Here is a 55831-nt window from a genome sequence, read left to right as displayed (position 1 = left end):
CCGAGGCGCTGGCGGCGAAGGGTGTTTTCGAAAACTTCCGACGAGCGGTGACCCCCACGCCCGAGCAGGCCGCAGGCGACTGATTTTCTCCTCGGTCGACCCTCGACAACTCCGACTGCGTGGCCGAGTGTTTTTGGTGGTGCACTCCAAGGGGTTGGTATGTTGGATTACGTGAACTTGGAGGCGGACCTCACCGAAGAAGAGCGGATGGTCAGAGACACCGCTCGCGACTTCGTCGAGGACCGCGTCAAGCCCGACGTCGGCGAACACTGGATTGAGGGCACCTTCCCGAAGGAACTCATCACCGAGATGGGCGAGTTGGGCTTTTACGCGCCGAACCTCGAGGGCTACGGCCTGCCGAACCTCTCGGAGCGAGCCTACGGCATCCTGATGCAGGAACTGGAAGCCGGCGATTCGGGGCTTCGCTCGATGGCCTCCGTGCAGGGTGCGCTGGTCATGTACCCCATTCACTCCTTCGGCAGCGAGGAACAGAAAGAGGAGTACCTCTGGGACCTCGGGTCGGGCGAGAAAGTCGGCTGTTTCGGGCTGACGGAACCCGAACACGGCTCGAACCCCTCGGCGATGGAGACCCACGCCGAAGCTGACGGCGACGGCTACGTCCTCAACGGCGCGAAAACCTGGATTACGAACTCCCCCATCTCCGACGTGGCTCTCGTCTGGGCGAAGGACCGCTCGGACGACGACACCGTCCGTGGGTTCCTCGTCGACACCGACAAGGCGGGCGTGACGACGAACAAAATCGAGGAAAAACTCTCGCTCCGCGCGTCGATTACGGGCGAAATCCACCTCGACGACGTGCGCGTCGAGGAAAGCGACGTGCTTCCGGGCGTCGAAGGCATGAAGGGACCGCTCTCGTGTCTCACGCAAGCACGGTTCGGCATCGCCTGGGGCGCCGTCGGCGCCGCCCGTGACTGCTTCGAGACGGCTCGGCAGTACGCCACCGACCGCGAACAGTTCGGCGGCCCCATCGCGCGGTTCCAACTCCAACAGGACAAACTCGCCGAGATGGCGACCCAGATTACCCTCGCCCAACTGCTCATCTACCGGCTGACCGACCTCAAGGAGCGCGGCGAACTGCGCCCGGAGCACGTCTCGATGGCGAAACGCAACAACGTCCGGATGGCACGCAATCAGTCACGCATCGCCCGTGAGATGATTGGCGGCAACGGCATCACCGCCGACTACTCGCCGATGCGGCACATGACGAACCTCGAAACCGTCTACACCTACGAGGGCACCCACGACATCCACACCCTCATTCTCGGCTCGGACCTCACCGGCTTCCAGGCGTTCCAGTAAAGCCGACGAGACTCAGTCTTTTTCCAGCGCCTCGAACGTCTTTTCGGCCCACCGAACGGCGAAATCGGCGCCGTGGTCGCGGTAGGCATCCGTGTTCAGCGCCGCGAACGGCGTCGGAATCTCGACGTCGTGTTTCACTGCGGCACAGGCCAGTTCGGCTCCGTCGGCGAAGTCGGTCCGCCCGCTCGCGACATCGCTGGAGAGTCCCGACAGCCGAGGTTCGAGGCGCTCGCCGGCGTCGACCCACTCCTCGTACAATCCCGGGTACTCCTCGGCCCAGTTCTCGAAGACATGGCGAGTATGCAGGCCGACGTAGGCGTCGAACAGCGCCGCGGCGAGTTGATAGGTGTCGGCCGACGACAGCGGCACCGCCTCGTCCAGCGCGACGTATCGGTCCTCGAAGAACCCGAGGAACTGTTCCGGGAGGCCGGTTCCGATTTCGACTACGGCGTTGGCGATGAGGAAGTCGATGAACCCCTGTGGTGACCCCTCCAGTCGCGGTTTGACGAAGACGACCGGCGGGTCGGTCTGTCGGGTCCACGCGACGCCGCCGTCGCCCGGCGCGCCGATGGTGAACTCCCCACCTGCGATTCGGTGGAGCGTTTCGGGTGCGTCGTCGGGAACCCACGCCTCTGGGTACGACAACGGGTCGAGCGAATCGACTACCGGGAGGAGGTTCTCCGCGACTTCGGGTGGAAGCGTCTCGAAGTCGCCCTCCGTGTCGAGGACGATTGCTCCGGGAGCCTCTGCTTCCCGGAGCGCTTCGAGTTCTCCGTCGAGTTCACGTGGTTCGAACATCTCGCTTCACGCCATCGAGATGACGACGAGCAACGCGAGAGCGACGATGACCGAGATGCCGACCGTTCCGAGGACGACTTTGGTGGCCTGACTCATATGCGAGCGTTCCGCGGGAACCCGTTTAAAGCCTTCAGTTCCGTCGCGTCGGAGTTATGCGGTCGGCGCTCCGGGGTGGCGTATGGAACGGAGCCGCATCTCCACGGGTACCGAGTGGGAACCGAAAGTCGGGTACTCGCGAGCGGTGGCGGTCGGAAATCGAATCCTCGTCTCGGGGACGACCGCGACCGACGAAGACGGCGAGCCCGTCGCGCCCGGCGACCCGGAGCGACAGACCCGCAGAGCGCTGGAAATCGTCGTCGACGCCATCGAGGATGCCGGCGGTCGTCGCGAGGACGTGGTACGAACTCGGATATACGTCGTCGACGCCGACGACTGGGAAACGGTGGGTGAGGTCCACGGCGAGTTCTTCGGGGACGTACGCCCTGCCTCGACGATGGTCGAGGTGTCGAGTCTCATCGGCCCCGAGTACGTCGTCGAGGTGGAAGCCGAGGCCGTCGTCGGCGAGTAAGGATACGATTCTCCATACGAAACGAAGGGGTTCGATGGAGGACGAGCATCCGCGAGCGAACGGAGTGAGCCGCTCGTGCCTGCGGTGCTTGTGGATGCTATTGTACGCCGAGCGATAGCGAGGCGTTTCACCACGCGAGCGCCGCAGGCGCGAGCGTGGGATCAAGGGCCGACCGTAGGGAGGCCCGCAGTGTCTTTTTCATCGACGTTTTTGCCGCGAGGCGCGCAGCGCCGAGCGTGCAAAAAGGTCGTTAGTTATCGAACCGCGCCTGCACGAACGGTTGGGCCTCCTCGACCTCGCCGACCCGGGAGTCAGACAGCAGGACGGCTTCGGTTTCGTCGAGCGGAACCGAGAGGCTGATTTCCTTCGTCCGGCCGTAGCGACCCTTCGAGACGACGACGGCGTTGACGATGCCCAGCATGTCGAGTTCGCTGATTAGGTCGGTCACCCGGCGTTGGGTGAGCACGTCGGCGTCGATTTCCTGACAGAGTCGCTTGTAGATGTTGAACACCTCGCCGGTGTTGATGTTGTGGACGCCGTTTTCCTCCAAGAGGATGGTGGCGTAGAGGACGAGTTTCGATTGGGTCGGGAGAGTTCGGACCACTTCGACGACGCGGTCGAGTTCGATTTTCTCCTGGGCGTGGCGGACGTGTTTCTCCTCGACGGTCTCGGTGCGGTCCCGTTCGGCCAGTTCTCCGGCGGTTCGAAGCAGGTCGAGCGCACGGCGGGCGTCGCCGTGTTCCTGTGCCGCGAAGGCCGCACACAGCGGAATCACGTCGTCCGAGAGCGTGTCGGGTTTAAACGAGATTTCCGAACGGTGTTGGAGGATGTCCCGAAGTTGGGTAGCGTCGTACGGCGGGAAGACGATTTCCTCCTCGCCGAGGCTGGATTTGACCCGCGGGTCGAGAAAGTCGGTGAACTTCAGGTCGTTGGAGATGCCCATAATCGATACCCGGGAGTTCTCCAGCTCGGAGTTCATCCGCGAGAGGTTGTAGAGCGTGTCGTCGCCCGACTTCTCGACGAGTTTGTCGATTTCGTCGAGCATGATGACGACGACGCGTTCGTGGTAGTCGACCGCGTCGAAGAACGTCGAGTACACCCGGTCGGTCGGCCACCCCGTCATCGGGACGGGTTCGAACTCTTCGAGGTCGTCTTCGAGGTCCCGAATCTTGGTTTCGACCGCCGCGACGCTGTCGAACTCGGTGCCCTCGAGAACGGAGGGGTCCGCCGCGGCGTCGTCACGAAGTTCGTCGAGTTCGTCGAGTCGACGCTCGATGTAGGCCTCGTTCTTCTCGATGAACTTGTTCGCGAGTTGTGCGAGCACGCGGTACTGGGTGTCGGTTACCTCGCAGTTGATGTACTCGACTTCACAGGGGACCTCGTACTTTTCGGAGGTTGTCTCCAACTCCTCGGAGACGAACTTCGCGCTGGCGGTCTTTCCGGTGCCCGTCTTGCCGTAGATGAGAATGTTCGACGGCGTCTCCCCGCGCAGGGCCGTGACGAGGATGGTCGCCATGTTGTTGATCTGCTCCTCGCGGTGGGGGAGTTTCCGCGGGGTGTAGGAGGGTCGGAGGACTTCCTTGTTCTCGAAGATGGGTTCGCCTTCGAGCAAGTCGTCGAACAGCCCACGAGAGGCCTCGTCGGTCTCCTCGTCGGCGGCGGCGTCGAGGTCGAGGTCCTCCAAATCGACATCCCCGGAGAACCCGTCGACGCTGCGACCCTGTGTGTCGACGTCCGTGGCGTCGACGCTGGCGTCGACGGCCGACCCCTCCGCTTCCGGTGGAGAATCACCGTCGTTTGGGGCTATTTCTTCGGATTCCGGTGCCGGTACCTCATCCGCATCAGTCGCCGGGTCGGTCCTCTCGGAGCCATCCGTCGCTGTCGAGGCCGAGTCGTCGGTGGAGCCACGGCTCTTCTCGGTGGTCGAGGTACCTACGTTCGAGTCGTCGGGTACCGCCGAACTATCACCTCCGTCAGTTGATGTGTTCGAATCGTCGTCTGTCATCGTTCTGAACCCCCCTGTTTCAGGTGGAACGTCACTGCGCGACGGCCGAGCAGGCCAGAGAGAGGCGATAGACGCCTGCTGTGTGGAATCAGGTCGAATTCGGCCGTCCAATTGATGCAGGGGAACCGATGGTGGAATGCGGTATTAAACGTTGCGGTGCGATTACCTGAAACCACGATTGATTCAGTCTCGACGGGATTGTATTCGGCCCCTCACGCTCGAGGGGTCGTGACGGACACGGGCTCAGTAGCTGGGTTTAGGACGGGCCTACGAGTGAATTCCGAGGAGGTAAGACGAGTGTAACGGTCGAATTCGGGACTCGCGGTCGCTGGTCGGGACCCATTTGAGAAGGTCTCGGAGCCGGTGAGATGATGGCGAGATAGCGGTGAATGAGATTTCCAGTTGATGCACGGGAAACGGAGGGGAGTACCCCCACACCCCTTCGTTTCGAGTGGAACGTGGAGAGGTGGGGAGGGGGTAGTCGTGGGTGGGACGTCTCCTAACTAGGTAAGATTTATATATAGTAGACTTAAACCAAAGCCGTACTAGAGAAGAAAGGAATTAGTCTAGTTGTTTTCCTTGTTGTGTTGCTAGGAATCTGGAGCTAGCAACCGAAATTCTAGTCTAGTTCGTCCACCATATCTAGATACACTAACAACTCCTCACCTCTTCTCGACACACCCCTGCCCCTTCTCACCGTTCCAGTTGAAACAAAGGGGTGGGGGTGTCTCGCCCATCGACTCTGCTTGAAGTCGACCGAGAATCCACAGGTAAACCGTCAGTGACCCAACCCACTGACCCAACCCACTGACCAGCAGTCACTGGTTGAGCAGCCACTGACCGAGAGGTCGCCGACCGAGTGCTGTCGGAGTTTCCCGCGTCGACCGTCTCGGAGTACGTGTGGTGCATAGTCTCGGAACTCGTGCGGTACATATCCGGCGATGAATACGGCGATGAATACGGCGACGCCCTTCGAGTGAGTCCCCCGATACGTCGGGATTCGGGGCTTACGTCGCTCGAAACGCCGAAGGTTCTGTCCGTTCCGTTACGTGTGTCTGACACACAGTTAAGTGAATGCGGTATGGTAGTACGTGCAGAGCGACTCCGATTTCGAGTCGAAATCGGGGCCGCGGGAGGATGAGATGGGACTGCTAACCGAACTCAAATCGAGTATTTCCCGGGCGACGTCGAGCCTGTTTGCGGGCAGCGAGCCGAAGCGAATCGGCATTTACGGCCCTCCGAACGCGGGCAAGACGACGCTCGCCAATCGTATCGCTCGCGACTGGACCGGCGACGCCATCGGTCCCGAGAGCCACGTTCCCCACGAAACGCGACGCGCACGTCGCAAGGAGAACGTGGAAATCAAGCGAAACGGCAAGTCCGTCACCATCGACGTGGTGGACACCCCCGGCGTCACGACGAAAGTCGACTACAAGGAGTTCCTCGAACACGACATCGAGAAGGACGACGCCGTCCGCCGCTCCCGCGAGGCGACCGAAGGGGTCGCCGAGGCCATGCACTGGCTTCGGGAGGACGTCGACGGCGTCATCTACGTCCTCGACGCGACCGAGGACCCGTTCACGCAGGTGAACACGATGCTCATCGGCATCATCGAGAGCCAGGACCTGCCGGTGTTGATTTTCGCGAACAAAATCGACCTCGAAGAGGCAAGCGTTCAGCGAATCAGCAACGCGTTCCCCCAACACGAGACGGTTCCGCTGTCGGCGCTGGAGGGAGACAACATGGACGAAGTGTACGACAAAATAGCGGAGTACTTCGGGTGACACCATGCCCGAAATAACCACCGACGACGACGGCGAGGGACTGGGCGACGGCATCCAAATCGACATGATAAGCGCCGAGCGGATGCAGGACATGCGGACCATGGAGAAAATTCGCCTCATCCTCGACGGCGTCCACGATGGCAACATCGTCATCCTCGAGGAAGGACTGGAACCCGAAGAGGAGTCGAAACTCATCGAGGTGACGATGTCGGAAATCAACCCCGACGGCTTCACCGGCATCGAAATCGAAACGTATCCGGGTGGCGACAGCGGCGACAGCGGGTTCCTCGGCCGACTCATGGGGAAAGACGAGCCGAACAAACTGACCGTCATCGGTCCGGCGAACCGCATCGAGACACTGCACAAAGACGAGACCCTCATCAGTACCCTCATCACGCGCACGTAACGCGCGAACCATCACCCTATGCCACACCAGTGTACCGGATGCGGCCACACGTTCGCCGACGGCTCCAAGGAGATGCTGTCCGGCTGTCCGGAGTGTGGTGGCAACAAGTTCCAGTTCCATCCGGAAGGTGAGCCGGTTCCGGAGAATCCCGAAGAGACTCCCTCGACCGAAGAGCCGCCGGAGTCACCGGAGACGCCGGACTCTTCGGTTGCGGAAACGGTCGGTCGTGCGACGACGAAAGTCCGTGATTTCGTCTCCACGAGGCCCGACGCTCCGAAGGACTCGCCCGACCCGAACGCGGAGTGGCCGAGCGAAACCGGGGCTTCGAGTTCGGAGACGGAGAATCCGTCGACGGCGGAGTCCGACGGCGAAATCATCGACGCCGACGCCCGCCGGAAACAGCGGGAGGCCGACGACGAGGACCACGCACAGGCGAGCGCCCGGAGCGACGTGGTGTCCTCGAACGAACTCCCCGAATCCGAGCGAGCGGGCGACTCCGACGACGGTGATGTCGGCGGATTGGCGGACGTCGAACCCGAATCCGGGGGTCGAGTCGTCAGCGAACCGTCCGACGAGGACCCCGACCTCACCGAACTCCGCGAGCAACTGAACGACCAGTTCGAGTCCATCAAAATCGTCGAACCCGGCCAGTACGAACTCAACCTCATGGAGCTGTACGACCGCGAGGAGTACATCATCGCCCTCCAGGAGAACGGCCGCTACGTCATTCAGGTGCCGGAGCAGTGGATGGGCGACGAACCGGGCGACCGCTGACCCGGAACGCCTTCCCGAACGCAGTCCCGCTTCTCACTCTTCCAGTCGGTCGAGAATCGCGTCGGAATCGTACGACAGCGACAGCGCCCGCGAACGTCCCCGTCCCTCGACGTCGGTGTACTCCGCGTCGATGAGGCCGAGCTGGTCGAGTTTGTTGATGATTTCGGAGTAGCGAGTGTAGCCGAGGTCGGTCGTCTCGCTGAAGGCCTCGTAGACGTCCCCGGCGCGTTCGCCGTCGTGTTCCGCGAGCACCCTGACGAGGGCGGCTTCGGATTCCGAGAGCCCGCGAAGATGCCGGGAAAGATGGACGTACTTGGCCTTCTCGTAGGCGTCGTCGACGTCCTCGACGCTCACCTCGGTCGACCCGCGCATCTCCGCGTTCAGTCCCGCCCGTCGGAGCAGGTCGATACCGACCCGGAGGTCGCCGCCGCTGTCGGCGGTGTGTTCAGCGACTCGGTCCAAGACTCGCGTCCCCACGACGCCCTCCCGGAAGCCGCGTTCGACGCGCTCCCGGAGGATGTCGACGATTTCGCGCTCGCCGTACGCCGAGAAGTACACCTCCTCCGGCCGGAACACGGATTGAACCCGGCCGTCGAGTTCCTCGATGACGTCCAAATCGAGGTCCGATGAGACGACGATGACGCCGATTTTCGCCCCGGAGTGGGCTTCGTGGGCTCGCAGCAGCGAGTACAGGGTATCGGACGCTTCGTCCTCGTAGAAGAGGTAGTTCACGTCGTCTAACGCGACGACGAGGACCTCGTCTTCCTCGACGAGGTGGTCGGTAATCTGTCCGAACAGTTTCTTGAACGAGATGCCAGAGGTCGGCGGTTCGTAGTCGAACAGTCCCTCGAACAGCCGCGAGAACACGGCGTATCGCGTCGAGTCGACCTGACAGTTCACACGGACGACTTCGATGTCGCTGACGCTCGTGAGTTCGTCGAACAGTTTCTGGACGGCCGTCGTCTTGCCGGTCCCGGGGGGCCCCCGAGCCATCACGTTCAGCGGTCGGGAGCCGCGAACGGCCGGCCGGAGGGCGTACTTCAGCGTCTCCATCTGCTCGTCGCGGTGTAAGAACGCCTCCGGGAGGTAATCCAGTTCGAGGACGTGCTCGTCGCGGAACACCGACTCGTCCCACGACAGCATGTCGTCGTCCGCCATTTCACTTTCACCACGCTGGGGCGGATGTTAAGCCTTCGGGGGAGCGGGGAGGCCTCGGCCGGGACTTCGGGTCCGTCTCAGTCAAACTTCTCAAGCAAATCGCTGTAGAACACGTCGTCGGTGCCCTCTTCGGCCAACTTCTCGACGATGAGCTCCGGCGTCGACCGGGCGAGGTGGTCTTTGACCGGCGAACGGTTCACCTGCAGTTCGCCGTCTTCGAGGCCGAGGGCCTCGATTCCGTCGACGGTTACGTCGACAGCGGCGGCCTCCCGTATCTCGCCCGCGAGATGCGAGACGAACACCGCGGTGGAATCGCTCTCGGTTAACGCTTCCAGAATACCCGCGATGATGACGGCACTCGCGCCGGGTTCGGTTATCGACTCCAACTCGTCGACCAACACGAGACGGGTCCGCTCGCCAGCGACCAGTGAGCCGAACTCCCGGAGGGTCGACTCGAAGGCGCCCGCATCCAGCGTTCCCTGTGTCTTCGCCTGATAGTGCAGCGCCTCGAAGCGCTCCAGTCGGACGCTCTCGGCGGGCACTGGCAGCCCCATCTGTCCCAAGACGACGACCAGCCCGACCAAATCCAGCGTCGATGTCTTCCCGCCGCTGTTGACGCCCGAGAGCAACGCGACGCCCTCGACGCCGTAATCGACCGGTTCGACCGCCTCGAAGTCAACGTCGAGCAGCGGTGACCGACCGCCTTCGATTTCGAACCCCCGCCCTTCGAACGTCGGAAACACGCAGTCGAAGTCCTCGTCGAACCTGGCGATTGCGAGCTCGACATCGAGTTCCAGCGCCGCGTCGACGAGTTCCTCGGCGGGGTCGCGCATCTCGCCGAGGTCGTCGGCGAGGTCCCGCTTCAACCGCGCGGCCCGTCGGTCGCGCTCGGCGGTCAACTCCTCGCGCAACCGCTCGACGACGCGTTCGTCGTGTTCGACGGGAAACGTCGGCTCCTCGCCGAAGGCCTGCCGCGCCAGCGATTCGTAGTCCTCGACCCCCAGCGTGTCGACGAAGCGGTCCCGCGCCGCCTCGACCGCTGCTGCGAACTCGTCGGCTAACTCCCGTTCGAGAAGCGAGTCGACGCCCGCGCCGCGCTCGACCAACGACAGCAGGTCGGTCCCCTCGATTGTCACGTCGCGTTCTTCGATGGCCTCCCGGAGGTGGTCGTTGGCGACGCCCTCGGCCATCGAAACGGCGGCATCGAGGTCCGAAACCGCGTCTTCGAGGGCTTCGAGGTCGTCGTCGCCGGCGACGGTTCCGTCCTCGTTGAGCCGCGATAGCGCCTCGTCCAGCGTCTCGATGTCACAGGGTGCGTCGATGCCCGCAACTCGATGGACGGCCGCGGCGGCTCGGAGTCGGTCGCGATTGCGGGCGAAAAAGGCTAGCGTCCGCTCGGGGACGATGCTCACCGGGTCCTCCAGTGCGTTCGGTTCGACTCGAACGTCGCCGTCGACCTCGACGCCGGTGAACCCGGCATCGAGAACGACGACCGTCGAGTACCCCCGCGCCAGATCGGCGATGCCGCGGGCGTCTTCGACCAACTCGACGCTCATCTCGGGGACGGCCTCCCGCGCTTCCGAGTAGGTTTCGGCGTCGTTCGTCGCCAGACACCGGTCCCGTACTCGAACGTCTCGCGGTGCTTCGAGCGGTTCGACCCCCTCCAACGCCTCGCGGACCTCCGGCGTCGGTTCGCGTTCGACGGCCTCGCTGGCGAACGCCCGAACTTCCTCGATTCGCGACTCCGAGGCGCTCGGATACAGCGTCTCCAATCGCTTCTCGGCGTAGTGGGTGACCGCACGCTCCTGGAGCAATCCGAGCGCGTCTTCGTAGATTTCTCGTGCACGGGCGGTCGCGAGGAAGTCGCCGTCGTCGCCGTGTCGGTCCCGAATCGCGGCGCGAGCGATGCGGGCCGCCCGCCCGTCGCTGATGCCGGGTGCCCTCGCCAGCGTCGCCACGTCGCCCGCCGCGAGCGCGGCCTCGGGGTCCTCGAGCTCGGCCAGGCGCTCGGCGGTTTTCGCGCCGACGCCCGGAATCGTCTCCAACTCCTCGCGTTCCATCTACCCCCTACTGTGCCGGCATGGGGCAAAAAGGTCGCGTCACATGAAATCCGCGATGCCGCTCTGTTTGTTGGTGTCGTCTTCGAAGATTGACTCCAGCGAGCGGTCGAGAATCCGCAACCGCTGTTTCGTGTACTCCCGACAGCCGTACTCCTCGGCGACCTGAGTCGCGGTGTCGATGTACTTGTTCACCGACCCCTGGTGGACGGTGAGGTTCACCCGGCCGCCACACTCCCGGCAGTCGCCGGTCAGCGGCATCCGACGGAACTTCTCCCCACAGTCGAGACACCGCGTCTCCTGCCGAGAGAACGCCCGCAGGTTCCCGATGATATCCGGCAGGAAGTGGTACTCGATGACCCGCTCGGCCACGTCGGTCTCGTCGACTGACCGGAGCTTTCGCGACAGTTCCAGTTGGGCGTTCATCTTCTCCATCATGTCGCCCAGCGTCTTGTACGCCGAGAGGTCCGGGCCGAGTGCGATGTCGGTCGTGTCGTGGGTGTGTTCGAACCCGCGGTACTGCTCTTCGGTTCCGAGGGTATCCTCGCCGATTTGGACGAGGTCCTCGACCTCGCCGGGGTCGGCCATCTCGCGGGTCGCCTCGTAGAACTCTCGCGGGTACGAGGAAGCGATGTCCATGTTGTGGGCTTCGTCGTCGATTTCGGCGGGGTCGATGCGGGAAGACATAACCAGCGGCGCGTCCATCCGACCCCCGCGCTGATTCGGGAGAAAAGACTTCGAGAAGTTGAGAAGTCCGTCCATGAGGAGCATCACGCAATCTTCGTCCCCGTCACAGTTCCGACGCTTCGCGGCGTGAAAGTACGGATGCGCGTATCCGACCGCTGCCGAGGTGAAACCAATCACTCTTCCGACAACTGCGGCGGAGGTGTGGGGTGCCATCCCGAACACTAACTCGCCGACGAGGTCGTCGCGGTCCTCGAGTTCGTAGAAGCGGTCGAGGCCGTAGTACTGCTCCAGCAGGTCGTCGACGAAGTCGGCGGTCCGAATCATGTGTTCGGCGGCGCCGTCGGAGAGGACCACGTCCTGGACCCGCAACTCGACCAGTTGGTCCTCGTGGGTGAGCGGTTGGCCGTGGATGTCCTCCTCGTAGCCGAGCGCCTGCAGTTGGCCGACGGTCACGTCGAGTTCCGACGCCCGGACCGACGTGACGGGGAGGTCGGTCATGTCGTAGCGGACGGTGCCGTCCTTGAACGATGAGACGCCGTTTTTCGCCCTGAGGACGCCTTTCTCGATGGGTTCGGGAACCTTGTGCTCGGAGGTGAGTCCCTTGACGCCTTTCAGCACGTCGAAGGCGTTCTCCCGTTCTTTGACGTTCGACAGCGCCGTGCGGTACTCGTCGTTGACGTCGATGGTCTTCGTCTGGACGGCGTCGGCCTCTCGCTCACAGCGCGGACAGATGGCCCGGCCGGCCTCGTCGGGTTCGACGTCGATGTCGCAGTCGTAACAGACGTAGTGGGGCTCGGTAACCGCGTTGCAGTCGGGACAGCGTGCCCGGTGGGTCTCGGTGCCACAATCGGGGCAGTTCCGCCGTCCGACCTGCACCTCGACCATGCCCGGCGTGTCCTGCATGGTTTCGGCGTGTTTGCCGGCGGCGGCGATGTCTCGCTGGGAACCGCCGGCCTCGCCGATGGGAAACAGGGTGTGAACCGCCGGCGAGAGGTCACGCTTCTCGGATTTCTCGGGGCGACCCATTCGACAACCGATGCGGGTCGGCGCTCGCTCCTGTACCTCGAAGGGTGCGACCTCGTTGACCGCCTTCACCGCGTTTTCGCCCCCGTCGTAGTTCCGAGCGGCTGACGACAGCTCGCCGGACTCCCACGTCCGTTCGAGGTCGTCGGTGAGGCCGAGCGAACGCACCAGCGGCACGGCGTCGGGAACCGTCAGCGTCTCTTCTCCCTGGGTGTGTTCGACGATGAGCACCTCCAGTGCCTCCCGGACGGGTTCGGTTCGGGGGAGGACGAGTGTCCGTTCGGCGGCCTCGAATCCGTCGACGGTGTCGTCGGCGTCCATCGCCATCCCGTCGGCTTCGGCCCAGTGGCCGTCGCTGGCTGCCTCGGCCAGCGCCTCGAACCGCTCGATGTCGAGGTCGTGCCAGAGGGGTGTGTGTTCGGGGTGAAGGGGAGCGTCGTACTCGTCGACCCACTCGAGGACGCGTTCGGTGTCGGGGTGTTCGAGGTCCACGCGCGGGGAATCCTCCAGAGCCTGTACGTCGGCGCCGGCGGCCGCGAGGTCGTGTTTCCACCACTCCGGCGTGTAGGAGGCCGGCGACAGCGGGTGGTTGTTCTCGACGAACTCGCCGTAGTTGACGAGGTACTCGCCCAAATCGAGGATGGCCTCGACGCCGTTGCGTATCTCCAAGGCCTCTGCTGGGTCGTCGACGCGGCGAACGTCGCCGTTGGCGAGTTTGACCGTCGGCCCTTCGATGCTGTCGACGGGGATGACGCCGGCGGCTTTCCCCGGGCGTTCGGTCTTGATTTGGGTGCCAGTCGCGAGGAAGTCGTCGACGAGATGCATCGTCGCGGGGTGGACGCCCGCGGTCGCGAAACCGTGGTTCCGCGAGCGACCGTAGCGGAGTCGGAAGCCACCCTCTTCGGAGGGGTGACCGAAGACGGGCCGGCCGGCGATGAGGTCCCGGAGGAATTTCGTCGAGGGCTCGGGACGTGGTGGGCCGTCGTTGCCCTCGAATTCGGCGTCTTCCTCGGGTTTGGCGCCCTCAGCCTCACCCGTGGCCTCTTCCTCGGTGTCGTCCTCCGCCTCGGCGTCGCCGCTCTCTCCGTTGTCTTTCTTGTAGGTCCCGTCGATGAGGTCCTGGAGCCACGGCCAGTCGACCTCGTCGAGTTGGGAGGTGTAGCGTTGAATCTTCGGGGCCTTCTGGGCGATACCCTCACCCAAGACGAGACACATCCCACCGCGGGCGTTGTTGGTGTCGACCCGCTCTAAGTCCCGAAAGCCCGAGACCTCCTCGTCGCCCGTCGCCTCCCCGTCGAGCATGATGGGCATGTTCCGGGCGATGAACTTCGTCTCGGCGTCCTTCGGACTGTACTGGAGGCCGGTCTCGTTGTCGTACAGCGCCAACTCCTCGGCGTAGCGTTCGACCTCTTCGTCGCGGGGTTTGAATTCCTCGATGCCGATAAGCGTTCGGGTGTAGTCGGCCACCAGCACCGACAGCGCCTGTGCGGTCCCCCCTGCGGAGCGAATCGGGCCGGCGTAGTAGACGTTGATGAACTCCGTGCCGTCGTCGTTGTCGAGGATTTCGACGCGGTCGATGCCCTCGATGGGCGCGGCGACGACGCCCTCGGTCAACAGCGCGACCGCCGTACGAACTGCACCCTCGACCTTTCCTGCCTTCGAGTCGTAGTCGCCGACCCGTCCCTCGGCGAAGTCCTCGGCGAGTTCGAGGGCGGCCTCCTCCCGGGAGAGGTCGGGGTTTTCTTCCATCTCCCGGACGCGTTCGGCGACGCCGTCGATGCCGAGGATGTTCTCGACGCGGTCGGCCATGTCCTTGGCGATGGGAATCTCCACGTCCTCGGTGGGGTCGCCGCCGCGCTGTCGGGCCTCCCGGGCGAGTTCCATCGCCTCGTCGAGGCCGTCTTCCAACCGCTCGAAGTACGCTTCGTCGTCGTCTCGCATCTACAGCGGCCAGAGGTCGAGGTCGGTCACGTCGTCGTGTTCGCGTTCGAGATGGGCGTCGAACTCCCGGAGGTACAACTCGCCGGCGAACGTGGTCGCCGAATCGAGGTGGCCGCCGACCATCGAGCCGTCCTCACGGGAGAGGGTGACGTGGGTGTGGGCGAAGCGCTCCCCGTTGAGATGGGAGACGTTTCCGAGCGCCGTCGTCACCTCGAACGGTTCGTCGAACTCGACGGGGTAGTACTCCTGTTCGGTCTGGTCGTAGAAGTAGACGGTCGCGTCCTGCACCGCACCGAGGCCGAAGAAGAACGCCGAATCGATTCCTTCCGCCTCGGCGAAGGCCTCGATTTGCTCGCGCCAGTCCCGTCCGTGTTCCAGTCGAGCGACGTACTCGCGGTCGCCCTCGACGCGCTGGTAATCCATATCCACGGCAACGACGGCGGGGAGCAAAAAGCTGTTCTCCCGCGCTCGCTCGGTTTCGTTTCGGAACGTGACAGCGCGGCCGCTGCACCGTTTACACTATCCCCCTCCCCCGGACCACTCGGTTACCGCCAGTCGTCTACGTCGACGGTGGCTCCCGTGGACATGGCGAGATACGCGTCCTCCCGGCTGAGCTCGGCGATGATGAGTCGCTCGCCGCTCGCGTCGCTGTCGATGGACGCCATGACCTCGGGTTCGGAAACCGTCTCCGGAGTGGCCGTGTCCTGTGCCATGCATATGCATAGCTGACACTGAGTACATAAGGGTGACGATGTGACACCGTCACACACCGTTGTTTGCCGCGATATTTATTAACAATTTATAGAAATCAGAGATGTGCTAGCTTTTGTCAATATCCTCTCGACGCTTCATCGAGTGGCGATGAGACGTGGCCGGTTCGACAAACGGGTAGTCAGGTGAATTTCCGAACCGTCATCTCCAGCGTATCGAGGTCGAGAATCGGCGCGAACCCGGCGTCTGGGTCGATGTTGACGCTCTTCTGGAAGTCGGTCTGGGCCTGCCAACAGCCGGAGTTCACCGCCAGCACGTTCCGGTACTTCCCCCACCCGAGTTTGTGGACGTGGCCGGTGTGGAACACGTCGGGCACCTCGTCCATGACGAGGTAGTCCTTCTCCTCGGGGGCCAGTCGGGTGTGGCCGCCGAACTGCGGGGCGACGTGGCGTTTCTTCAGCAGTTGGTACATCGCCTTGTGCGGTTCGTCGTAGTTGGCCTTCTCCTCGGGGAGTTCGGCGATGACCTCGTCTAAGGAGACGCCGTGATACATCAACACCGAGACGCCCTCGACGGAGACCATCGCCGGGTTCGAGACGATGCGGGCGTCGTGGGCGGTCATGATGTCGCGTAACTCCTCGTCGAAGCCGGGTTGCGGCTCCGCGAGCCGGACCGCGTCGTGGTTGCCGGGTATCATGACGATTTCCATGTCGCCGGGGACCTCCTTGAGGTGCTCCGAGAACGCCTCGTACTGGTCGAAGATGTCGACGATGTCGAGTTCCTCGTCCTGGTCGGGGTAGACGCCGACGCCTTCGACCATGTCTCCGGCCAACAGCAGATACTCGATGTTCTCGGCTTCCTCGGTGTGGAGCCACGACGTGAACCGCTGCCAGGCGTCGACCATGAACTCCTCGCTGCCGACGTGGACGTCGCTGATGAGCGCGGCTTGGACGTGGCGGTCCGCCGTCGATGGCTTGTACGTCCGGGGGACGTCCGGGAAGTGGAGGCTGTCGACGAACATGATGCTCCCGTCGTCAGAGAGCGTCCCGTCGACGGCGATGACCTCGTCGAACAGCAACTCCTCGACGAGGTCGGCGATGTCCTTGTCCTTCATCACGAGACAGGGGAACACGCCCGTCGTGTCCTCTAACTCGATAATCCAGTGGCCGTTCGCGGTCGAGCGGACGTCCGAGACCATCCCGACCATGCCGGCGTCGCCGCCGCCAGGGCTGGCCTGCAGCGCCGTCGCGTTGCGGTGGTTGACCCGGCCCTTCAGTTTCCCCGAAAGCCGGTCGTAGCGGTCCCGAAACGTCGCCACGAAGTCCTCGTACTCGCCGATCCCGGTCGAGTGGCCGGTCATGTCGTTGCCGATTTCCAGCGAGCGCAGCGAGGGGTCGGTGTCTCGGCTCCCCGAAGACCCCTTCGTTTCAACTGGAGACACACCCCCCGAACCGCTCGATTGGGGTTGTGGGGTTCCACTTGAAACAGAGGGGTCTTCGGTCGAGTGGTCGGCACCACTTGCAGGCGTCGCCGGCGCATCCGTCGTCGCTGCCGTGTCCATCGTGGCGTCGGCCGCCGCATCCTCCTCGCTTCCCGAAATCGGGTCCCGTCGCCCTCTCGGTGTGCCGTCGAGGGCGTCGCGAACGTCGGCCGCCGAAAGTTTCAGCGCGTCGTCGGGCGTGGCCTCGACGGCCACCAACAGCGCCTCGGCGGGGTTCTCCGCACGCGCGAGCAGCGTAATCGCCTCCCGGTCGGCGGTGTAGCCGTGGCTGGCGAGTTCGGTGGCCAGACGCGCCGGTTCCTCGTTTGGCACAGACGGAGGTTGCTGTCGGCGGGCAAAAGCGTAGCGGACCCAGAACGTTCAAACGGACCGGGCCGCTACGGGGTTGCAATGACCGACCGAGAGGACGGTTCCGGTCCGCCGAACGGACCGTCCGACGCCGGCGACGCCCCGAGGGAGGAACGACCATCCGGCGTGGTCGGCTGGTTCAAGTGGTTCTGGACGACCGACAAGGAAGTCGTTCTGTACATGCGAGACGTGGTGACGAGCGTCGCAGCCGTCCTGGCCGTCGGCCTGATTCTCTTCGCCATCAGCGGCATCTGGCCACCGATGGTCGCCATCGAATCGGGGAGCATGGTGCCCAACATGCAGACCGGCGACCTCGTGTTCGTCGTCGACAACGAGCGGTTCGTTCCCGGAGAGGCTCCCGTCCACGAAGGGGAATCGACGGGGGTGATTCCGGCCGACATCGCACGCGAGACGGGACACACCGAGTTCAACAGATACGGCGACGTAATCGTGTTCATGCCGAACGGCGACCCGACGGAGACGCCGGTGATACATCGGTCGATGCTGTGGGTCGAGGCCGGCGAGAACTGGGTCCAGCGGACCGACCCCGACGTCAGCGGTTCCGTCAGTTGCAATCAGGTCCGGACCTGCCCGGCCCCCCACGCCGGGTTCGTCACGCTGGGCGACGCCAACCCCAACTACGACCAGATAATGGGCGTCTCGACGGTCGTCAAACCCGAATGGATAATCGGCACGGCCGAACTTCGCGTCCCGTATCTCGGCTACGTTCGCCTGCAGTTCTCGGGGATGACCGCGCCGGCTGACACTGCCGTTGCGGCGTCGAACCCACCGACGCCGCCGGAACCGACGGCCCCGCCGGCACGACCGGCCGCCGCCGGCCATCCGACAGCGGCATAACACGTCGCTGCCGAATCAGTTCGTCGCCGCCGTATCAGTTCGTCGCCTGCTGAATCCAGTCTTCCGCACGCGAAGTACCGACTTCCGCAGCCTCGGCGACGGCCTCGGCGTCGGCTTCGGCGAGTTCGGCGATGGTTCGGACGCCGGCCTCTCGGAGTCGCTCGGCGTACGTCGGCCCGATGCCGTCGAGCTCTTCGAGGTCCGACCCCTCGGTGCCGGCGGGGTCGACCGCCTCCGCTTCGATTTCCTCGTCGGCCTCCTTGGCGACGGCCTCCTCGATGGCGCCCGCTTCGGCCTCGATTGCCTCCTCGTCGGTGTCGAGTTCCACGTCGATTTCCTCGATGCCGATTTGGTCGGTCGCCTCCTCGACGGCAGTTTCGACCGCATCGAGATGTTCGGGGTCGTCGGTGGACTTCTCGATGTACCATTCGGCGACGCGGGGCCAGACGTCGCGGTGACTCGACCCCGACACCGCGAGACCGATGTGGCCGGTCGGATACTCGATGATTTCGGTGTCGGTGCTGCCGACGACCTCGTTGAACGGCTTGCTCGATTCCGAGGGGATGAGGTGGTCGTACTCGCCGGTAATCTGGAGGATGGGAACGTCGATTTTGGTGATGTCGACGTGCTTCCCGTTCAGGTACAGTTCGTTGTTGTACAGTTTGTTCTCCTGGTAGATGTCCTCGAGGAACTGGATGTACGCCTCCCCGGCGAGGTCGATGCCCTCGCCGAGCCACCGCTCCATCCGGGCGAAGTTCTCGACGAAGTCGTCGTTCTCGATGTTGTCGTACAGTCGGACGTACTTCGAGACGTAGTTGGCGACGGGGTCCATCAGCGCGAAGCCGACGTCGAGCATCTCCGCGGGGACGTTGCCGAAGACGTCGACGACGTCACGTGGGTCGTAGTACTCGTCGTCGCCCCACAACTCGAGGACGCCGCCGGTGTCGTCGAAACAGAGTCCGGCGGCCATCAGTCCCAGCGTCCGGACTTTCTCCTGATGGAGGGCGGTGTACATCGCGGTCATCGTTCCGCCCATGCAGTAGCCGAGGATGTTGATGCTGTCCTGTCCGGAGCGCTCTCTGACTACGTCGACGCAGTTGTCGATGTAGCGGTTGACGTAGTCGTCCAGCGTGAGGTGCTGGTCGAGTTTCGACGGTTCGTTCCAGTCGACGAGGTACACGTCGTGGCCCGCCTCCAGCAGTCGCCGGACGACGCTGCGGTCGGGCTGTAAATCGAGGATGAACGGCTTGTTGATGAGCGCGTAGACGATGAGGATGGGCGTCTTATGTTGCTCGTCGGTGAGCGACTCGTAGTGGAGCAACTCCAGTTTGTTCTCCGTGTAGACGACTTCGCTGGGGGTCATCCCCACGTCGACGTCCTCGATTTTCTCCATCTGGTCGGCCGCGACGGTCGACTTCTCGGCGGCCTCGACGGCCGAATCCAAGAACTCCCGTTGGGCGTTCAACGCGAAGGAGAAGGGGTCGTTCGAGCTCATTCGAGTGCCTCGATGACGCGGTCGAGTTTCTTCTCGACGCGGTGCTGTCGGCGTTCGAGTTCGACGAGTCGTTCGCCGACCTCCTCGATGTCCGAGCCGGTCGGCATACCGAGTTGTTCGAGAGTGTCCTCGCTAATCTCGTCGGTTTGCTCTTGAAGGTCCATCATCGCACTGACGAGCTGGCCGTTGGCCGCGGCGTACGCCGACGTGCTCATCACTTGCTTGAACGCCTCGTTGGCGCTCTGCAGCCAGATGTCGCGGAACTCCGACATCGCGACGTCTTCGCCCTCGGCGGCGTCGCTCGTCCGCTCGAACATCTGTTCGGCGGCGTCGAGCCACACCTCGTAGGCGTCGTTGTACCCCTCCATCGCCTCGGCCATCTCCCCCTGTTCGGGCATCGACTCCTCCATCGCGTCGCTCCACGATTCCATGAACGCCGAGGAGGCCTTCATGTTCTGCTCCATCGACTCCGCGACGGCGTCGTTCATGTTCTCGACAAGCTTCGTCCACTCCTGGGTCGGGTTCTCGCTACTGTCGCTCATAGGTCGGTATACGAAGGCTACCGGTAAAAGACGGTCGCTTGATGTGTTAGGCTACTCGTCGTCGTCGCGGTTCCGCTTGACTGGGACGACGACGGTCTGGACGATGTCGCCCTCTTCGATATCGAGGGCCTCCCGTTCGGCGTCGGGAATCGAGATACGGCCGCCGCTCTGGACACGAGTCTTGAACGTTCCCATCTGGGTCATCTTCCCGAGCTGTTCGGAGATGTCGCCGAGGTCGGGGGAGCCGGCGCCGGCGGCCGCACCGGGAGCAGCACCAGCCCGCGAGAGGAGTTGCTGGAGTGCTTCCTGCTGCTGTTTGGTGGCCTGCTCGGAGACCTCCTGGACCGCCTTCAGAAGGTTCGGTCCCCAGGTGACGGAGTTGTTGTCGTCGGACATCGGATACCCCACGGTAGGAGCTTCAACCCGATAAATATTCCGAGAATTACCACTCGCAGTCAATCAGTACCATCTGCTGTCATTCACGGCCGATATGGTCAGTAGCCTTTAGTACGACAATCCCCTAGAGGTCATAAGATGAGTAACAGCTCGTATCCGACGCTGTTCGACGTGTGGACCGAGACGTCTTCGAGGATGTTCGACAGCGTCATGGAGGCCAACCGGGCCGCGATGGACGCCTTCGCTACTCCCAGCACCAACGGCGACCACGCAGAAAGCGAGACTGAACGCCGCGTCGAACCCGCAGGTGACCTTCCCGGATGGGAGACGCAACTCGATGTCGACGGCGAACTATCCGTCGGTGACTCGGTCCGCTTCAGCAAGACCCTCTCGGAGGAGGACGTAGAGCGCTTCGCCCTCGCGTCGGGCGACACGAACCCCCTTCACCTCGACGAGGAGTGGGCCGAAGACACACGTTTCAGCGGTCGCATCGTCCACGGAACGCTCGCCGCAGGGCTCATCAGCGCCGCCCTCGCCCGTCTCCCGGGTGGCGTCGTCTATCTCTCACAGGACCTCGAGTTCCGTGCGCCCGTCCGCATCGACGACCGTGTCACCGCCGAGGTCGACATCGTCGAAGACCTCGGCGGCGGTCGCTACCGACTCCGAACTACCGTCGAAACTGACGCCGACCTCGTCATCGACGGCGAGGCAGTCGTTCTCATCGAAGATTAGAGGAACGCACGGACCGTCTCGTTGAACCGCTCGGGGGCTTCCCGAGAGGGCCAGTGGCCGCAGTTCTCCATCAGTTCCAGCGACGCGCCGGTCCGCTCGGCCGCCCGCTCGGACCACGACGCCGGCAGCAGGGGGTCCTCGGTGCCGTGAACCAACAGCGTCTCGGCGGTCAGTTCGTCGAGCCGGTCGAGATAACAGGTCTCCAAACCACCGTAGCGGAACTCGCTTCGCTGCCAACTCGAGACGGTTCGCCCGACGGCGGCGTCCTGTACCGCCCGATACACGTCCTCGACGTGGCTGTCGGTCGGCGAGCCGTCGGTCAACGTTTGTAGGTGACTCCGAACTGCCCCCCGACTGGACCCGATGGTCGCCCACCACCCCGAGTAGGCGCCCGGGACGCCCAGCATCGCCGTCGCCGCGGGCCGCCACGGAGCGTCGGTTCCCAGCCCGTAGCTGTCGACCAACACGAGCCGCTCGACCGGGTTGTCGAGGGCGTGGCCGAGCGCGAGACAGCCACCCATCGAGATACCGACGAGCGGCGCCGTCTCCAGTCCCATTTTTTCGAGGAACGATTCGAGAACGCTCCGGAAGTAGCCGGTCGTGTAGCGGACGCTCGGCCGGCCGCTCTCTGCGTGGCCGGGCAAATCTGGGGCGTACACCGTCCGCTCGGCGGCCAACTCGGGAATCAGGTGGCGCCAGGAAACCGTCGCCGAATCCAGGCCGATGCCGTGGAGCAACACCACGGGCGGGCCCGTCCCGGAGACCAGATACCGCACGTCCGTCTCGTCGCGTCCGCCGCGCCCGTCGGTCGTCTCGACCCGGACCCGTCGGGAGGCGACGCTCGTCGACTCCATACCCATCCTGTCGCCCCCAAACGCATACCGTTGTCCATCGCGGCACTTCGCGGTTAGGAACCGGACAACTGCCGGTAAGACGGTCTTACCGCTCGACGACGAGCAGTGCGACCCGCTCGAGGACCAGCGCCTCCAGTCCGGCGTCGGTCGCGTTCAACTCGGCCGCGCCGATATCGTAGAACTCCCGCACGCGGTCTTCCTCGTAGCGTCCGAGCGTCTCCGCCGGGTTGACGAACGCGGCCACCGAGTCGGCGGCCGCCGCTTCCGCCTCGGCGTCGCCGGACTCGTCGTCGACGATGACGACGACGGGCGTCTCACCCTCGCCGACGCCGAGTTCCAGCGCCCGGTTAATCTGGCGGCGACCGGCCGCGTACAGCAGTATCTCGACACCTCTGTCGCGAGCGATTGCCTGGCCGCGGCCGCGTTCGCGGTCGGCCAACTCGACGGCCCGTTCGAGGTGTCGTCGGGAGACGACGTACCGGGCGTCGAAGGCCTGGACAGTCACGGCGTTGTCTTCGGCAACATCGCCGAGTGCCTCGACGAACGCCCCGACATCCGGGAACCGCTCGGTACCGATTTCGACGACCCCTTCGACTAGCTCCATCAGAAATCACCGAGGCTCGACTGCCCCTCGCCGTCGTCCGTGGTTGCCTCCGCCGGTTCCTCCTCGGGCCGGGCGTCGGCGTCCGGCGCCACACCGTCCATCGACGGCGACTGATGGCCCGCCGCTTCGAGGACGTTCTCGGCGGTCTTCTCACGGCCACGGAGCGCCCCGAGGACGACCGACTTCTCGGCCTCCCGGAGGTCCGCGCGGGTCTCGATGCCGGCGTCGAACAGTCGACGGGCGCGCTTCCGGCCGACGCCGCGGACGCCTGCGAGGTCGATGAGTTCCTCGCCGACGCCGTGTTGGACGCGTTTTCTCGCTTCGCGGACGGCCGGCACCGTCGCGAGGTCGAGTTCACTCGCCAGCGACTCCGCCGCGCCGAGCAGCCACTCGGCGGTGTCGACTTTCCCGCGGATGTCGCCCGGCCCGACGCCGTAGCGCTCGGTTATCTCGTCCTCGTCGACCTCCCCGGCCCAGTCTTCGAGCATCCGGGCGGTCTTCAGCGCCGACAGCCAGTCGTCGAACCGTTCCTCCTCGAACTCGCTCGGGAGGTCGCCACAGAACTCCGATTCGCGCTCGTAGGCCAACATCGTGTACTCCTCGCGGTCGCCCGAGCGGAGGTACAGTTCGTACATGTCGGGCGTCCGGGAGACGAGATGGAACAGCCCCAACGCGGTCGGGTTCGACGCGGCTTCCAGCCCGTCGATGATTTCGGCGGCGCTCATCGGGTCGAGATACAGCCGCGAGACGGTGTGGCCGAGGTTCGTCGCCTGTATCCGTTCGCCGTCGTCCTCGATGAAGTCGTTCGCTCGCAGGTACTCGAGCGTCGAGTCGACGACCCGTTCGAGGTTGTCGGTGCCGTCGCTACCCTGCCGGTACTGGGTGGCGTACAGCGTCTGGTCGAGGAACTCCAGCAGTGCCTCCCGGGAGTCCGCAAAGCCCGAGGCGACCGTCGCCAGCAGGTGGGTCCGCATCGAGGGCTCCCGAGCCAGTTTCGACTCGACGGCCTCGGGGTCGGCCCACACGTAGCGCTCGAACAGTTCGTCGAGTTCGTCGTGGCTGTTCGCGAGCAGCAACGCCTCGCCGTAGGGGTCCCTGCCGGGTCGGCCGGCCCGGCCCATCATCTGGTGAACCTCAAGCACCGACAGCGGTTGCATCCCGCCGGCCTCCCCGGAGTAGCGCCGCCAGTCCCGCACCACTACGCGCCGGGAGGGCGTGTTGACCCCCGCCGCCAGTGTCGGCGTCGCCGAAACCACCTTGATGAGCCGCTCGCGGAAGGCGTCCTCGACGAGCGAGCGGTGTTCGCTCGCACAGCCGGCGTGGTGAAACGCCGCGCCCTTCTCGACGCAGTCGGCGAGGTCGTCGCTGGTCTCGGTGTCGGAGACACCGCGTATCTCCTCGGCTATCTCGGCGAGTCGGGCCTTCTCCTCGTCGTCCAGCCACCCCGTCGTCGTGTTCGCCAGTCGCTTGGCGGCGCCCTCGGCGTTCCGCCGGGAGTTGACGAAGACGAGCGTCGACCCCCCCATCCGAGAGCGTATCGCGGACGATGGCCTCGGTCGGCTTCTCGGATGATTTCACCCGGAGTTCCTGTTGGCTGCCGTCGTCGAAGTGCAGCGCCTGCCCGTAGTGGACCCCCTTCCGGAGGTCGATTGGTCGCCACTCCGAATCGACCAACGCGGCGTCGAGCCACTCGGCCATCACCTCGGCGTTGCCGACCGTCGCCGACAGCGCGACGACCTGCAGGTTCGGGTTCACCCGTCGGAGTTTCGCAAGTGTCACCTCCAGCGTCGGCCCGCGGTTGGGGTCGTCGACGAGATGCACCTCGTCGCTGACGACGCAGTCGAGGTCGCCTATCCACGGCGCGCCGTTCCGGACCAGCGAGTCGACCTTCTCGCTGGTGGCGACGATGATGTCCTTCTCGGCGAGCCACTCGCCGTCGTCCTCGTAGTTGCCCGTCGAGACGCCGATAGAGACACCGTATTCCTCGAAGGCGGCGAACTCCTCGCGTTTCTCGCTGGCCAGCGCCCGCAAGGGCACGATGTACAGTGCCTTGCCGCCGCGGGAGACCGCAGACAGCATCGCCAACTGCGCGATGAGCGTCTTGCCGCTGGCCGTCGGCACGGAGGCGACGACGCTCTGGCCGTCGGCGACGCCCGCCTCGACGGCCTCGGCCTGTGGCGGATACAGCGATTCGATGCCCTCCTCGCGGAGGTGGTCGGCGAACCACGGCGGCACGCCGGAGACCTCGGAAACGTCCATTACCCCTCGATTGTTCGTCACGGCTTTTAAACCCACTTTTCGCTGCCCTCTCGCCCCCGTCACGCCTTTGATGCCCTCGGCCGAAGTGCAGGCATGAAAGTCAGATACGACCGCGACACCTGCATCGGGATGTTCCAGTGTGTCGCCGAGTGGGACGCCTTCGAGAAGGACGAAGACGCGGGGAAAGCCGTGCTAGCCGATTCCGAAGAAGTCGAGGACGGCGTCTTCGAGCGGGAAATCCCCGACGGCGCCGAACTCGACGCGAAGTTCGCGGCCCGGGCCTGTCCCGTCGACGCCATCGAGGTGTACGACGACGACGGCGAACAGGTGGTCTGACCGAACACGTTCGCTCGAACGGCTTCGGCCCGAACACGTACGCCCGAACCATTAAGACGGTAGATGAAGTCACTCCACGTGAGGGTGTCCCATGACTGCACGTAGCGACCAGCGGGAGTCCGACCGACTGTGTGAGTGGGCATCGCTCACCGGTGAGCGACTGCCCGAAGAATACGGGCCGTGTGGCCCCGACGACGACCGTTAGGAGATTTTCTCGTACTGCTCGGAGAGCTTTTCGGCAGCCTCGTCCATCAGTTCGGTCTCGTAGTCGTCGAGGTCCCACTCGACGACCTCCTCGATGCCGTTCGCACCGAGTTTGACCGGGACGCCGAAGGCGGTGTCGTCGTGGCCGAACTCGCCGTCCAATACGAGCGACCCCGGCAGGACTTCGCCGGTGTCGTTGAGAACCGCCTCGACCATGTGAGCGACGCCCGTCGCCGGGCCCCACTGGGTCGCACCCTTCCGCTCGATGACGTCCATCGCCGACTGCTGGAGGTCTTCGAGAATCTCCTCCTTCTCGTCGCCGGAGAACTCGGGGTCCTCGCCGTCGACGCGGACCTTCGAGAAGACGGGCACCTGTGCGTCGCCGTGTTCGCCCAGGATGGTCGCCTCGACGTTCCTGACGGGCGCATCGAAGCGTTCGCTGAGGACGTAACGGAACCGTGCGGAGTCGAGTCGGCCGCCGAAGCCGATGACCTTGTGGCGGTCGCGGTCACCCGATTCGTAGAGGTGGCGGTTCAGCAGGTCGACCGGGTTCGAGGTCGTAATCGAGACGTAGTCGTCGTTGTACTCGTCGAGCGACGACCCGATGTCCTCCATGATGGGGGCGTTGTCGCCGGCGAGGTCGATGCGGGTCTGCCCCGGCTGTCGCGGGATGCCCGCCGTGATGACGACCACGTCCGACCCCGCGGTGTCCTCGTATTCGCCCTGGACGACGGTCGTGTTCGAGTCGTAGGCGATGCCGTGGTTCGTGTCGGCGGCCTGCCCGACGGTGGTCTCTCGCTGGTCCGGGATGTCGACGAAAACCAGCTCGTCGACGATGTCGCGCAGCGCGATGTTGTACCCCGCAGCGGCACCGACGGTCCCCGCCGCTCCGATAACGCTAACCTTTGTCATGCTCGTCCGTATACGCGCTCGGGGGCCGATTAACTCTTGTCTTTCCTGCTAGTTCTCGACAACGTTACAACGAATCAGCCGCCGGCGCCGTCGTCGGCGCGTTGCCACCGAATCAGCGCCTCGGTGAACCAGAATTTGAGGCCGACCGAGACGGCATACGCGAGCGCCATCCGTGCGGGTTTCCGCGCGAGCGCGGCGTACACCGTGTAGGCGAACGCACCGAGGTTCAGCACGTTCAGTATCTCGGGGTAGCCGGCCCCGAACACCGGCCGACCCTCTTCCAGCCACGCGCGTTCGGCGCGGACGCCGCGGTACATCCAGTCGTCGGTTGACTCCTCCGGCGCGCCGAAGGCGATGGGGTTCAGGGCCGTCCACCCGACGGCGACCGCGAGCAGACGCCACGACCGACGGTACAGCGCTGCGAGCAACAGCGGGCCGGTCAGCAGCCGCGACCAGCCGCTCTTCGGGTTCGAATGTCTCGACCAGAAACGCTCCCACGCGTCGGATGCCATAGACGAGAGTCGACGGCAACGCTCGTAAACCCGCCGACGGTTCGACACGCCTTTGAACCGAACCCCCCGATTTTCGATAGTGACGGACGGACGCCTCCGACGGCTGTGGACCGACCCCGAGCAGCGCCGCTGGCTGGCTTTCGGCGCGCTCGCGGCGACGTACGCCCTGGTTTCCGTCTATCGACTCTCGACGGCCGTGCTGGCCGACGAGTTGACGCGGGCGTTCTCGGTGACTGGCACACAGCTCGGGACACTCCACGCGTCGTTCTTCTACGTGTACGCGGCGATGCAGTTGCCGGCGGGCGTCTTCGCCGACCGACTCGGCTCCCGTCGGACGGTGGCCGTCGGTACGGTCGTGATGAGTCTCGGGGGGGTTCGCCTTCGCCTTCGCCGACACCTACGTCGCGGCCTTCGCCGGCCGTGCGCTCATCGGCTTCGGCGGCAGCGTGCTGTTCATCGCTATCCTTCGGTTCTGTGCGAACTGGTTCCGCCCCTCCGAGTTCGCACGCATGAGCGGGCTGACGCTGGCCGTGGCGGGCTTCGGTGGCGTGCTGGCGACGACGCCGCTCGCAGTCGCGGTCGCGACCGCTGGCTGGCGCGAGACGCTCGTCGGCCTCTCCGTACTCGGTCTCGCGCTCGCGGCCACGGCGTATCTCCTCGCCCGGGACTCGCCGTCGGATGCGGGATTCGAGCCGATGGCCGGCGCCGAAACGCCCGGTGCGCCGTCGCTCCGTGCCGTCCTCTCGAACGCCCGACGCGTCCTCGCCGAGGCCGAGACGTGGCTTTGCGGAATCGTGCTGTTCGCCGGCACCGGCATCAACATCACCGTCTTCGGGTTGTGGGGCATCCCGTATCTCGTCCAGACCTACGGCGTGAGCGTGACGTTCGCCTCGACGTTCACGCTGCTCGGCAGCGCCGGGTTGCTCCTCGGGCCGCCGACCATCGGCGCGGTTTCGGACCGCCTCGGCTCGCGGACGGGACTCGTCGTCGTCGGCATGGCGCTCTACACCGCATCCTTCGCCGTCCTGTCGGTCACCGGCCGTCCGCCGATGGCCGTCGTCGCCATCGTCTTCTTCGCCGCGGGGGCGCTCGCCGGCGGCTACGCGCTCACCTACGCGGTCGTCAAGGAGCGCCACGCCGCCGCCGCCTCCGGCGTCTCGACGGGGACGGTCAACACGATGGCGTTCACCGGGGCGGCCGTCCTCCCGACACTGATGGGGCTGGCGCTGGACACCTACTGGACCGGCGAGACCATCGGCGGCGCCCGCGTGTACTCGGAGTTCGGCTATCGGATGGCGTTCGGGCTGGCGGCTGCCGTCTCGCTCGTCGCGTTCCTCGCGGCGCTGGAACTCCACCGGCGGTCGAACGAGTCGTTAACGGGGTGACTCAGCGGTAGCCCTCGGTCAGGCTCTCGACGTACTTCGCGACCACGTCGACTTCGAGGTGGACCGGGTCGCCGACGGATTTCTCGGCAAGCGTCGTCAACTCGTAGGTCGCCGGGATGATGGCGACGGTGAACTCCTCCTCGCGGAGCTCGGCGACCGTGAGCGAGATGCCGTCGACGGAGATGGAGCCCTTCTCGACGACGTATCGACCGAGGTGTTCGGGCAGCGAGAACCCGAACGTCCAGTCGTCCCCCAACTGCTCGATTTCGGTCACCGCACCGACGCCGTCGACGTGTCCCTGAACGAAGTGGCCGTCGAAGCGTCCGTCGGCCGGCAGCGCACGTTCGAGGTTGAGCGGGTCGCCGACCTCGATTTCGTCCAGATACGTCCGGTCGAGCGTCTCTTCGGAGCAGAACAGCTCGAAGCTCTCGGTGTCGGCGTCTTCGACCGTGAGACACGCCCCGCTGACGGCGACGCTCTGTCCGTGTTCGAGGTCCGCACAGAACGACGCCGAAACGCGGATGCGGCGCCCCTCGGGACCGTCCTCGATTGCGGCGACTTCGCCCGTCTCCTCGACGATGCCGGTAAACATACCCCCGCTACGGTCGGCGGGTGTGAAAGCGTCTCGGAATCCGGCCGTGAGGCGGCGGGCTTTTGAGCGTCTCCCGCCTACGGGCCGGTAATGAACCTCCTCGACACCATCGGGCTGTTCGGGACGGTGGCGCTGGCCGCGCCAATCGGCCTCCTCGGTGCCGAGTTCCTCGCCGGGGGACGGACGGCTCTCGGCGTCGGCTTTCTCACCGTCGCGGTCGGGCTCGTCGCCGGGATGTACTTCCGACCGAGCCTCTCGGGTACCGTCGCGGACAAACTGCTGGGTCGGGTCCCTGCCGACCCCGAGGAGGACACCGACTGACGATGGCGTTCGGCATCGTTCGCTCGCTGCAGCTCATCGCGACGCTCGTCGTCGCCGGCCCCGTCGCACTCGTCGGCGTTCTCAACGTAATCGAGGGCCGATACGTGCTCGGAGCGTTCTTCCTCGCGGCTGCCGTCGGCCTCGTGGTCGTCAGCGAGTACATGTACCTTCGACTCGCGGACCGGACGGTCGGTCGTGTAAAACGGCTGAAAAACATTCGCGGCGGCGAGTGACGCCTCCGACTGAGCGTCAGTCGGCCGTCGCTTCGACGCCGGCTTCCTGTGCGTCCTCGATGAGTTCCGCCAGCGTCATGTCGACCGGCTCGTTGTGCAACAGCACGTCGATAGGCAGGGTGGGTGCGCCGTCGACGAGGTTCTCCAGGAGGACGAGGCGCTCGCGAGCGCGGGACATTCCGACGTAGAACACGCGCCGTTCGTTGTCCGTCAGCGTCGGCACCGGGTCGGTCCGTTTGGTGAACTCGGTGACGCCGGGAACGTCCGTGGGGTCCTCGACGGAGGCCGCCATCTGCTCGACGACTTTCTCGGTGAGGTCCGTCGCGACGAAGACGTGGTCGGCCTCACGGCCCTTCGCGGAGTGGATGGTGCCCAGTCGGAGTCGGGTGGGGTCCATCCCGCGGTAATCGCCTTTGAAGTACGCCTTCACCGAGCGCTCTTGGAAGTTCGACACCTTGGTGAGCATGTCGGCGGCGGAGGCCGGACCGGGGGCGAAGGGGGCGTGGTCGTCGACGAAGTCGGGGTCGACCGTCATCTCGGTGAGGTCGTCGACGCCGGCCTCCTCTTCGAGTGCGTCGAAGGCCTCGAAGTAGTCGTCGCGGTCGCCGGTGCCGAAGGCGCTGTCGGCGAGCATCTCGCCGAGTCGCTGGGCCTGCAGACCGTTGATGGTCTCGCCCGAATCGAGCGATTCGACGGCGTCGACGTAATCGCGCAGGCGGTCGGTCCACATCCGCTGGTCGGTCAGCGACGTAAACGGCATGCCGTCGTCGATGAACTCGTCCATGAACTGGAACATCTGATAGCGCGCGCGGAACAGCACCATCACGGTGCCGTCTTCGTCCTGTTCGAGGGTGCCGCGGACGTTGCGGACGAGGTCCAGCATCGACGGCGACCGGACGGCCTCGACGGACCCGCCCTGCTTGCGCGGCTTGAGGTCCTTGTCCTGGCGTTTCTCGATGTGGCTAATCTGGGTGTTGACGACGTTGAGAATCTTCGAGGGGAGTCGATAGGAGTTCGGCAACACGATGTCGTCGTCGACCTCCTCGTCGAGCAGGAGGTTGGGGTCGGCGCCCTGCCAGGCGTAGACGACCTGGTCGTCGTCGCCGGCGATTAAGACGCTCTCCATGTGCGGCTTCCACTCCTCGTAGACGCCGTACTGCAGCGTCGTGATGTCCTGGAACTCGTCGATGACGAGGTGCTCGACGTTCGGCAACAGCGAGCGCTGCTGGACGCGTTCGAGCATGTCGGCGAAGCCGACGACGCCCTCTTCGCCCTTGTAGGAACGCCACGCTCGGATGGCCTCGGGGATATCGATGCGGTCGTCCGAGGAGGGCCACGTCGGGGTGTACTTGTTACCCGTCTGGGCGTTGTCGTCGATGTCCGGGGGGAGTCGGACCTCCTCGTCGTCCCACTGGAAGGGCACGTCGTACCAGTCGGCCACGTCGCGTTCGGTTCGCTGGAGCCACTGGGAGGTGGCGATAATCTTGTTGCCGAGCGTCGTCGACCGCGCCGAGCGCCGACGCGAGGACTTGTACTCGTCTTCGAACTCGAGTCCGTACTCCTCACAGAACTCCTCTTTGTGCTTCTCGCCGACCACGTCGCCACGCGAGAGGTTCAGCAGTTCGTACGCCTTCGCGTGCATCGTACAGACGTTGCCTCGCAGGGACTTCGGCGTACAGTCCAATCGTTCGGCGAGTCGTTCGCGGACCTCTTGGGCGGCCGCACGGGTGTAGGAGACGACGAGGATGTCGTTGACCGCGACCCCCTCGTCGAGCATTTCGTCGACGCGGTCCAGCAGGGCCGTGGTCTTCCCACTCCCGGGACCACCGAAGAGTCGAGTCACGTGGGTGGAGTCAGCCATTACCCGTCTAACGCTACGCTCCGGTATAAGTAGCGTGGCTTCCGACGAACGCGGAAACGGCGAGAAGAGCCCTCAGGGCTGCCAGCCGCAGACGGTACACGACACTGCATCGAGCCCGTGAAGCCCCCCGCAGTCGGGACAGCGTTTCTTGTTATAATCCTGCTCCCAGTTGCGGGAGTCGGTTTCGGTCTCGTGTCCACGGTCCGAGAGGAATTCGTCGAAAAGTTCGTCGTTCGAAGTGGCCATACGGGTTCGGATACGCCCACATCAGCAATAAACTCTGTGGTAGCACCTGTCACGGGTCGTGGTGTCGTGGAACGACCGTTACCGGTGGCTTTTGACCGACAGCGACGTACGCCGGGTATGGACACCGACGACGCGACCGAGGACCTGCCGCTGGTCCACGTCAGCCGGCCGGGAACCGTCACGGAGAACGCCCCCGCCGTCGTGTTGATTCACGGCCGCGGGACGAACGAACGCGACCTGCTTCCCATCGCCGCACAACTCCCCGAGGAACTGCACGTCATCAGCGTCCGCGCGCCACAGGAGATGGGCGGGCCGAACAGTTACACGTGGTACGACCTCGACCTCTCCGGCGGCGGCCTCCATTCGAGTCAGCCGGACCCCGAGGGGTTCCGCAGAAGTCTCGATTTGGTCCACGAGTTCGTCGAGTCGGCCGTCGAGGCCTACGACCTCGACCCCGACCGCGTCGGCTTACTCGGCTTCAGTCAGGGTGCCATCACCAGCCTCTCGGCGCTGCTCGAACGGCCCGAATCCTATCGGTGGGTCGTCGCGCTGAACGGCTATCTCGCTGACTCCCACGAAGGCGAGGTCGACAACGCCGACGGCAAGCCGGTGTTCGTCGGCTGTGGCGCGATGGACCAGGTGATTCCGCCCGAACGCGCCGAGCGCGCCGCCGAACTGCTCGCCGAGGGCGGTGCCGACGTACGCTTCGAACAGTACGGCGTCGGCCACGGAACGACGCCACAGGAAATCAGCGACGTGGTCGAGTGGCTGGAAGAGCGGTACTAAAACGGGAAAACGGCGAAAAATTCAGGCGCCGGCTTTGCCGAGGGCGCTCTCGATGTCGTCACGCTGGGTGACGCCGACGAACCGCTCGACGATGCCGTCGTCGTTCTCGACGATGAGCGTCGGCAGCGAGCGCACCTGGTACTCGTTGGCGACGTCCTGCTCTTCGTCGACGTTGACCTTCTCGAAGGCCACGTCGGGGTAGTCCTCTTCGAGTTCGTCGAGAATCGGGTCCTGCGTTTTGCACGGGCCGCACCAGTCCGCGTAGAAGTCCTTGAGGGTGACGGGCATGACTATCGGACGTATTCCAGCCGCGCGCATAAGGGTTTCCCAACCGGCCCTCGGTGAGGGCGACGCTGGGCCGAAACGCTTAGGGTCGCCGCCCCGAACTGACGGGTATGAGCAGCGGCCAGAACTCCGGCGGGCTGATGTCCAGTGCCGGACTCGTCCGGTACTTCGATAGCGAGGATTCCAGTACGCCCACGATGGACCCCCGAACGGTCGTCGCCTTCGGGGTCCTCTTGGGCGTCCTCGTGTTGATGTTGAACGCACTGGCTTAACTTTCGCCCCGCCCAGCGAACCCTTTTATTCGAAAAAGCCTGAGTAGTTGGTGTGTCAGAGTCGGCCGGCTACGAGCGGTTCTTCCCCTACGACGAGCCCTACGACCATCAGGACGACGCGATGGGACGCATACGCGAGGCGCTCGTCGAAGAGCGTGACGTGCTGTTCGAGGGTGCCTGTGGGACGGGCAAGACCCTCGCTTCGTTGGTGCCCGCCCTCGAGTACGGCCGTGCGGCGGGGAAGACGGTCGTCATCACGACGAACGTCCACCAGCAGACCCGACAGTTCATCGAGGAGGCCCGCGCCATCAACGCCCAGGAGCCGATTCGGTCGGTCGTCTTCCGCGGGAAGGCGTCGATGTGTCACATCGACGTCGGCTACGAGGAGTGTCAGGCCCTGCGGGATACGACCCGGGAGTTGGTCGACAAACAGCAGGACATCGCGGAGTTAGAACAGCGGGAGGAGGAACTGCTCGATGCGAGCAAAGAGGGCAACGGCGAGGCCGCCGAGGCCCGCGGGGCCGTGATGGAGGAACTCGACGACCTCGAGACGAGCATCGAAGCCCTCCAAGAGGAACGGAACATCTGTGACCGCTACTACAACAACCTCACCGGCAACACCGACGAGTTCTACTCGTGGCTCTACGAGGACGTGCGCACGCCGGACGACATCTACGAGTACGCCCACGAGGCGAACCTCTGTGGGTACGAACTCCTGAAAGACGGGATGGAGGGCGTCGATTTGGTCGTCTGCAATTACCATCACCTGCTGGACCCGATGATTCGCGAGCAGTTCTTCCGGTGGCTCGGTCGGGACCCCGAGGACATCATCGTGGTCTTCGACGAGGCCCACAACGTCGCCGACGCGGCGCGGGACCACGCCACCCGGACGCTCGCCGAGCGAACGCTCGACGGCGCCTTAGACGAACTCGACGAGTGCGACGACGCCCGTGCGGAGTCGGCGGCCAACGTCGTCGGAGCGTTCCGAACGGCGCTGGTCGACACCTACGAGGACTCCTTCGGCTTCGGCGAGCGCGAGGCCGTCGACGAGGAGTGGGAAGACGTTTCTATCGACCGCGAGGAGGGCCGCGACGAACTGTCCGTCGCCTTCCTCCAAGCCTACACCGGACAGGGATTCGACACGGACCTCGAGGAGGCGCTGGCGCTGGGCGAGGAGTTGGACCGACGCTACGAGCAGGCCTACAAGGACGGCGAGACGACGACCAGAAAGGAGTGTCCGACCCTGACCGCCGCCGCCTTCATCGAGGAGTGGATGGAATCCAGCGTCGAACCCGGACAGTATCCCGTGTTGGGGGTTCGCCGGACGGAGACGGGCGTCGTCGGCCGCGCCGAGTTGTACACCTGCCTCCCGCGGCAGGTGACCGAGCCGCTGTTCGAGGAGTTACACGCGACCATCCTGATGAGCGCGACGCTGCGGCCCTTCGACGTGACCGAGGACGTACTCGGCCTCGACGACCCGCTGACGATGGCCTACGGCGAGCAGTTTCCCGAGGAGCGCCGCCGCACCTACGCCGTCGAGACGCCGGCGCTGTTCGCGAGCAAACGCGACGACCCCACGGTTCAGGAGACGGTCGGGGAGACCATCGAGGACGCCGTCCGGTTTACGCCCGGTAACACGCTGGCCTTCTTCCCGAGTTACGCCGAGGCCGAACGCTACTACCACCGGTTTTCGGGCGACTCGACGCCGTATCTCGACGAACCCGGGAAGCGGGCCGAAGAACTGCGACAGGAGTTCGTCGACGACGACGACGCCGTGTTGTTCACGTCGCTTTGGGGGACCCTCGCCGAGGGCGTCAGCTTCGACGACGACGACGCCCGGTCCGTCGTCGTCGTCGGTGTCCCGTATCCGCACCTCGACGACCGGATGGAGGCCGTCCAGCGCGCCTACGCTGGCGCCTTCGGCGAGGACGGAGACGACGATGCCGGATGGCGCTACGCCGTCGAAATCCCGACGGTTCGGAAGACCCGGCAGGCGCTCGGCCGGGTCATCCGCTCGCCGGAGGACTTCGGCGCCCGGGTGCTCATCGACGAGCGGTACATGGCGTCGAACCACGCCGAGTTGGGCGATTACAGCGTCTACCCGTCATTCCCGGCGGAGGAGCGCAGCGAACACATCGACATCGCACCGGAGAAACTGAAATTCGCCATGCTGAACTTCTACACCGACATGGATTCGTGGGGAGGTGACCCGCCGACGCCATGAGCGTCGATTGGGAACCACGGGCCGAGAAGCGCCGAACGCGGGACGGCGAGGGGCCCCGCTGGGACCTCCTCCGTGAGGAGACACTGGAGCGGGACGACTACACCTGCCAGCGGTGTGGCTATCGGCAGGCCGAACGCGGCCAACCGGAACGACGATTGGAGGCCCACGTCGCAGCACACGGCTCGCCGTCGCTGGACGACCTCGACAACGCCATGACGCTGTGTGGGTCCTGTCACGCGACGCTGCACTCCGACGACCCGGCCTACCGTGAGGTACGGAAGGACGCGCCGATGTTTCCCGTCCCCGAGGCGCCCGACTCGGTGGCGACGATGCGGAGCGACCGCCAGCACGTCTGTCAGCGCTGTCAACACCTCGCCGATTCGGCGATGAACCTCGCGGCGTACCAAGAGGACGGCAGCGACTACGTCCTGTGTAAACCGTGCGCTGGAGCGCTGTTGGCGGCGGGCTACGACCCCGAGGACTTCGAGGTGGCCGGCGAACTCGACGCCGAGTCATTGAAAAGGCGGGCCAGCGATGCGCCGGTGCGGCCGGCGCTGCTCGCCTCCCGTCCGGTTCGGGCGCTGCGGCCGCCGGAGACGGCCTTCGAGCGGTTCGTCTACGACACGCCGCTGCGCTATCTGTTCAACCCAATCGGACTGACGGTCCTGTTCCTCGTCCTCGGCGTGTTCGCGTCGTTCTATTTCTTCTGAGTCAGGCGGGCAGCGAGACGCGTTCGACCGGTTCGCCGTAGTCGGCGGCCCAGACGACGAGCGAATCGACGGTCCACTCGGCGCTCACGTCGCTGCCGGCGACGCGGTCGGCATCGCCGCCGCGGGCGACCGTGACGTGGGGGACGTAGTCGTCGTCCTCGATGCCGTCGACGGGGGAAAAACGGTCACACAAAACGGCGTGAAGGCGTTCCAGTGTCGGTGACTCCACGCGGAGGTAGGTGACCGGCCCGCGGCCAGTCGGTGGGTTTCGAAACACACCGACGCCCGAAATTCCGACGGTGAACGGGTCGAGACCGGCCAACGCCTGCCGAACGTCGCGGCCGAGCGACGCGGGGTCGCCGTCGCCGAGGCGTTTCGCCACGAGCGTGTGACGGTCCCGCGGTGTCGCGGTGAGACACTCCGACGCGAGGCCGCGGGCGAGTTTCGACACCTCGCCGGGGACGGGAACGTTCAGGCTGTACACTGGCGGTACTCGGCGGGAGAACGGTATAGGCGCTGTGGAACGGTCGCGCCGTCAGATGTAGTCGAGGAAGTAGGCGACGATGAGCACGACGATGAGAACCCCGACGACGGAGCTGAGGCCGCCGAAGGCGAACTGCAGGACGTCGAGGACGATGTCGACGGCAATCCAGACGATGATGAGCACGAGGATAATCTTCAGTAGGTCCTCTACGTCCATACCGGCCCTGTCGGGGAGCATACGGTCGACTCCGAGCGGTGTGCGCAAAAGCGCTGTGGCCGTTTTTCGACTGCGAGGCGAAACCGATTTGCCACCGGGTCACAGACCAACGGTCGATGCGAGGAACGCTCGCGGGCGCCGTGGCCGTCGTCTGCTGTCTCGCCGTCGCGGTCGGTGCCGGCGTCGGCGCGGCCGCCCACGAGGAACCCGACCGAAACCTCATCGGCATCGAACTGCATGCCGACGGTGACGCGTCGGTCCATCACGTCTCCTCGTACGACCTCGACGACGACCAGGAGCGACAGGTGTACGAGGAGTTCGCTGAGAACGAAACCGCGAGACAGCAGTGGCGAGACGAGATAGCGGCGCAGTTCCGGTCGATGGCCGAGAACGGCAGTGCGGCCTCGGGTCGCGACATGCGGGTTCACAACGTCAGCGTCGAGACCTACGAGATGGACGGCGAGGGGTACGGCCGCCTCGAAGTCCACGTGACGTGGGAGAACTTCGCCTACGCCGAGTCCGACCGGGTCATCGTCGCCGAACCGTTCCGCAGCAGTTACGACCCCTTCGACCAGGACCGTCGCCGGGTCGCGATGCACGGTCCCGAAGGGTACGTTCGGGGGCAGTTGGACCCGAGCGCGCTCCGGGTTCGGCGCAACAGCGCGCTGTGGAACCCCAGTACCTCGAACTTCTCGCGATTCTACGCGGAGTTCACCGACCCGAGTACGGAGACGCCGACCGACGCAACGGCGGAGACGACTGCTGCCGCCCCCGGCGAACAGCCCTCCGGGTTCGGAACGGCCGCCCGGGCGCTTCTGGTCGCGCTCGTCCCCGTCGCCGTCGCGTTGCTCGCGATTCGGCGCCGACAGGAGTGACCATAGCGACCGGTCCCGGTGGCGTACGCCACGCTATCTCCTGCCACGGAACCGCCGTTCCACAAGCGTTTAATACCGCTCTGAGAATAGAACGAGATACATGACGCAGACCCACCGCTCCGGCGCGTCCGTGCTTACCGGTGGGTACTCCATTCTTCGGCGACCGCGACCGGGCCGTTAGGCCCGAATAGTACTCACTCCAGTCGCGCTCGCCTCGCTTTCAACGAAAACCGTCCGGTTGACGGTCCGTCATCCAAAACACCATATCAATGTCCGACAACGAACGCGTCGCGCTCGCCTTCTCCGGTGGGCTCGACACGACAGTCTGTGTCCCGCTGCTGCAAGAAGAGTACGGCTACGACGAGGTCATCGGCGTCACCGTCGACGTCGGCCAACCCGAAGCCGAGTTCGCCGAAGCCGAAGAGACCGCCGAGGCGCTGAACCTCGAACACTACGTCGTCGACGCGAAAGACGAGTTCGCAGACCTCTGTTTCGACGCCGTCCGCGCCAACGCCTCCTATCAGGGCTACCCCCTCGGCACCGCACTCGCCCGTCCGGTCATCGCCGCCGCGATTCTCGAAGTCGCCGAAGAGCAGGGCTGTACCGGCCTCGCCCACGGCTGTACCGGGAAGGGCAACGACCAACTCCGCTTCGAGGCCGTCTGGCGTGACTCCGATATGGAAGTTATCGCGCCGGTCCGTGAACTCGGCCTGACACGGGAGTTCGAACAGGAGTACGCCGCCGAGCGCGACTTGCCCGTCGAGGGCGGCGACGAGGGCAAATACAGCATCGACACGAACCTCTGGAGTCGCTCCATCGAGGGGTCGGAACTCGAAGAGCCGAGCTACGTTCCGCCGGAGGACATCTACGAGTGGACGACCGCGCCCACGGGCGAGACGCGCGAACTCGAAATCGGCTTCGAGAACGGCTATCCCGTCAGCCTCGACGGCGAGGCGATGGAGCCGGTCGAACTCACCCAGACGCTCAACGACCTCGCGGGCGATTACGGCGTCGGCCGCTCCGACATCATGGAGGACCGCATGCTCGGCCTGAAGGTTCGCGAGAACTACGAACACCCTGCGGCGACGGTGCTGCTCAACGCCCACCAGGCGCTGGAGGACCTCGTCCTCACGAAGGAAGAGCGCTCCTTCAAGAAGCAAATCGACCACGAGTGGTCCGAGAAGGGGTATCAGGGCCTCGTCAACGCGCCGCTGGTCGGTGCACTGGAGGGCTTCATCGAGGAGACCCAGACCCGCGTCACCGGCAGCGTGACGATTCGCCTCGAAGGCGGTCAGGCCCGTCCGGTCGGCCGGTCCTCGCAGTTCGCCGTCTACTCCGCGGAAGCGGCCTCGTTCAACACCGAGGATGTCATCGGCGGCATCGAACAGGACGACGCCACCGGCGTCGCGAAGTACCACGGCTTCCAGGAGCGTCTGGCCAACCGCGTCATCGACAGTCAGAACGAGGAATAGCCACATGAGCGAAGAGGACGGTAGCGACGATGTCGTCCGCCGCGAGCGCTTCAGCGGCGGCCCCGCCCGCGGGTTCCTCTCGAGTCTCGCGGCCGACGAACGCATCTTCGAGGCGGACCTCGCCGTCGACCGCGCCCACGTCGTGATGCTCGACGAACAGGGCATCATCGACGGCGACGACGCCGCGGCCATCCTCGAGGCGCTCGACGACGTGGAGGCGGCGGGCCACGACGCCCTACCCGACGGCGAGGACGTTCACGCCGCAATCGAGACGGCCGTCATCGAGCACGTCGGCGAGCGCGGCGGCCGGATGCATACCGCCCGCTCGCGCAACGACGAGGTGGCGACCTGCATCCGCTATCGCCTGCGCGAGGACGTGTTGGCGACCGTCGCGACAGTCATCGAGACCCGAGAGGTGCTGACCGAACTCGCCGCCGACCACACCGAGACGGTGATGCCGGGCTTTACGCATCTCCAACCCGCCCAACCGACGACGGTCGGTCACTACCTGCTGTCCTACGAATCGGCGCTGGCCCGCGACACCGAACGACTGCTCGACGCCTACGACCGCATCGACCGCTCGCCGCTTGGGGCGGCCGCCTTCGCGGGGACGCCCTTCGATATCGACCGCGAGCGAGTCGCCGAGTTGCTCGGCTTCGAGTCGGTTCTCGAAAACTCGATGGACGCCGCTTCCGCGCGGGACTTCCTCGTCGAGACGACCGCTGCGGTCGCGGCGCTGTCGACGACGCTGTCGGGGCTGGCCGAGGACCTCGTCGTGTTCTCCAACAAGGGGTTCGTCGACCTCTCGGACGACTACTCCTCGACTTCCTCGATTATGCCCCAAAAGAAGAATCCCGACACGATGGAGTTGGTCCGGGGGGCCTCCGGCGATGCATCGGCGGGGTTGAACGCCCTGTTGACGATACTGAAGGGGCTGCCGCGGGCGTACAACCGCGACCTTCAGCGCGCCCACAACCACGCCTTCGATGCCGTCGACGCCGTCAGGGAGGCAACCGAGGTAGCTGCCGGCGCGGTTGCGACCGCCGAGTGGCCCGCCGAGACGCTCGCCGACGCCGCAGGCGAGGGCTTTGCGACGGCCACCGGCGTCGCCGACCTACTGGCGATGCACGGTGTGCCGTTCCGCACCGCCCACGAGATGGTGGCGCTCGCCGCCGAATCGGGGTCGGATTACGAGGCCCTCGATGCGGCGGCACGGGAGGTACTCGGCGAACCGCTCGAGGCGCGCGTCGACCGCGAGTCGGTCGAGGCCGCACTTGACCCCGAGGAAAGCGTCGCCTCCCGCGACTCCTTCGGCGGCCCGGCACCCGAAGCGGTATCCGGCGCGCTCGACCGGGCGGTGACGGCCGTCGAGGTCGACGACGAGGCGCTGGAAGCCCGCCGAGAAGCGGTGGCCGAGGCAGCCGAACGGCGCCGTGAGGAGGTGACCCGCCGTGTCTGAACGACGGCGGTCCGTCCCCCCGCGTCGACCCCCGCCGTCCCCGGCCGGGGACATACTACCACAAAACTGACACGCAACGTCACTCGAACGCTTCAAACGCCTCATTTTCCCGCATAGCGGCCGGTACGCGTTGTTATACTATACTGACAAGTTCGAAGCCTTTAAGTGAATATAGCGACGAGTATCGGGCACAATGGCAGAATGTCCCGAGTGCGGGGCCGAACTGGACCTGCACGACGACCTCGAAGTCGGAGAAATCGTCGACTGTGCGACCTGCGGTGCCGAACTCGAAGTGGTCGGAGACGACCCCGTCGAGCTGGAGACGGCACCCGAACTGGAAGAGGACTGGGGGGAGTAAGGCGATGTACGTCGGCGTAGCTAGCCGTACGAAGGCCAGCGAGGAGGTTCGCCGATGAACGCCGAATCACCTTCGGCGCTTCGAGCTCACGAACCGTCACGAGGTGGCGGTTCGTGAACGTCGGCATCCTCTACTCGCGCATCCGTCGCGACGAGAAGCTCCTGCTCAGCGAGCTCCGCGACCGTGGCCACGAGGTGACGAAAATCGACGTCCGCAAGGAGCGTTTCAGCGTCCACGACGTTCCGGAGGTCTTCGACGACGTCGACATCGTGGTCGACCGCTGTCTCGCGACCAGTCGGTCGCGCTACATCACCCGATTCGTCGATTCCTACGGGATTCCGGTCGTCAACGAACCGGAGACGGCGGCCATCTGCGCCGACAAAGCACGGAACAGCCTCGTCCTCGCGAACGCGGACGTGCCGACGCCCGCCACCGAGGTGGCGTTCACCAAGGAGTCCGCCATGGAGTCAATCGAGCACTTCGGCTACCCCTGCGTGCTGAAACCCGTCGTCGGGTCGTGGGGCCGGCTGATGGCGAAAATCGACTCCCGCGACGCCGCCGAGGCCATCCTCGAACACAAAGAGACCCTCGGCCACTACGAACACAAGGTGTTCTACATCCAGGAGTTCGTCGAGAAGCCGGGCCGTGACATCCGCGTCGTCGCCACCGACGGCGAACCCGTCGCGGCGATGGCTCGCTCCTCGGACCACTGGCTCACCAACGCCGCCCGGGGGGCCGAGACCGAACCCATCGAGGTCACCGAGGAGATGACCGACCTCGTCGAACGCGCCTCCGATGCCGTCGGCGGCGGCTTGCTCGGCGTCGACCTCATGGAGACCGGTGACTCCTACACCGTCCACGAGGTCAACCACACCGTCGAGTTCAAGGCGCTCAACGAGGTCAGCGACGTGGACGTGCCCGGAACGGTCGTCGACTGGCTGGAGGCGAAGGTACAGGGCGTCGAGGTGACCGCATGAGCTACACCGCCTCGGTCGTCGGGGCCAGTGGCTTCACCGGCGGCGAACTCCTTCGACTCCTCGACGGTCACCCCGAATTCGAGGTGGCCCAGGCCACCTCTCGGAGTTACGAGAACAAGACCGTCGGTTCGGTCCACCCGAACCTCCGGGGGATGAGTCTCCGATTTTCCAGCCCCGAGGAACTCGACTCCGTCGACGTGCTCTTCGCGTGCACGCCCCACGGCGTCACGATGGACCACATCGACGCCTTCCGGGAGGCCGCCGACACCGTCGTCGACTTGAGCGCGGACTTCCGACTGAATCGCGAGGAACAGTACGACGAGTGGTACGACGGCCACGACCGACCCGAACTGCTTTCGGAATCCGAGTACGCCCTTCCGGAACTCAACCGCGAGAACCTCGCCGGCGCGGACCTCATCGCGTCGGGCGGCTGTAACGCGACGGCCGCCATCCTCGGCCTCAAGCCGCTGTTCGACGCCGACATCCTCTCCGGCGACGAGCAAATCGTCGTCGACGTGAAGGTCGGCTCCTCGGAGGGTGGCGCCGGCGGCGGGGAAGCCTCTTCGCACGCCGAACGGTCCGGCGTCGTCCGGCCCTACGCCCCCACGGGTCATCGCCACGAGGCCGAAATCGAGGAGTACCTCGGTACGCAGGTCTCCTTCACCGCCCACGCGGTCGACATGACCCGCGGTGCCTCCGCGACCTGTCACGTCTACCCCAATGGCCCGGTCTCGAAGGGCGACCTCTGGCAGGCCTACCGCGGTAGCTACGAGGAGGAACCGTTCGTCCGGCTGGTCGCTGGCGGCTCCGGGGTGTACCGATACCCCGAACCGAAGGCGGTCGCTGGCTCGAACTTCGCTGAGGTCGGCTTCGAGGTCGACCCCCGAAACAAACGCCTCGTCGTCTTCTCGGCCATCGACAACATGATGAAGGGGTCGGCGGGACAGGCGGTCCACGCGGCCAACATCGCCCTCGGACTCGAGGAGACGGCCGGACTGGAGTTCACGGGGATGCACCCCGTGGGAGCGCCGTAGATGACCGTCGTCGTCAAAATCGGCGGCGCCCGTGCCGTCGAACCGGAGGGCGCACTCGCCGATATCGCCGCCGTCCGCGAGGACGGTACCGACGTGGCCGTCGTCCACGGCGGGTCGACCGCCGTCGACGACGCCCTCGAGAAGATGGGTATCGAACCCGAATACGTCGAGACGCCGAGCGGCGTCGTCGGCCGCTTCACCGACGAGGAGACGATGGACGTGTTCAAGATGGCGATGTCGGGCCTCGTCAACACCGACCTCGTCACCGGCCTGCAGAACCACGGCGTCGACGCGGTCGGCCTCTCCGGCGTCGACGGGAAACTGCTGTACGGTCCACGGAAATCCGCCGTCCGCGTCGTCGAAGACGGCAAGAAGAAGATTCGCCGCGGCGACACTCCGGGAAAATCGAGGAAGTCAACGGTGACCTGTTGTCGACGCTCCTCGAAGACGGCTACACGCCGGTGGCCTCGCCGCCGATGCTTGCGGACGACGGCGTGGCGGTCAACACCGACGCCGACCGTGCGTCGGCGGCGACCGCGGCCGAGCTCGGCGGGACGCTCGTCTCGCTGACCGACGTGGAGGGCGTGTATCGCGACCCCGAGGACGCCTCGACGCTCATCGAGTCCGTCGAGACGCCCGACGAGTACGAGGAACTGAAAGCCGCCGCCGAGGGGTTCATGGGCCGGAAGGTCATGGCGGCGACGGAGGCTCTGGAGGGCGGCGCGAGCGAAGTCGTCGTCGCCAGCGCCAACGCCGAGAACCCCATCCAGTCGGCGCTTTCGGGTGGCGGCACGCACGTCTACCCGAGCGCGCTGGAATGACACCTGATTAGAACAATGAGCGGATTCGTCTTTTCCGAGAAACCCATCGAAATCGACCGTGGCGAGGGGGTTCACCTCTACGACACGAACGGAACCGAGTACCTGGACTTCGGCGCGAGTTACGCCTGTACGCCGGTCGGCCACTGCCACCCGGACGTCGTCGAGGCCGCGACCGACCAGATAGAGCGGCTGATGTACGTACAGGCTTCCTACCCCAACGCCCCGCGAACGGCGCTGTACGAGCAGTTGGCCGAGGTCGCGCCGGGCGATATCGACAACGTCTGGCTCTGTAACTCGGGGACCGAGGCCAACGAGGCCGCGCTGAAGTTCTCCCGACACGCTACCGGGCGCTCGAAAGTCGTCGCGACGATGCAGGGCTTCCACGGTCGGACGATGGGGTCGCTCGCCGCGACGTGGAAAGACGAGTACAAGGACGGCTTCGGCCCACTGGCCGGCGATTTCGAGTTCGTTCCCTACGGTGACGGCGAGGCGATTGCCGAAGCCGTCGACGAGGAGACCGCGGCGGTCATCGTCGAACCGCTGCAGGGCGAGGGCGGCATCAACCCTGCCTCGACGGCGTACCTGCAGACGGTTCGGGAGGAAACCGAGGCGGCCGGCGCGGCGATGATTCTCGACGAGATTCAGACCGGTCTCGGCCGGACCGGGTCGCTGTGGGCCGCCGACGACCACGGCGTCGTCCCCGACGTGGTGACGACGGCGAAGGGCCTCGGCAGCGGCCTCCCCATCGGCGCGACGCTCGTTCGCGACTGGATTGCCGAGGACTGCGGCAACCACGGGTCGACGTTCTCCGGCGGCCCGGTGGTGTCGGCGGCGGCGGGTGCGACACTCGACGTCATCGAACGCGAGGAAATCCCCGCTCACGCCGCCGAAATCGGTTCGTACCTCACCGACGAACTCGACGCCGCAATCGGCGAGGAGGTTCGCGAAGTCCGCGGCAACGGCCTGATGGTCGGCGTCGAGGTGAAACGGGGGGCCAACCCCATCCTGCGTGACCTCGCGCTGGACCACAGCATCCTCGCGTTACCGGCCGGCCGCAGCGTCGTTCGCCTCCTGCCGCCGCTGACCATCGAGCGCGAGCACGCCGACAGGGTGGTCGAGGCGCTGGAGGACATCATCGCATGAGCGACGCTGCCGCCAACACCGACGGCGACGCCATCGCCGCCGACGAGGAGGCACGCGACCTCTTGGAGACGCTCGTCTCCATCCCCTCCCCGACCCCCGAGGAAGCGGAGTGTGCCGAGGCACTCGCCGAATTCTTCGAGGAACACGACCGCGAGGTGTTCATCGACGAGGTGGGCAACGTCCGAGCACCGGCCGACGACAGCGTTCTCTATACGTCCCACATCGACACGGTACCGGGCGATATCCCGGTCCGAGTCGAGGACGGCGAAAACGGCCCCGAGTTGTGGGGTCGTGGCTCCGTCGACGCCAAGGGGCCGCTGACTGCGCTTGCGGTCGCCGCCGTCCGAACCGGCGTCTCCTTCGTCGGCGTCGTCGGCGAGGAGGTCGACTCCCGCGGCGCGCGTCACCTTATCGAAGACCGCGAGGCGCCCGAGGCGGTCGTCAACGGCGAACCCTCCGGCTGGGACGGCATCACGCTCGGCTACCGCGGCATCCTGCAGGGCACCTACGTCGCCACCTCCGAGTCCGGCCACACCTCCCGCCCGGAGAACAACGCGATTCAGGACGCCATCGCGTGGTGGTCGGCCGTCGAGGACACCTTCGGCGGCGACGAGTACGACCCCGTCTTCGAGCGCGTGACGCCCAAGCCGGTGGAAATCGAGGGCGGAACCAGCGACGACGGCCTCGCCGTCGAGACGACGCTGGACGCCCAACTGCGCGTTCCGCCGTCGTACTCGACCGACGAGGTCCGGGAGCTGGCCGACGCCGAACTGTCGGGTGCCGGCACCGTCAACTGGAAGGACGCGGTCGAACCGACGATGCAGAGTCCCCGGACCGAAGTGGGCCGGGCCTTCCGCGTCGCCATCCGCGAGGCCGGCGGTGACCCCCGCCTGCTCCGGAAGACCGGCACCGCCGACATGAACATCTTCGCTGGGGCGTGGGACTGCCCGATGGCGACGTACGGTCCCGGTGATTCGGACCTCGACCACGCGCCCGACGAACACCTCGAGTTACGCGAACTCGACCGTGCGACGGCGGTCCTGGAAGCCGTCGCGGAGGACCTGCAATGAACTTCCTGAACATCGACGACCTCTCCCGCGAGGAGATAGACGACGTGTTGACGCGGGCGACCGACCTCAAGGAGCGGACCGCCCGTGGAAAGACCGCAGACGGCATGGACGGCCAAACGCTCGGCATGATATTCGAGAAACCGTCGACCCGAACTCGGGTATCCTTCGAGACGGGTGCGACGCAGTTGGGCGGCCACGCCATCTTCCTCGGTCCCGACGACATCCACCTAGGTCACGGCGAACCCGTCAAGGACACCGCCCGAGCGCTCAGTCGGTACGTCGACGTCATCATGGCGCGCGTCTTCGACCACGCCGACGTGGTCGAGTTGGGCGAGTACGCCGAGGTGCCCGTCGTCAACGGTCTCACCGACGACGCCCACCCCTGTCAGACGCTCGCCGACTTGCTGACGATTCGGGAGCGCTTCGACGGTTTCGACGCCCGAGTCGCGTGGGTCGGCGACGGCAACAACGTCTGTCAGTCGTTCGTGTTGGGTGCGGCCATCGTCGGCCTCGATTTGGTCGTCGCGACGCCGGAGGGATACGGTGTCGACGACGCCGTGTTGGAACGCGCCGAGGAACTCGGCAGCGCCCCCGAAATCGTCGCGGACCCACAAGCGGCCGTCGACGGCGCCGACATCGTCTACACCGACGTGTGGGTGAGCATGGGCGAGGAGTCCGAACGCGCCGAGAAACTCGAAGCGTTCTCGCGTGCGGGCTTTCAGGTCAACGAGGACCTACTCGACGACCAGGAAGTGATGCACTGTCTGCCCGCCCACCGCGGCGAGGAGATAACCGACGCCGTCATGGAGAGCGACCGGGCCATCGTCTGGGACCAAGCCGAGAATCGCCTCCACGCCCAGAAGGGGCTGTTGACGTATCTGCTGGACTGACTGGGCGTTCGGAAAGCGGGTTACCGATTGGTATCGGGTGGCTTTATCGCCGAGCGTTCCCCATCCGTGGGCATGGACCCCGACCCGGACCCTTCACGGTTCCGCGATTTGATGCTCGATTCCGAACCGGGCTTCGAGGAGGTGCTCCGGTGTGTTTTCGGCGTACAGGACCACGAAGCGCGACTGTATCTGGAACTGCTCGACGCCCCCGACAGCACGGTCGCGGAACTGGCCAACGCCGTCGACCGCGACCGCAGCAACGTCAACCGCGGGCTGTCGACGCTCATGGAGAAGGACCTCGCCGACCGCCGCCGCCGACTGCTCGACTCCGGCGGTCACGTCTACCAGTACCGGGCGACGCCGCCCGACGAGGCCCGTGAGTTGATGCACCGGACGCTCGACGAGTGGGCAGCGTACGTCCACGACCGTATCGACGACTTCCCGAACGGAGATTAGTCGATGAGGCCGTAGCCGCGTTTGAACAGGTACACGTCGAGGGCGACGACGCACGCGGTCAGCCCGCTCAACACGCCGAGCGACAGTATCGGGTCGACCTCTTGGAAGCCGAGGAAGCCGTATCGGACGCCGTTGACCATGTAAACCATCGGATTGAGCAGCGACAGCGTCCGGTACAGCGGCGGGAGGATGTCCAGCGAGTAGAACACCGCCCCGAAGAACACCAGCGGCCGGAGAATGAACTGATTCATCACGGTGAGGTGGTCAAAGTCCTCGGCCAGCAGGCCGCCGACGACGCCCAAGGCGGCGAACAGCGTCGGAATGACGAGCATGAACGCCGCCAGGAACAGCGGTTCCTCCAGCGGCACCGGCGTGAACAGCAGACCGATGGCGACGATGATGACGCCGACGACCAGCCCCCGCAACGCGGCCGCGAGGATGTACGCCAACACCATCGACGAATAGGATAGCGGCGAAGTGAGTGTCTCGTGGATGTACTCGTTCCATCTGCCGTGGAATATCGAGAACGATGAGTTCTCGAAGGCGTTGGAGATGGCACCCAACACGACCAGTCCGGGCAGGATGAAGACGATGTAGTCGAAGCCGGCGATATCGTCGATGCGCTGGCCCAACACGACGCCGAAGACGGCGAAGTACAGCACGTTCGTGATGGCCGGCGGGAGGAACGTGTTCTTGGGTCGGCGGACGAACCGGAGGATTTCCCGCTTCAACAGCGACCGGAAGCCGACGCCGAACGTCGAACTCACTGGTGAATCGCCCCCAGTTGTTCGGCCTCGTCGTCGGTTCTGGTCATGTCGACGAACACCTCCTCTAGGGAGGCCCGCCGGATGTCGAGGTTCGTCACCTCGTAACCCTCGTACTCCAACTCCCGGAGCAGCGAGGGTGCGAGGCGACTACCACCCTGTGCAGTGACGACGAGCGAGTCGCCGTCGACCCGCGCCTCGACGACCCCGTCGAGGTCGATGTCGGGAACGGCGTCCAGCGTCTCGTCGAGCGTCAGATACAGTTGGTCGGTGCCGCGGGACCGAAGGTCGTCGGGCGTCGCCACCTCGACGACGCGTCCCGAATCGACGATAGCGACGCGGTCACACAGCCGTTCGGCCTCCTCGATGTAGTGGGTCGTCAGCAGAATCGTCGTCCCCTCGGCGTTGAGTCGCTCGATGACGCCCCAGAGGTCACGCCGCAACTGTACGTCGACACCTGCCGTCGGTTCGTCAAGGATGAGGAGGTCCGGGTCGGTGACGAGCGCCCGCGCCAACAGGAATCGGCGCTTCATGCCGCCGGAGAGCCAATCGAAGCGCGTGTCGCGCTTGTCGTAAATACCGACCGTCTTCAACGCCTCCTCGGCACGGCGTTCGGCCTCGTCGCTCGGGACGCCGTGGTAGCCGGCCTTGTGCTCCAACACTTCGTGAATGGGGAAGAACCGGTCGACGTTGAACTCCTGTGGCGCGAGGCCGATGCGGTCCCGTGCCTCCTGATACTCGGTTTCGACGTCGAAACCGAACACCTCGGCGGTGCCGCCGTCCTTCCGAACGAGGCCGACGAGGACGTTGATGAACGTCGTCTTGCCGGCGCCGTTCGGCCCGAGCAAGCCGAAGAACTCCCCTTCATCGACCTCGAAGGTCAGTCCGTCGAGGGCCACGACGTCCCCGTAGGACTTCCTGAGGCCGTCGGTGCGTATCGCGGGTTCCATATGGGGAAGGGGCCGCTTCGGCCGGTTAAGGGTGCTGAAGCCGGACGCGGCGTGTCACCGACCGGCGCGGAATTTAAACTACCCTACATTGTCGGCGACGAACCTATCCGAAGAACTCGCAACGAACGCGTATGGATAGACGGACGTTCGTGACTGCAGCCGGCAGTATCGGCCTCGCCTCGCTGCTCGGGACCGGAACGGTCGCCGCGGCGGAAGACGGCTACACCAGAGAAGGCCACCGCGTCGAATCCTTCGACGGCGTCGAGATACCCGCGACTCTGTTCGTCCCCGAGGGGGGCGCCGACGCGGCCATCCTCGCGACCCACGGCTGGGGTGGCTCGAAATCCAGCGTGGAGGGGTACGGCCCGCTCGTAACCGACCACGGCTACGCCCTCGTCGCCTTCGACCAGCGCGGGTTCGGCGAGTCGACGGCCGAAGTCGGCCTCTCGGGGCCGAAAGAAGTCGCCGACGTATCGGCGCTCATCGACTTCCTTCGCGAGGACGAACGCATCGACAACGCCGACGACGGCGAACCGAAAATCGGGATGCTCGGTGCCTCCTACGCGGGCGGCATCCAACTCAACGCCGCGGCGGTCGACGACCGCATCGACGCGCTCGTCCCCGTCGTCCCGTGGCACGACCTCTCGTTTTCGCTGGTGCCCAACGGCGTCCCGAAACTCGGCTGGACGACACTGCTGTACGGTGCCGGAATCGCCGCCGCTCGCGGCGTCCAGAATCCGGACCAAGAGAACCTCCAGCGCGGCGTCTCCCCACGGCTCCACGAGATTTACGCGAAGTCGATGTCACAGAACCGCCTGCCGCCGGAGGGGGAGTCGTTCCTGAAAGTTCGCTCGACGGTTTCGAAAGCCGACCGCATCGACACGCCCGCGCTGGTCGTCCAGGGGCTTCCCGACACCCTCTTTACGCCGAACGAGGGCCACCGCATCGTCGAGGCGCTCCGGGAGGACGGCGTCGATTCGCGGTTCGTGCTGTTCAACGGCGGCCACACCGGAACGGAGACGGTCGAACCCGACGAACAGGTGAACGAAATCGAGTCGATGGCGCTGTCGTGGTTCGACCAACACCTCCGTGACGGCGGCGACTCCGGTATCGCGTCGCTGACGTACTGGGACATCCAGAACGGCGAGTTCCGGGAAGCCGACGGGTTCCCACCGAGCGACGCCGACGAACTCGAGGCGTCGCTTTCCGACATCGCCGGCGAGGGCCAGAGTCCGGTCATCAACAGCGTCGCCCCCACGTCGACGAGTCACTTCAGCCCCGAGAATACCGACGCCGCGCCCGTCTCCGTCGCCGAGTTCGACCTCGCAGTCGGCGACGACATCGAACTGCTCGGCACGCCCGAGGTGTCCCTTTCGGTGACACTCGTCGGCGCGCGTGCGTTCCTCTTCGGAAAACTGTATCACGTCTCCGACGGGGAGGCGACGCTGCTCAACAATCAGGTCGCACCGGTCGCAATCGAGGGCACGCCCGGCGAGTCCCAAACCGTCGAGTTCGAACTCGTCGGCACGCAACGTCACCTCGAAGCGGGCGACACGCTCCGACTCGCGCTGGCCTCGACCGATGCCGGGTTCACCTCCGCCCGCGCCGGCACCGGCGTCGTCGTCGACCACGCCGCATCGACGCTGACGCTCCCGGTTCGCGGAAGCGACGGTAACGACGGCGACGATGGGGACGACGGTGGCGACAACGACGATGTGGCCGTCACTCGCGCCAACGACGGGTCGGTGTTCACCGGCGGTGCACACGACCGCCACGAACTGACCGTCGAGGGCGGACCGACGTTCGTTCGCGACCGCGTCCCCGACGGCTGGATTGTCGCGGAGGCCGACCATCCCTACACGCGGACTGCACCGCCCGAAACCAGCGAGAACTACGTCGAGTTCCGCGGCGCGGTGACCGACGACGACCGCGGCTACATCGCTCGTGCGCCGTCGGGCGTCGACCAGACGAACGTCTACACGTTCGGCCCGGTCGAAGTCAGCGAGGACGGCGAGGAGTGGCGGACGCTTTCGGGAACCGAAAAGACAGTACTGCTCGTCGGCGCCGACGCCTGATTATCGCCCGAGTTTCGCCCGCGAGATGCCGACGCCGCCCGGCGTGATGACGATTTGGTCGTCCTCCTTCTGGACGATGTCGCCGCCGACCTCGTGGGCGACCTGTTTCAGTTCGTCGGAGATGTGCTCCATCGTCCGGTCGGTCGTCGTGTGCCGGATGATGTCGGCGATGACGATGTCGCCGTCGTAGACGGCGTCCTTGATGTCGATGACGTCGTTCTTGTCGCTGATTTCAGCGAAGTGTACTTTCACCGTCGCGTCGCCCGCGTCGGCGTCGAAGTCGTCGATGTCGAGTTCGACGTAGTCCTCGGCGCTGTGGGAGTTCCCGCCGAGAATCTTGCTCATGATGCCCATACGACCGTGAGTGGTTGCTGGCGGCATAGGTTTTACCCTCCGAACTTTTTCCACGGCGGGCCTGCGGCCCGCCGGGAAAAACTTCGATGAAAAAGCGGCGGCGGGTTCCCGGTGGTCACCCGCCTTGCCGCCGCGCTCACTCCGTTCGCGCGGCGTGAACCGCTCGCGCCTTCCGGGCGCTCGCGGATGCTCATGAAACTCTCCCGGCAGCACCGCCCTCGTGGTCTCCATTTTTGTCGCTGCCGACCGTTCGCCCCCGTATGACCTTCAGCATCTGCGTCCACGAAGAATACGAAGACGACGACGGCACCGAACAGCACCGCTTCGGCGTGGCCGTGACGACCCGACTCGCGGGCGTCGGCACGCTGTGTCCCTTCGCCAGCGAGAACGGCGCCGTCGCCACCCAGAGCCTCGTCAACGTTGAGTTGGGTGAGAAGGGAATCGAGTACATCGACGACGGGCTGGCCGTCGAGGACGCCCTCCAGTCGCTTCTCAACGCCGACGACGGCGCCGAGAACCGCCAACTCCACGGCGTCGACCGCGAGGGGTCGTTCGTCTTCTCCGGCGAGGAGTGCAAGCCGTGGTTCGGCCACCACGACGGGGGTTCCGCGAGCAGCGCGAGCGGAGCCTCGTCGGACGTGTCCGACGGTGGGGCGTACACCGTCGCCGGAAACCTCCTGACTGGCGAGGCAGTCATCGATGCCGTCGCCGACAGCTACGACAACAGTGACCGGGAGGAGCCGCTCGCCAAGCGACTCATCGACGCCCTCGAAGCGGGTCACGCCGAGGGTGGCGACAAACGCGAGGACCTGCCGGTCCAGAGCGCCGCGCTGCTCGTCGAAACCACCGAAGAACGGGCCATCGACCCGGCCTACGAGAACCTCCGTGTCGACGCGACGGAGACGCCACTCGAGGACCTCAAAGCGACCTACGAGACGGCCGTCCGAGGCCACGAGGACGCGATGGAGCGCTACGAGGAAGCCTACGAAGACGACGACCTGTAGACGCCTACAGGTACGTATCCCGGACCGTCTCGTCCAGCAACCCGTCGGGGTCGAGGACGATGTAGACGACGACGAACGGCTCCTCGGGGTCGATGACGAACACCGAAAACGGCGGGTCGACTGCCTCCGGTTGAGCGGCGCGGGCGATGAGCGGCTCCAGCGGCTTCAGACCATCACGGAACTCCGAGAAGAGGTCACGGCTGCCGGCCTGCTCGGCGAAGGTGTAGAGAACGCCGTTGGCCTCGTTGTCCGTGTTGTAGGTGACTCGAGAGTTCATCGCCTCGCCCTCGGCGCGGGCCGCCTCGAAACAGTTCTGTGCGGCCTCGAAGATGACCGCCTCGGTCCGGACGAACTCGACGGTCGTGGCCGTCTCGATACTCGCGGCGTCGACGACCGGCTCGTCGTCGTCCCAGGAGATGTCGGCGTCGATGCGATTGCCGACGACGGCGTCGTCGGGCAGCGCCTCGCGAGGAACGTACGTCGGGTCCGCCGACTCGGCGTCGAGCAACAGCCACTCGTCGTCGGTTCGTCCCGGCAGCAGGCGGAACGGCCCCTCGGTCCGCGGGGAGGTGCCGTCGGTCGTGGTCATAGCCGTCGTAGGTCGTCGCCGGGGATTAGTTCCACGAAAGCAGCGCGCGGAGTTGCGCCTTCGAGAACAGCGAGGTCGGTCGGTCCATGTGGACGCCGATTTCACCGGAAAACGCCTTCATCCCGGCTTTTTGGATTGGCTTCGGCATCGAGTACCCCGCCCGAATCAGTTTCCCGAGACGCTGTTCGCTGGCCAGCTCCTCGCGCCACGCCGTCTCGTAGTTCTCCAGCGTCGCCGGCTGTTCGGGGTCGATTTCGCGGGCGGCGATGTCGGCGGCGCGCATCCCGTAGATGATGCCGCCCCCGGTGAACGGTTTCGTCTGGGCGGCGGCGTCACCGACCAGGAAACTCCGCTTGCCGACCGTCCGCTCGGGCGGTCCGATTGGGATGGCGCCCGAACAGCGTTCGTCCAACTCGACGTCGTAGTCCTCGAGCAGTTCCTCGAAGCGTCCGGGGGCGTCGTCGCCCGGCGCGACGGCCAGCCCGTACTCGACACCGGCCTCGCCGCGGGGGATGCGCCACGCGAAAAACCGCGGCACGGTGAGGTGGACATCGACGTAGTCCTCGTCGTCGGGTTCGAAATCGAAGCCCAACACGCCGTGGAGCAGTTCCTCGGGGTCCGGCAGGCCGACTTCTTGGCGGACTCGCGAGCGAGGGCCGTCGGCGCCGGCGACGATGCGACACTCGAAGGATTCGACGCCGTCCGGTCCTTTCGCGGTCACTTCGACACGCCCCGGTTTCTCGTCGACGTCGGTGACAGTGTAGCCGTCCCGGACTTCGGCGCCTGCCTGCTCGGCGCATTCGGCGAGCGTCTTATCGAGGCCGACTCGGTCGATGGCGTTCGACACCGGTTCGTCCTTGTAGAAGGTGTGGGCCTCGCTGTCGGCGCCGCCGAGGTGGAACCGCGCCCCGTAGATGTCGTTTTGGAAGAGGTCATCGTGGGCGCTCGCGGCGCTCGACTCGCTTCGCTCGTCGTTTACCGCTCGCGATTCCGAGGACTCCCGTCGGTCGCCCTCGCCGGGGAGAAAGTCCCAAATGTCGAGACTGACGTGGCCCGAACAGGCCAGCGGTCGCCCGATTTCGCCGGATTCGAGCACCAACACGTCGCGGCCGGCCTCGGCGGCCGAGCGGGCGAACCGCGACCCCGCGGGGCCGGCACCGACGACGACGAAATCGTACATGTCTTCGAGAGGGGGTTCCGCGAGGAAATACTCTCCGGGACAGTGCTACTCGTCGTCGCCGACGACGCTCCCGACGCCCGGGAGGACGGTCGCTATCTTGGCGACCCACCCGAGTCGGAACAGTCCCACCTGCGAGAGGATTCCGAGGACGAACAACACGCCGAACAGCGGCACTTCGAAACCGACGAACGGCGTCGTCGCCAGCGGGTCGAAGAGAATCGGCTCCGGCGAGAACGAATCGCGGGCGGTCGTGAGATTCGCTACGGTCACCGCGCCGGAGGCCAGCGCCGCGCCGACGAAGGAGGTGATGAACACGAGCGCGAACTTCGTCAGCGTGAAGCCGAGGACTGCGCCGGCGATGCCGGCGACGGCGGCGACGAGATAGCGAATCAGGCCGCCCTCGGTGAACACCGGCGTGATGACGTACAAGCCGATGTAGGCGCCGACGACGAACGACGGGATGGCCGTCGCAAACGACAGCGCGACGTAGGATAGCGCCGCACCGAGGAGGCCGCCGACGATGACTGCCACCGCGAAGCCGACGAGTCCCTGCGCGCCGAAGGCACCGAGGACGGTGGGGGCGAGGACGTAGCCACCGCCGGCGCCGATGAGGAAGCCGAGCAACGAGACGGCGTACACCGAAAGCGCCGCGCCGAAGAACACCAACACGAGACCGACGAGCAACAGGCCGATGTCTACCAGTGCCATGCGGGCCGTTCAGAACGCAGGGGAATAAGCTTTGGAGCCGTTCGCCCCCGACCGCCGTCACAGCGCGCGGTCGATAGCCGCCGCCGTCGATTCGCCGACGCCCTCGACGTTCGCCAGTTCGGTTCGGGAGGCCGCTCGAATGCCGCCGACGCTTCCGAAGCGTCGGAGCAGTCGCTTCCGCAGTTCGGGGCCGACACCGGGCACCTCGTCCAGCGGCGTCGACACCTCGTCGCGGACGGTCTGGTGGTACTGCACCGCGAATCGGTGGGCCTCGTCGCGGACGCGCTGGAGTAAGTGGAGAGCGGGGTCGTCGTCGTCCCAGTCCTCGACGCCGCCGGCCGTCACCACGAGTTCCTCCTCCTTGGCGAGGGCGATGGCGGGAACGTCCCAGCCTGTCTCCGCGAGGGCGTCCCGTGCCGCGCCGAGTTGCCCATCGCCGCCGTCGATGAGGAGCAACTCGGGGTCCGGGCGGTCGTCGCGGCCCTCGACGGCCCGTTCGGCTCGCCACCGCACCAGTTCGCGCATGTTCGCGTAGTCGTCGTTGGTCTCTCCGAGTTTCTTCCGGCGGTAGTCGGCCTTCGCGGGAGAGCCATCGACGAACGTCACGTCGCTGCCGACGACGGCCTTCCCGTGGGCGTGGCTCACGTCGAACCCCTCGATTCGCTCGGGGCGGTCGATGCCGAGTCGGCGAGCGAGTGCGCTCGCGGCGTCGACTTCACCTGCCTTCCGGCGGGCGTTCTTCAGTGCCAACTCCACGAGCGTCGCCTCCCGGCCTGCTCCCGGAACCCGAACCGAGACGCCCTCCGCGTCCAGCCAGCGGTCGAGGTCCGAATCCCCGTGGCGTTCGGGCAACAACAGCACGTCGGGCAGCGGTCGGTCGGCGTAGAACTGCGGGACGAACGCCGACAGCACCGCCGCGATGCGGTCTTCGCCCTCCGGGGCGTCGACACGGTGGCGCGTTCGGTCGACTAGCTTGCCGTCCTCGCTGTGGAGTCGGGCGACGGTCGCCCGCTCGCCCTCGATTGCCACGCCGAGCACGTCGACGACGCGTTCCTCGCGGCTCACGACCGCGTCGCCGCCCCCCCCCCCCCTCGTGGAACGCCTCGACGGCGTCGAGTTTTGTCTCGGAGCGCCGCGGCCCCGCTCGAAGGCCTCGGCTTCGGCGGCGGCCTCCATCTCACGACGCAGGGGGTTCGGCGAGCACGCCCGTTTCGCCTTCGAGGAACCGGACGACGGATTCGGTGTCAGCGGC

55 protein-coding genes and 3 pseudogenes (1 of these 58 cut by a window edge) are annotated in these 55831 nt (G+C 65.5%); 29 read left to right on the top strand and 29 right to left on the bottom strand.

Translation table 11 applies throughout. The features are described 5' to 3' along the window. Positions 1-83: the 3' end of a type 1 glutamine amidotransferase gene (locus tag GJ631_RS10270; RefSeq protein ID WP_156709062.1), read on the top strand. 610 nt of this gene lie to the left of the window's left edge; 83 of the gene's 693 nt are visible here — the last part of the coding sequence; its start codon lies beyond the left edge, outside the window; the stop codon is at positions 81-83. A gap of 76 nt (positions 84-159) precedes the next feature. Continuing rightward, entirely contained in the window at positions 160-1320 is a 1161-nt protein-coding gene (locus tag GJ631_RS10265; RefSeq protein ID WP_156709061.1) for an acyl-CoA dehydrogenase family protein, read from the top strand. A 12-nt stretch (positions 1321-1332) separates the two neighbouring features. Here the strand turns inward: GJ631_RS10265 and GJ631_RS10260 are convergent, their stop codons facing one another. Then, positions 1333-2118, bottom strand: a complete 786-nt coding sequence (locus GJ631_RS10260; protein WP_156709060.1) for a hypothetical protein — start codon at positions 2116-2118, stop codon at positions 1333-1335. Between the two features lie 178 nt (positions 2119-2296). Between GJ631_RS10260 and GJ631_RS10255 the strand changes: the two genes are divergently transcribed. Beyond that, on the top strand, positions 2297-2686 hold the full coding sequence (locus GJ631_RS10255; RefSeq protein ID WP_156709059.1) for a RidA family protein: 390 nt from the start codon (positions 2297-2299) through the stop codon (positions 2684-2686). A gap of 250 nt (positions 2687-2936) precedes the next feature. Here GJ631_RS10255 and GJ631_RS10250 read toward each other — a convergent pair whose 3' ends face one another. Continuing rightward, complete coding sequence (locus tag GJ631_RS10250) at positions 2937-4691, bottom strand: Cdc6/Cdc18 family protein (protein ID WP_156709058.1); 1755 nt, start codon at positions 4689-4691, stop codon at positions 2937-2939. Positions 4692-5833: 1142 nt separating this feature from the next. Between GJ631_RS10250 and GJ631_RS10245 the strand changes: the two genes are divergently transcribed. The 3 genes from GJ631_RS10245 to GJ631_RS10235 are packed head-to-tail and all read left to right on the top strand — an operon-like array spanning position 5834 to position 7655. Beyond that, positions 5834-6475 carry an Era-like GTP-binding protein gene (locus GJ631_RS10245; protein WP_156709057.1) on the top strand — a complete coding sequence of 214 codons (642 nt, stop codon included), beginning with the start codon at positions 5834-5836 and terminating at the stop codon, positions 6473-6475. Between the two features lie 4 nt (positions 6476-6479). After that, entirely contained in the window at positions 6480-6881 is a 402-nt protein-coding gene (locus GJ631_RS10240; RefSeq protein ID WP_156709056.1) for a DUF2073 domain-containing protein, read from the top strand. Between the two features lie 18 nt (positions 6882-6899). After that, positions 6900-7655, top strand: coding sequence for a Zn-ribbon containing protein (locus tag GJ631_RS10235; protein ID WP_156709055.1), 756 nt, complete (start codon positions 6900-6902; stop codon positions 7653-7655). Between the two features lie 33 nt (positions 7656-7688). Here GJ631_RS10235 and GJ631_RS10230 read toward each other — a convergent pair whose 3' ends face one another. From GJ631_RS10230 to GJ631_RS10210, 6 genes are all read right to left on the bottom strand, one after another. Further along, complete coding sequence (locus GJ631_RS10230) at positions 7689-8813, bottom strand: ORC1-type DNA replication protein (RefSeq protein WP_156709054.1); 1125 nt, start codon at positions 8811-8813, stop codon at positions 7689-7691. Positions 8814-8890: 77 nt separating this feature from the next. Then, the gene (locus tag GJ631_RS10225; protein WP_156709053.1) at positions 8891-10873 is read right to left on the bottom strand and encodes a helix-hairpin-helix domain-containing protein; all 1983 of its coding nucleotides are present in this window, start codon (positions 10871-10873) and stop codon (positions 8891-8893) included. 39 nt (positions 10874-10912) lie between these two features. Beyond that, positions 10913-14521: a DNA polymerase II large subunit gene (locus GJ631_RS10220; RefSeq protein WP_156709052.1), complete on the bottom strand. Its 3609-nt coding sequence runs from the start codon at positions 14519-14521 to the stop codon at positions 10913-10915. Next, a complete protein-coding gene (locus tag GJ631_RS10215) occupies positions 14522-14944 on the bottom strand; it encodes a PPC domain-containing DNA-binding protein (protein WP_156709051.1) in 423 nt (140 codons plus the stop codon). Positions 14945-15066: 122 nt separating this feature from the next. After that, entirely contained in the window at positions 15067-15234 is a 168-nt protein-coding gene (locus tag GJ631_RS18575) for a hypothetical protein (RefSeq protein ID WP_197424975.1), read from the bottom strand. A 179-nt stretch (positions 15235-15413) separates the two neighbouring features. Further along, positions 15414-17045, bottom strand: a complete 1632-nt coding sequence (locus GJ631_RS10210) for a DNA-directed DNA polymerase II small subunit (RefSeq protein WP_370518636.1) — start codon at positions 17043-17045, stop codon at positions 15414-15416. A 78-nt stretch (positions 17046-17123) separates the two neighbouring features. Here GJ631_RS10210 and GJ631_RS10205 point away from each other — a divergent pair, with 78 nt between their 5' ends. After that, complete coding sequence (locus GJ631_RS10205) at positions 17124-17939, top strand: S26 family signal peptidase (protein WP_156709050.1); 816 nt, start codon at positions 17124-17126, stop codon at positions 17937-17939. A gap of 34 nt (positions 17940-17973) precedes the next feature. On the opposite strand, the gene phaC is transcribed toward GJ631_RS10205, so the two are convergent. The 3 genes from phaC to GJ631_RS10190 are packed head-to-tail and all read right to left on the bottom strand — an operon-like array spanning position 17974 to position 20372. Next, the gene (gene phaC / locus GJ631_RS10200) at positions 17974-19434 is read right to left on the bottom strand and encodes a class III poly(R)-hydroxyalkanoic acid synthase subunit PhaC (protein WP_156709049.1); all 1461 of its coding nucleotides are present in this window, start codon (positions 19432-19434) and stop codon (positions 17974-17976) included. After that, positions 19431-19976, bottom strand: a complete 546-nt coding sequence (locus tag GJ631_RS10195; protein WP_156709048.1) for a poly(R)-hydroxyalkanoic acid synthase subunit PhaE — start codon at positions 19974-19976, stop codon at positions 19431-19433. Before GJ631_RS10195 ends, phaC begins: the two co-directional genes overlap by 4 nt. Positions 19977-20027: 51 nt before the next feature. Further along, a complete protein-coding gene (locus tag GJ631_RS10190; RefSeq protein ID WP_156709047.1) occupies positions 20028-20372 on the bottom strand; it encodes an AbrB/MazE/SpoVT family DNA-binding domain-containing protein in 345 nt (114 codons plus the stop codon). Between the two features lie 195 nt (positions 20373-20567). Between GJ631_RS10190 and GJ631_RS10185 the strand changes: the two genes are divergently transcribed. Further along, the gene (locus GJ631_RS10185) at positions 20568-21104 is read left to right on the top strand and encodes a MaoC family dehydratase (RefSeq protein ID WP_197424979.1); all 537 of its coding nucleotides are present in this window, start codon (positions 20568-20570) and stop codon (positions 21102-21104) included. Here the strand turns inward: GJ631_RS10185 and GJ631_RS10180 are convergent. From GJ631_RS10180 to GJ631_RS10170, 3 genes and pseudogenes are all read right to left on the bottom strand, one after another. Further along, positions 21101-21964 carry an alpha/beta fold hydrolase gene (locus GJ631_RS10180; protein ID WP_156709045.1) on the bottom strand — a complete coding sequence of 288 codons (864 nt, stop codon included), beginning with the start codon at positions 21962-21964 and terminating at the stop codon, positions 21101-21103. The genes GJ631_RS10185 and GJ631_RS10180 overlap by 4 nt on opposite strands. A gap of 79 nt (positions 21965-22043) precedes the next feature. Beyond that, positions 22044-22562, bottom strand: coding sequence for a KEOPS complex subunit Cgi121 (cgi121, locus tag GJ631_RS10175; RefSeq protein WP_156709044.1), 519 nt, complete (start codon positions 22560-22562; stop codon positions 22044-22046). Further along, positions 22562-24821 (bottom strand): annotated as a pseudogene (locus GJ631_RS10170) (ATP-dependent DNA helicase). Before GJ631_RS10170 ends, cgi121 begins: the two are co-directional and overlap by 1 nt. A gap of 93 nt (positions 24822-24914) precedes the next feature. On the opposite strand from GJ631_RS10170, the gene GJ631_RS10165 reads away from it, so the two are divergent. Then, entirely contained in the window at positions 24915-25157 is a 243-nt protein-coding gene (locus GJ631_RS10165) for a ferredoxin (protein WP_156709043.1), read from the top strand. 201 nt (positions 25158-25358) lie between these two features. On the opposite strand, the gene mdh is transcribed toward GJ631_RS10165, so the two are convergent. Further along, positions 25359-26273 carry a malate dehydrogenase gene (mdh, locus tag GJ631_RS10160; RefSeq protein ID WP_156709042.1) on the bottom strand — a complete coding sequence of 305 codons (915 nt, stop codon included), beginning with the start codon at positions 26271-26273 and terminating at the stop codon, positions 25359-25361. A gap of 74 nt (positions 26274-26347) precedes the next feature. Continuing rightward, positions 26348-26785, bottom strand: a complete 438-nt coding sequence (locus tag GJ631_RS10155) for a DUF6653 family protein (protein ID WP_156709041.1) — start codon at positions 26783-26785, stop codon at positions 26348-26350. 428 nt (positions 26786-27213) lie between these two features. Between GJ631_RS10155 and GJ631_RS10150 the strand changes: the two genes are divergently transcribed. After that, positions 27214-28170 carry an MFS transporter gene (locus GJ631_RS10150; RefSeq protein ID WP_370518637.1) on the top strand — a complete coding sequence of 319 codons (957 nt, stop codon included), beginning with the start codon at positions 27214-27216 and terminating at the stop codon, positions 28168-28170. A gap of 1 nt (position 28171) precedes the next feature. Here the strand turns inward: GJ631_RS10150 and GJ631_RS10145 are convergent, their stop codons facing one another. Then, a complete protein-coding gene (locus tag GJ631_RS10145) occupies positions 28172-28762 on the bottom strand; it encodes a riboflavin synthase (RefSeq protein WP_156709040.1) in 591 nt (196 codons plus the stop codon). Positions 28763-28852: 90 nt separating this feature from the next. On the opposite strand from GJ631_RS10145, the gene GJ631_RS10140 reads away from it, so the two are divergent. Both GJ631_RS10140 and GJ631_RS10135 read left to right on the top strand, forming a co-directional pair. Further along, a complete protein-coding gene (locus tag GJ631_RS10140) occupies positions 28853-29083 on the top strand; it encodes a hypothetical protein (RefSeq protein WP_156709039.1) in 231 nt (76 codons plus the stop codon). Between the two features lie 2 nt (positions 29084-29085). Continuing rightward, positions 29086-29316 (top strand): hypothetical protein, encoded by a 231-nt coding sequence (locus tag GJ631_RS10135; RefSeq protein ID WP_156709038.1) that lies wholly within the window; start codon positions 29086-29088, stop codon positions 29314-29316. A gap of 16 nt (positions 29317-29332) precedes the next feature. On the opposite strand, the gene GJ631_RS10130 is transcribed toward GJ631_RS10135, so the two are convergent. Together GJ631_RS10130 and GJ631_RS18570 are read right to left on the bottom strand one after the other, a co-directional pair. Continuing rightward, a complete protein-coding gene (locus GJ631_RS10130; RefSeq protein WP_156709037.1) occupies positions 29333-31177 on the bottom strand; it encodes a UvrD-helicase domain-containing protein in 1845 nt (614 codons plus the stop codon). Positions 31178-31249: 72 nt separating this feature from the next. Further along, a complete protein-coding gene (locus GJ631_RS18570) occupies positions 31250-31423 on the bottom strand; it encodes an HVO_0416 family zinc finger protein (RefSeq protein WP_197424973.1) in 174 nt (57 codons plus the stop codon). Positions 31424-31540: 117 nt separating this feature from the next. Here GJ631_RS18570 and GJ631_RS10125 point away from each other — a divergent pair, with 117 nt between their 5' ends. Further along, a complete protein-coding gene (locus GJ631_RS10125; protein WP_156709036.1) occupies positions 31541-32209 on the top strand; it encodes an alpha/beta hydrolase in 669 nt (222 codons plus the stop codon). A gap of 21 nt (positions 32210-32230) precedes the next feature. Here GJ631_RS10125 and GJ631_RS10120 read toward each other — a convergent pair whose 3' ends face one another. Then, positions 32231-32497 (bottom strand): thioredoxin family protein, encoded by a 267-nt coding sequence (locus GJ631_RS10120; protein WP_156709035.1) that lies wholly within the window; start codon positions 32495-32497, stop codon positions 32231-32233. A gap of 107 nt (positions 32498-32604) precedes the next feature. Here GJ631_RS10120 and GJ631_RS10115 point away from each other — a divergent pair, with 107 nt between their 5' ends. The 3 genes from GJ631_RS10115 to GJ631_RS10105 all read left to right on the top strand — a co-directional run bounded on the left by GJ631_RS10115 (position 32605) and on the right by GJ631_RS10105 (position 35700). Next, entirely contained in the window at positions 32605-32766 is a 162-nt protein-coding gene (locus GJ631_RS10115) for a preprotein translocase subunit Sec61beta (protein ID WP_156709034.1), read from the top strand. 121 nt (positions 32767-32887) lie between these two features. Next, a complete protein-coding gene (locus GJ631_RS10110; RefSeq protein ID WP_156709067.1) occupies positions 32888-34990 on the top strand; it encodes an ATP-dependent DNA helicase in 2103 nt (700 codons plus the stop codon). Continuing rightward, the gene (locus tag GJ631_RS10105) at positions 34987-35700 is read left to right on the top strand and encodes an HNH endonuclease (protein WP_156709033.1); all 714 of its coding nucleotides are present in this window, start codon (positions 34987-34989) and stop codon (positions 35698-35700) included. Before GJ631_RS10110 ends, GJ631_RS10105 begins: the two co-directional genes overlap by 4 nt. A gap of 1 nt (position 35701) precedes the next feature. Here the strand turns inward: GJ631_RS10105 and GJ631_RS10100 are convergent, their stop codons facing one another. Then, positions 35702-36184: a 2'-5' RNA ligase family protein gene (locus tag GJ631_RS10100; protein WP_370518635.1), complete on the bottom strand. Its 483-nt coding sequence runs from the start codon at positions 36182-36184 to the stop codon at positions 35702-35704. 51 nt (positions 36185-36235) lie between these two features. Continuing rightward, positions 36236-36421: a hypothetical protein gene (locus tag GJ631_RS10095; protein WP_156709032.1), complete on the bottom strand. Its 186-nt coding sequence runs from the start codon at positions 36419-36421 to the stop codon at positions 36236-36238. Positions 36422-36516: 95 nt separating this feature from the next. Here GJ631_RS10095 and GJ631_RS10090 point away from each other — a divergent pair, with 95 nt between their 5' ends. From GJ631_RS10090 to GJ631_RS10040, 11 genes and pseudogenes are all read left to right on the top strand, one after another. Next, on the top strand, positions 36517-37275 hold the full coding sequence (locus GJ631_RS10090; RefSeq protein WP_156709031.1) for a hypothetical protein: 759 nt from the start codon (positions 36517-36519) through the stop codon (positions 37273-37275). A 269-nt stretch (positions 37276-37544) separates the two neighbouring features. Further along, positions 37545-38747, top strand: coding sequence for an argininosuccinate synthase (locus GJ631_RS10085; protein ID WP_156709030.1), 1203 nt, complete (start codon positions 37545-37547; stop codon positions 38745-38747). A 4-nt stretch (positions 38748-38751) separates the two neighbouring features. Next, entirely contained in the window at positions 38752-40206 is a 1455-nt protein-coding gene (argH, locus tag GJ631_RS10080; RefSeq protein WP_156709029.1) for an argininosuccinate lyase, read from the top strand. 193 nt (positions 40207-40399) lie between these two features. Continuing rightward, the gene (lysW, locus tag GJ631_RS10075; RefSeq protein WP_156709028.1) at positions 40400-40564 is read left to right on the top strand and encodes a lysine biosynthesis protein LysW; all 165 of its coding nucleotides are present in this window, start codon (positions 40400-40402) and stop codon (positions 40562-40564) included. 113 nt (positions 40565-40677) lie between these two features. Next, positions 40678-41541 (top strand): lysine biosynthesis protein LysX, encoded by an 864-nt coding sequence (gene lysX / locus GJ631_RS10070; RefSeq protein WP_370518634.1) that lies wholly within the window; start codon positions 40678-40680, stop codon positions 41539-41541. After that, positions 41538-42575, top strand: a complete 1038-nt coding sequence (gene argC, locus GJ631_RS10065) for an N-acetyl-gamma-glutamyl-phosphate reductase (protein WP_156709027.1) — start codon at positions 41538-41540, stop codon at positions 42573-42575. The genes lysX and argC overlap by 4 nt, the downstream gene beginning before the upstream one ends. Beyond that, a pseudogene (locus tag GJ631_RS10060) lies at positions 42576-43396 on the top strand (acetylglutamate/acetylaminoadipate kinase). It abuts the gene before it with no gap. Between the two features lie 15 nt (positions 43397-43411). Further along, the gene (locus GJ631_RS10055; protein ID WP_156709026.1) at positions 43412-44539 is read left to right on the top strand and encodes an aspartate aminotransferase family protein; all 1128 of its coding nucleotides are present in this window, start codon (positions 43412-43414) and stop codon (positions 44537-44539) included. Further along, a complete protein-coding gene (locus GJ631_RS10050; RefSeq protein WP_156709025.1) occupies positions 44536-45609 on the top strand; it encodes a [LysW]-lysine hydrolase in 1074 nt (357 codons plus the stop codon). The genes GJ631_RS10055 and GJ631_RS10050 overlap by 4 nt, the downstream gene beginning before the upstream one ends. Continuing rightward, a complete protein-coding gene (argF, locus tag GJ631_RS10045) occupies positions 45606-46499 on the top strand; it encodes an ornithine carbamoyltransferase (RefSeq protein ID WP_156709024.1) in 894 nt (297 codons plus the stop codon). Before GJ631_RS10050 ends, argF begins: the two co-directional genes overlap by 4 nt. A gap of 72 nt (positions 46500-46571) precedes the next feature. After that, the gene (locus tag GJ631_RS10040) at positions 46572-46955 is read left to right on the top strand and encodes a helix-turn-helix domain-containing protein (RefSeq protein ID WP_156709023.1); all 384 of its coding nucleotides are present in this window, start codon (positions 46572-46574) and stop codon (positions 46953-46955) included. Here the strand turns inward: GJ631_RS10040 and GJ631_RS10035 are convergent. Continuing rightward, positions 46952-47722, bottom strand: a complete 771-nt coding sequence (locus GJ631_RS10035; protein ID WP_370518633.1) for an ABC transporter permease — start codon at positions 47720-47722, stop codon at positions 46952-46954. The two genes, GJ631_RS10040 and GJ631_RS10035, sit on opposite strands and share 4 nt — an antisense overlap. Beyond that, positions 47719-48669 carry an ABC transporter ATP-binding protein gene (locus GJ631_RS10030; protein WP_156709022.1) on the bottom strand — a complete coding sequence of 317 codons (951 nt, stop codon included), beginning with the start codon at positions 48667-48669 and terminating at the stop codon, positions 47719-47721. Before GJ631_RS10030 ends, GJ631_RS10035 begins: the two co-directional genes overlap by 4 nt. Before the next feature lie 131 nt (positions 48670-48800). On the opposite strand from GJ631_RS10030, the gene GJ631_RS10025 reads away from it, so the two are divergent. Continuing rightward, entirely contained in the window at positions 48801-50744 is a 1944-nt protein-coding gene (locus tag GJ631_RS10025; protein WP_156709021.1) for a CocE/NonD family hydrolase, read from the top strand. Here GJ631_RS10025 and sepF read toward each other — a convergent pair whose 3' ends face one another. Further along, positions 50745-51098: a cell division protein SepF gene (gene sepF / locus GJ631_RS10020; protein ID WP_156709020.1), complete on the bottom strand. Its 354-nt coding sequence runs from the start codon at positions 51096-51098 to the stop codon at positions 50745-50747. Positions 51099-51358: 260 nt separating this feature from the next. On the opposite strand from sepF, the gene GJ631_RS10015 reads away from it, so the two are divergent. Beyond that, entirely contained in the window at positions 51359-52102 is a 744-nt protein-coding gene (locus GJ631_RS10015; RefSeq protein WP_156709019.1) for a DUF1028 domain-containing protein, read from the top strand. A gap of 4 nt (positions 52103-52106) precedes the next feature. Here the strand turns inward: GJ631_RS10015 and GJ631_RS10010 are convergent, their stop codons facing one another. From GJ631_RS10010 to GJ631_RS09995, 4 genes and pseudogenes are all read right to left on the bottom strand, one after another. Continuing rightward, the gene (locus tag GJ631_RS10010; protein ID WP_197424972.1) at positions 52107-52691 is read right to left on the bottom strand and encodes a DUF6663 family protein; all 585 of its coding nucleotides are present in this window, start codon (positions 52689-52691) and stop codon (positions 52107-52109) included. A 25-nt stretch (positions 52692-52716) separates the two neighbouring features. Then, on the bottom strand, positions 52717-53871 hold the full coding sequence (locus GJ631_RS10005) for a geranylgeranyl reductase family protein (protein WP_156709018.1): 1155 nt from the start codon (positions 53869-53871) through the stop codon (positions 52717-52719). Between the two features lie 45 nt (positions 53872-53916). Then, positions 53917-54579, bottom strand: coding sequence for a phosphate ABC transporter permease (locus GJ631_RS10000; protein ID WP_156709017.1), 663 nt, complete (start codon positions 54577-54579; stop codon positions 53917-53919). 57 nt (positions 54580-54636) lie between these two features. Beyond that, positions 54637-55831 (bottom strand): annotated as a pseudogene (locus tag GJ631_RS09995) (excinuclease ABC subunit C); the annotation flags it as partial.

The sequence above is a fragment of the Natronomonas sp. CBA1123 genome (assembly GCF_009741925.1).
Lineage (GTDB): Archaea > Halobacteriota > Halobacteria > Halobacteriales > Haloarculaceae > Natronomonas.
Note: the sequence above shows the minus strand (reverse complement) of the source record. Positions and strands in the feature narration are given on the sequence as shown.

Bases quoted from the DNA above. Each gene is read 5' to 3' on its own strand.
- GJ631_RS10265 (WP_156709061.1), top strand. From the start codon at position 160: ATGTTGGATTACGTGAACTTGGAGGCGGACCTCACCGAAGAAGAGCGG.
- GJ631_RS10260 (WP_156709060.1), bottom strand. From the start codon at position 2,118: ATGTTCGAACCACGTGAACTCGACGGAGAACTCGAAGCGCTCCGGGAA.
- GJ631_RS10255 (WP_156709059.1), top strand. From the start codon at position 2,297: ATGGAACGGAGCCGCATCTCCACGGGTACCGAGTGGGAACCGAAAGTC.
- GJ631_RS10250 (WP_156709058.1), bottom strand. From the start codon at position 4,691: ATGACAGACGACGATTCGAACACATCAACTGACGGAGGTGATAGTTCG.
- GJ631_RS10245 (WP_156709057.1), top strand. From the start codon at position 5,834: ATGGGACTGCTAACCGAACTCAAATCGAGTATTTCCCGGGCGACGTCG.
- GJ631_RS10240 (WP_156709056.1), top strand. From the start codon at position 6,480: ATGCCCGAAATAACCACCGACGACGACGGCGAGGGACTGGGCGACGGC.
- GJ631_RS10235 (WP_156709055.1), top strand. From the start codon at position 6,900: ATGCCACACCAGTGTACCGGATGCGGCCACACGTTCGCCGACGGCTCC.
- GJ631_RS10230 (WP_156709054.1), bottom strand. From the start codon at position 8,813: ATGGCGGACGACGACATGCTGTCGTGGGACGAGTCGGTGTTCCGCGAC.
- GJ631_RS10225 (WP_156709053.1), bottom strand. From the start codon at position 10,873: ATGGAACGCGAGGAGTTGGAGACGATTCCGGGCGTCGGCGCGAAAACC.
- GJ631_RS10220 (WP_156709052.1), bottom strand. From the start codon at position 14,521: ATGCGAGACGACGACGAAGCGTACTTCGAGCGGTTGGAAGACGGCCTC.
- GJ631_RS10215 (WP_156709051.1), bottom strand. From the start codon at position 14,944: ATGGATTACCAGCGCGTCGAGGGCGACCGCGAGTACGTCGCTCGACTG.
- GJ631_RS18575 (WP_197424975.1), bottom strand. From the start codon at position 15,234: ATGGCACAGGACACGGCCACTCCGGAGACGGTTTCCGAACCCGAGGTC.
- GJ631_RS10205 (WP_156709050.1), top strand. From the start codon at position 17,124: ATGACCGACCGAGAGGACGGTTCCGGTCCGCCGAACGGACCGTCCGAC.
- phaC (WP_156709049.1), bottom strand. From the start codon at position 19,434: ATGAGCTCGAACGACCCCTTCTCCTTCGCGTTGAACGCCCAACGGGAG.
- GJ631_RS10195 (WP_156709048.1), bottom strand. From the start codon at position 19,976: ATGAGCGACAGTAGCGAGAACCCGACCCAGGAGTGGACGAAGCTTGTC.
- GJ631_RS10190 (WP_156709047.1), bottom strand. From the start codon at position 20,372: ATGTCCGACGACAACAACTCCGTCACCTGGGGACCGAACCTTCTGAAG.
- GJ631_RS10185 (WP_197424979.1), top strand. From the start codon at position 20,568: ATGTTCGACAGCGTCATGGAGGCCAACCGGGCCGCGATGGACGCCTTC.
- GJ631_RS10180 (WP_156709045.1), bottom strand. From the start codon at position 21,964: ATGGGTATGGAGTCGACGAGCGTCGCCTCCCGACGGGTCCGGGTCGAG.
- cgi121 (WP_156709044.1), bottom strand. From the start codon at position 22,562: ATGGAGCTAGTCGAAGGGGTCGTCGAAATCGGTACCGAGCGGTTCCCG.
- GJ631_RS10165 (WP_156709043.1), top strand. From the start codon at position 24,915: ATGAAAGTCAGATACGACCGCGACACCTGCATCGGGATGTTCCAGTGT.
- mdh (WP_156709042.1), bottom strand. From the start codon at position 26,273: ATGACAAAGGTTAGCGTTATCGGAGCGGCGGGGACCGTCGGTGCCGCT.
- GJ631_RS10155 (WP_156709041.1), bottom strand. From the start codon at position 26,785: ATGGCATCCGACGCGTGGGAGCGTTTCTGGTCGAGACATTCGAACCCG.
- GJ631_RS10145 (WP_156709040.1), bottom strand. From the start codon at position 28,762: ATGTTTACCGGCATCGTCGAGGAGACGGGCGAAGTCGCCGCAATCGAG.
- GJ631_RS10140 (WP_156709039.1), top strand. From the start codon at position 28,853: ATGAACCTCCTCGACACCATCGGGCTGTTCGGGACGGTGGCGCTGGCC.
- GJ631_RS10135 (WP_156709038.1), top strand. From the start codon at position 29,086: ATGGCGTTCGGCATCGTTCGCTCGCTGCAGCTCATCGCGACGCTCGTC.
- GJ631_RS10130 (WP_156709037.1), bottom strand. From the start codon at position 31,177: ATGGCTGACTCCACCCACGTGACTCGACTCTTCGGTGGTCCCGGGAGT.
- GJ631_RS18570 (WP_197424973.1), bottom strand. From the start codon at position 31,423: ATGGCCACTTCGAACGACGAACTTTTCGACGAATTCCTCTCGGACCGT.
- GJ631_RS10125 (WP_156709036.1), top strand. From the start codon at position 31,541: ATGGACACCGACGACGCGACCGAGGACCTGCCGCTGGTCCACGTCAGC.
- GJ631_RS10120 (WP_156709035.1), bottom strand. From the start codon at position 32,497: ATGCCCGTCACCCTCAAGGACTTCTACGCGGACTGGTGCGGCCCGTGC.
- GJ631_RS10115 (WP_156709034.1), top strand. From the start codon at position 32,605: ATGAGCAGCGGCCAGAACTCCGGCGGGCTGATGTCCAGTGCCGGACTC.
- GJ631_RS10110 (WP_156709067.1), top strand. From the start codon at position 32,888: ATGGGACGCATACGCGAGGCGCTCGTCGAAGAGCGTGACGTGCTGTTC.
- GJ631_RS10105 (WP_156709033.1), top strand. From the start codon at position 34,987: ATGAGCGTCGATTGGGAACCACGGGCCGAGAAGCGCCGAACGCGGGAC.
- GJ631_RS10095 (WP_156709032.1), bottom strand. From the start codon at position 36,421: ATGCTCCCCGACAGGGCCGGTATGGACGTAGAGGACCTACTGAAGATT.
- GJ631_RS10090 (WP_156709031.1), top strand. From the start codon at position 36,517: ATGCGAGGAACGCTCGCGGGCGCCGTGGCCGTCGTCTGCTGTCTCGCC.
- GJ631_RS10085 (WP_156709030.1), top strand. From the start codon at position 37,545: ATGTCCGACAACGAACGCGTCGCGCTCGCCTTCTCCGGTGGGCTCGAC.
- argH (WP_156709029.1), top strand. From the start codon at position 38,752: ATGAGCGAAGAGGACGGTAGCGACGATGTCGTCCGCCGCGAGCGCTTC.
- lysW (WP_156709028.1), top strand. From the start codon at position 40,400: ATGGCAGAATGTCCCGAGTGCGGGGCCGAACTGGACCTGCACGACGAC.
- argC (WP_156709027.1), top strand. From the start codon at position 41,538: ATGAGCTACACCGCCTCGGTCGTCGGGGCCAGTGGCTTCACCGGCGGC.
- GJ631_RS10055 (WP_156709026.1), top strand. From the start codon at position 43,412: ATGAGCGGATTCGTCTTTTCCGAGAAACCCATCGAAATCGACCGTGGC.
- GJ631_RS10050 (WP_156709025.1), top strand. From the start codon at position 44,536: ATGAGCGACGCTGCCGCCAACACCGACGGCGACGCCATCGCCGCCGAC.
- argF (WP_156709024.1), top strand. From the start codon at position 45,606: ATGAACTTCCTGAACATCGACGACCTCTCCCGCGAGGAGATAGACGAC.
- GJ631_RS10040 (WP_156709023.1), top strand. From the start codon at position 46,572: ATGGACCCCGACCCGGACCCTTCACGGTTCCGCGATTTGATGCTCGAT.
- GJ631_RS10030 (WP_156709022.1), bottom strand. From the start codon at position 48,669: ATGGAACCCGCGATACGCACCGACGGCCTCAGGAAGTCCTACGGGGAC.
- GJ631_RS10025 (WP_156709021.1), top strand. From the start codon at position 48,801: ATGGATAGACGGACGTTCGTGACTGCAGCCGGCAGTATCGGCCTCGCC.
- sepF (WP_156709020.1), bottom strand. From the start codon at position 51,098: ATGGGCATCATGAGCAAGATTCTCGGCGGGAACTCCCACAGCGCCGAG.
- GJ631_RS10015 (WP_156709019.1), top strand. From the start codon at position 51,359: ATGACCTTCAGCATCTGCGTCCACGAAGAATACGAAGACGACGACGGC.
- GJ631_RS10010 (WP_197424972.1), bottom strand. From the start codon at position 52,691: ATGACCACGACCGACGGCACCTCCCCGCGGACCGAGGGGCCGTTCCGC.
- GJ631_RS10005 (WP_156709018.1), bottom strand. From the start codon at position 53,871: ATGTACGATTTCGTCGTCGTCGGTGCCGGCCCCGCGGGGTCGCGGTTC.
- GJ631_RS10000 (WP_156709017.1), bottom strand. From the start codon at position 54,579: ATGGCACTGGTAGACATCGGCCTGTTGCTCGTCGGTCTCGTGTTGGTG.